Annotated in this window: 54 protein-coding genes (1 of these 54 only partly in view); 22 read left to right on the top strand and 32 right to left on the bottom strand. The window is 73.1% G+C overall.

What is annotated here, in order from left to right:
• On the bottom strand, window positions 1–242 hold the 5' portion of the coding sequence (locus ABD347_RS01730) for a hypothetical protein (protein WP_344355515.1). 193 nt of this gene lie to the left of the window's left edge; 242 of the gene's 435 nt are visible here — the first part of the coding sequence; its start codon is at window positions 240–242; the stop codon falls past the left edge of the window.
• 294 nt (window positions 243–536) lie between these two features.
• On the opposite strand from ABD347_RS01730, the gene ABD347_RS01725 reads away from it, so the two are divergent.
• From ABD347_RS01725 to istB, 3 genes are all read left to right on the top strand, one after another.
• Window positions 537–1,142 (top strand): RNA polymerase sigma factor, encoded by a 606-nt coding sequence (locus ABD347_RS01725; RefSeq protein WP_344355513.1) that lies wholly within the window; start codon window positions 537–539, stop codon window positions 1,140–1,142.
• Window positions 1,135–2,166 (top strand): hypothetical protein, encoded by a 1,032-nt coding sequence (locus tag ABD347_RS01720; RefSeq protein WP_344355511.1) that lies wholly within the window; start codon window positions 1,135–1,137, stop codon window positions 2,164–2,166. The genes ABD347_RS01725 and ABD347_RS01720 overlap by 8 nt, the downstream gene beginning before the upstream one ends.
• A 250-nt stretch (window positions 2,167–2,416) precedes the next feature.
• Complete coding sequence (gene istB / locus ABD347_RS01715; RefSeq protein WP_344355510.1) at window positions 2,417–3,661, top strand: IS21-like element helper ATPase IstB; 1,245 nt, start codon at window positions 2,417–2,419, stop codon at window positions 3,659–3,661.
• Window positions 3,662–3,771: 110 nt separating this feature from the next.
• Here the strand turns inward: istB and ABD347_RS01710 are convergent, their stop codons facing one another.
• Window positions 3,772–4,185 (bottom strand): organic hydroperoxide resistance protein, encoded by a 414-nt coding sequence (locus ABD347_RS01710; protein ID WP_344355509.1) that lies wholly within the window; start codon window positions 4,183–4,185, stop codon window positions 3,772–3,774.
• Between the two features lie 102 nt (window positions 4,186–4,287).
• Between ABD347_RS01710 and ABD347_RS01705 the strand changes: the two genes are divergently transcribed.
• Entirely contained in the window at window positions 4,288–4,782 is a 495-nt protein-coding gene (locus ABD347_RS01705; RefSeq protein WP_344355507.1) for a MarR family winged helix-turn-helix transcriptional regulator, read from the top strand.
• Window positions 4,783–5,220: 438 nt separating this feature from the next.
• Here the strand turns inward: ABD347_RS01705 and ABD347_RS01700 are convergent, their stop codons facing one another.
• From ABD347_RS01700 to ABD347_RS01680, 5 genes are all read right to left on the bottom strand, one after another.
• The gene (locus ABD347_RS01700) at window positions 5,221–6,543 is read right to left on the bottom strand and encodes a carboxyl transferase domain-containing protein (protein ID WP_344355505.1); all 1,323 of its coding nucleotides are present in this window, start codon (window positions 6,541–6,543) and stop codon (window positions 5,221–5,223) included.
• Window positions 6,536–7,984, bottom strand: a complete 1,449-nt coding sequence (locus tag ABD347_RS01695; protein WP_344355503.1) for an acyl-CoA synthetase — start codon at window positions 7,982–7,984, stop codon at window positions 6,536–6,538. The genes ABD347_RS01700 and ABD347_RS01695 overlap by 8 nt, the downstream gene beginning before the upstream one ends.
• 281 nt (window positions 7,985–8,265) lie before the next feature.
• Window positions 8,266–9,726: a sensor histidine kinase gene (locus ABD347_RS01690; RefSeq protein ID WP_344355501.1), complete on the bottom strand. Its 1,461-nt coding sequence runs from the start codon at window positions 9,724–9,726 to the stop codon at window positions 8,266–8,268.
• A 7-nt stretch (window positions 9,727–9,733) separates the two neighbouring features.
• Window positions 9,734–10,777, bottom strand: coding sequence for a rod shape-determining protein (gene mreB / locus ABD347_RS01685; RefSeq protein WP_344355499.1), 1,044 nt, complete (start codon window positions 10,775–10,777; stop codon window positions 9,734–9,736).
• Window positions 10,778–11,181: 404 nt separating this feature from the next.
• Window positions 11,182–11,754 carry a hypothetical protein gene (locus ABD347_RS01680; protein ID WP_344355498.1) on the bottom strand — a complete coding sequence of 191 codons (573 nt, stop codon included), beginning with the start codon at window positions 11,752–11,754 and terminating at the stop codon, window positions 11,182–11,184.
• Between the two features lie 121 nt (window positions 11,755–11,875).
• Here ABD347_RS01680 and ABD347_RS01675 point away from each other — a divergent pair, with 121 nt between their 5' ends.
• A complete protein-coding gene (locus ABD347_RS01675; protein ID WP_344355496.1) occupies window positions 11,876–12,688 on the top strand; it encodes an SCO2400 family protein in 813 nt (270 codons plus the stop codon).
• Window positions 12,689–12,830: 142 nt separating this feature from the next.
• Here the strand turns inward: ABD347_RS01675 and ABD347_RS01670 are convergent, their stop codons facing one another.
• A complete protein-coding gene (locus ABD347_RS01670) occupies window positions 12,831–13,268 on the bottom strand; it encodes a MarR family winged helix-turn-helix transcriptional regulator (RefSeq protein WP_344355494.1) in 438 nt (145 codons plus the stop codon).
• A gap of 106 nt (window positions 13,269–13,374) precedes the next feature.
• Between ABD347_RS01670 and ABD347_RS01665 the strand changes: the two genes are divergently transcribed.
• The 8 genes from ABD347_RS01665 (at window position 13,375) to ABD347_RS01630 (ending at window position 21,394) form a co-directional block, all read left to right on the top strand.
• Window positions 13,375–14,394: an NADP-dependent oxidoreductase gene (locus tag ABD347_RS01665; protein ID WP_344356337.1), complete on the top strand. Its 1,020-nt coding sequence runs from the start codon at window positions 13,375–13,377 to the stop codon at window positions 14,392–14,394.
• Between the two features lie 66 nt (window positions 14,395–14,460).
• Window positions 14,461–14,886 (top strand): organic hydroperoxide resistance protein, encoded by a 426-nt coding sequence (locus tag ABD347_RS01660; RefSeq protein WP_344355491.1) that lies wholly within the window; start codon window positions 14,461–14,463, stop codon window positions 14,884–14,886.
• Window positions 14,887–14,987: 101 nt separating this feature from the next.
• The gene (locus ABD347_RS01655) at window positions 14,988–15,809 is read left to right on the top strand and encodes an EI24 domain-containing protein (RefSeq protein ID WP_344355489.1); all 822 of its coding nucleotides are present in this window, start codon (window positions 14,988–14,990) and stop codon (window positions 15,807–15,809) included.
• Window positions 15,802–16,407: a LysE family transporter gene (locus ABD347_RS01650; RefSeq protein WP_344355487.1), complete on the top strand. Its 606-nt coding sequence runs from the start codon at window positions 15,802–15,804 to the stop codon at window positions 16,405–16,407. Before ABD347_RS01655 ends, ABD347_RS01650 begins: the two co-directional genes overlap by 8 nt.
• A gap of 122 nt (window positions 16,408–16,529) precedes the next feature.
• Complete coding sequence (locus ABD347_RS01645) at window positions 16,530–18,035, top strand: Y4yA family PLP-dependent enzyme (protein ID WP_344355485.1); 1,506 nt, start codon at window positions 16,530–16,532, stop codon at window positions 18,033–18,035.
• A complete protein-coding gene (locus tag ABD347_RS01640) occupies window positions 18,032–19,384 on the top strand; it encodes a pyridoxal-phosphate dependent enzyme (protein ID WP_344355483.1) in 1,353 nt (450 codons plus the stop codon). The genes ABD347_RS01645 and ABD347_RS01640 overlap by 4 nt, the downstream gene beginning before the upstream one ends.
• Window positions 19,385–20,587, top strand: coding sequence for an aminotransferase class V-fold PLP-dependent enzyme (locus ABD347_RS01635; RefSeq protein ID WP_344355481.1), 1,203 nt, complete (start codon window positions 19,385–19,387; stop codon window positions 20,585–20,587). It abuts the gene before it with no gap.
• A 48-nt stretch (window positions 20,588–20,635) separates the two neighbouring features.
• Complete coding sequence (locus tag ABD347_RS01630; RefSeq protein ID WP_344355478.1) at window positions 20,636–21,394, top strand: class I SAM-dependent methyltransferase; 759 nt, start codon at window positions 20,636–20,638, stop codon at window positions 21,392–21,394.
• Between the two features lie 2 nt (window positions 21,395–21,396).
• Here ABD347_RS01630 and ABD347_RS01625 read toward each other — a convergent pair whose 3' ends face one another.
• Window positions 21,397–22,626, bottom strand: coding sequence for a pyroglutamyl-peptidase I (locus tag ABD347_RS01625; RefSeq protein WP_425575549.1), 1,230 nt, complete (start codon window positions 22,624–22,626; stop codon window positions 21,397–21,399).
• A 32-nt stretch (window positions 22,627–22,658) separates the two neighbouring features.
• Window positions 22,659–23,228 carry a TetR/AcrR family transcriptional regulator gene (locus ABD347_RS01620; RefSeq protein WP_344355476.1) on the bottom strand — a complete coding sequence of 190 codons (570 nt, stop codon included), beginning with the start codon at window positions 23,226–23,228 and terminating at the stop codon, window positions 22,659–22,661.
• A 108-nt stretch (window positions 23,229–23,336) separates the two neighbouring features.
• Between ABD347_RS01620 and ABD347_RS01615 the strand changes: the two genes are divergently transcribed.
• The gene (locus tag ABD347_RS01615; protein WP_344355473.1) at window positions 23,337–25,820 is read left to right on the top strand and encodes a beta-glucosidase family protein; all 2,484 of its coding nucleotides are present in this window, start codon (window positions 23,337–23,339) and stop codon (window positions 25,818–25,820) included.
• A gap of 17 nt (window positions 25,821–25,837) precedes the next feature.
• On the opposite strand, the gene ABD347_RS01610 is transcribed toward ABD347_RS01615, so the two are convergent.
• On the bottom strand, window positions 25,838–26,767 hold the full coding sequence (locus ABD347_RS01610) for an aldose epimerase family protein (protein WP_344355471.1): 930 nt from the start codon (window positions 26,765–26,767) through the stop codon (window positions 25,838–25,840).
• Between the two features lie 11 nt (window positions 26,768–26,778).
• Entirely contained in the window at window positions 26,779–27,663 is an 885-nt protein-coding gene (locus tag ABD347_RS01605) for an SGNH/GDSL hydrolase family protein (protein ID WP_425575565.1), read from the bottom strand.
• A 273-nt stretch (window positions 27,664–27,936) separates the two neighbouring features.
• On the opposite strand from ABD347_RS01605, the gene ABD347_RS01600 reads away from it, so the two are divergent.
• A complete protein-coding gene (locus tag ABD347_RS01600) occupies window positions 27,937–28,431 on the top strand; it encodes a DUF3145 domain-containing protein (RefSeq protein WP_344355468.1) in 495 nt (164 codons plus the stop codon).
• A gap of 385 nt (window positions 28,432–28,816) precedes the next feature.
• Here the strand turns inward: ABD347_RS01600 and fabF are convergent, their stop codons facing one another.
• The 5 genes from fabF to ABD347_RS01575 all read right to left on the bottom strand — a co-directional run bounded on the left by fabF (window position 28,817) and on the right by ABD347_RS01575 (window position 33,717).
• Window positions 28,817–30,079 (bottom strand): beta-ketoacyl-ACP synthase II, encoded by a 1,263-nt coding sequence (fabF, locus tag ABD347_RS01595; protein ID WP_344355465.1) that lies wholly within the window; start codon window positions 30,077–30,079, stop codon window positions 28,817–28,819.
• Between the two features lie 67 nt (window positions 30,080–30,146).
• The gene (locus tag ABD347_RS01590) at window positions 30,147–30,395 is read right to left on the bottom strand and encodes an acyl carrier protein (RefSeq protein ID WP_344355462.1); all 249 of its coding nucleotides are present in this window, start codon (window positions 30,393–30,395) and stop codon (window positions 30,147–30,149) included.
• Window positions 30,396–30,477: 82 nt separating this feature from the next.
• Window positions 30,478–31,479 (bottom strand): ketoacyl-ACP synthase III, encoded by a 1,002-nt coding sequence (locus tag ABD347_RS01585; protein ID WP_344355459.1) that lies wholly within the window; start codon window positions 31,477–31,479, stop codon window positions 30,478–30,480.
• A gap of 16 nt (window positions 31,480–31,495) precedes the next feature.
• Window positions 31,496–32,443: an ACP S-malonyltransferase gene (locus tag ABD347_RS01580; protein ID WP_344355456.1), complete on the bottom strand. Its 948-nt coding sequence runs from the start codon at window positions 32,441–32,443 to the stop codon at window positions 31,496–31,498.
• Between the two features lie 89 nt (window positions 32,444–32,532).
• Window positions 32,533–33,717, bottom strand: coding sequence for a PucR family transcriptional regulator (locus ABD347_RS01575; RefSeq protein ID WP_344355454.1), 1,185 nt, complete (start codon window positions 33,715–33,717; stop codon window positions 32,533–32,535).
• A 117-nt stretch (window positions 33,718–33,834) separates the two neighbouring features.
• Here ABD347_RS01575 and ABD347_RS01570 point away from each other — a divergent pair, with 117 nt between their 5' ends.
• Window positions 33,835–34,494: a pirin family protein gene (locus ABD347_RS01570; protein ID WP_344356333.1), complete on the top strand. Its 660-nt coding sequence runs from the start codon at window positions 33,835–33,837 to the stop codon at window positions 34,492–34,494.
• A 131-nt stretch (window positions 34,495–34,625) separates the two neighbouring features.
• Here ABD347_RS01570 and ABD347_RS01565 read toward each other — a convergent pair whose 3' ends face one another.
• The 6 genes from ABD347_RS01565 to ABD347_RS01540 form a co-directional block, all read right to left on the bottom strand.
• Window positions 34,626–34,997: a hypothetical protein gene (locus ABD347_RS01565; RefSeq protein ID WP_344355452.1), complete on the bottom strand. Its 372-nt coding sequence runs from the start codon at window positions 34,995–34,997 to the stop codon at window positions 34,626–34,628.
• 45 nt (window positions 34,998–35,042) lie between these two features.
• Entirely contained in the window at window positions 35,043–35,348 is a 306-nt protein-coding gene (locus tag ABD347_RS01560) for an SCO5918 family protein (protein WP_344355449.1), read from the bottom strand.
• A 32-nt stretch (window positions 35,349–35,380) separates the two neighbouring features.
• Window positions 35,381–35,716, bottom strand: coding sequence for a CBS domain-containing protein (locus ABD347_RS01555; RefSeq protein WP_344356331.1), 336 nt, complete (start codon window positions 35,714–35,716; stop codon window positions 35,381–35,383).
• Window positions 35,717–35,839: 123 nt separating this feature from the next.
• Window positions 35,840–37,330, bottom strand: a complete 1,491-nt coding sequence (locus ABD347_RS01550; protein ID WP_344355446.1) for a DEAD/DEAH box helicase — start codon at window positions 37,328–37,330, stop codon at window positions 35,840–35,842.
• Between the two features lie 284 nt (window positions 37,331–37,614).
• On the bottom strand, window positions 37,615–37,818 hold the full coding sequence (locus ABD347_RS01545) for a cold-shock protein (RefSeq protein ID WP_033176054.1): 204 nt from the start codon (window positions 37,816–37,818) through the stop codon (window positions 37,615–37,617).
• 433 nt (window positions 37,819–38,251) lie between these two features.
• A complete protein-coding gene (locus tag ABD347_RS01540) occupies window positions 38,252–39,097 on the bottom strand; it encodes a serine hydrolase domain-containing protein (protein ID WP_344355442.1) in 846 nt (281 codons plus the stop codon).
• An 86-nt stretch (window positions 39,098–39,183) separates the two neighbouring features.
• Here ABD347_RS01540 and ABD347_RS01535 point away from each other — a divergent pair, with 86 nt between their 5' ends.
• Window positions 39,184–39,651 carry a MerR family transcriptional regulator gene (locus tag ABD347_RS01535; RefSeq protein WP_344355440.1) on the top strand — a complete coding sequence of 156 codons (468 nt, stop codon included), beginning with the start codon at window positions 39,184–39,186 and terminating at the stop codon, window positions 39,649–39,651.
• On the top strand, window positions 39,648–40,664 hold the full coding sequence (locus tag ABD347_RS01530) for an aldo/keto reductase (protein ID WP_344355438.1): 1,017 nt from the start codon (window positions 39,648–39,650) through the stop codon (window positions 40,662–40,664). The genes ABD347_RS01535 and ABD347_RS01530 overlap by 4 nt, the downstream gene beginning before the upstream one ends.
• 163 nt (window positions 40,665–40,827) lie before the next feature.
• Here ABD347_RS01530 and ABD347_RS01525 read toward each other — a convergent pair whose 3' ends face one another.
• The 7 genes from ABD347_RS01525 to ABD347_RS01495 form a co-directional block, all read right to left on the bottom strand.
• The gene (locus tag ABD347_RS01525) at window positions 40,828–42,015 is read right to left on the bottom strand and encodes an acyltransferase family protein (RefSeq protein ID WP_344355436.1); all 1,188 of its coding nucleotides are present in this window, start codon (window positions 42,013–42,015) and stop codon (window positions 40,828–40,830) included.
• On the bottom strand, window positions 42,012–43,061 hold the full coding sequence (locus ABD347_RS01520) for an alpha/beta hydrolase (protein ID WP_344355433.1): 1,050 nt from the start codon (window positions 43,059–43,061) through the stop codon (window positions 42,012–42,014). Before ABD347_RS01520 ends, ABD347_RS01525 begins: the two co-directional genes overlap by 4 nt.
• A gap of 442 nt (window positions 43,062–43,503) precedes the next feature.
• Window positions 43,504–44,181 carry a response regulator gene (locus tag ABD347_RS01515; RefSeq protein WP_344355431.1) on the bottom strand — a complete coding sequence of 226 codons (678 nt, stop codon included), beginning with the start codon at window positions 44,179–44,181 and terminating at the stop codon, window positions 43,504–43,506.
• Entirely contained in the window at window positions 44,178–45,464 is a 1,287-nt protein-coding gene (locus ABD347_RS01510; RefSeq protein ID WP_344355428.1) for a sensor histidine kinase, read from the bottom strand. Before ABD347_RS01510 ends, ABD347_RS01515 begins: the two co-directional genes overlap by 4 nt.
• A 311-nt stretch (window positions 45,465–45,775) precedes the next feature.
• On the bottom strand, window positions 45,776–46,645 hold the full coding sequence (locus tag ABD347_RS01505; RefSeq protein ID WP_344355425.1) for a DUF4429 domain-containing protein: 870 nt from the start codon (window positions 46,643–46,645) through the stop codon (window positions 45,776–45,778).
• 85 nt (window positions 46,646–46,730) lie between these two features.
• On the bottom strand, window positions 46,731–47,942 hold the full coding sequence (locus tag ABD347_RS01500; protein ID WP_344355422.1) for an alpha/beta hydrolase: 1,212 nt from the start codon (window positions 47,940–47,942) through the stop codon (window positions 46,731–46,733).
• Window positions 47,943–48,205: 263 nt separating this feature from the next.
• On the bottom strand, window positions 48,206–48,883 hold the full coding sequence (locus ABD347_RS01495) for a TetR/AcrR family transcriptional regulator (RefSeq protein ID WP_344355420.1): 678 nt from the start codon (window positions 48,881–48,883) through the stop codon (window positions 48,206–48,208).
• Window positions 48,884–48,998: 115 nt separating this feature from the next.
• On the opposite strand from ABD347_RS01495, the gene ABD347_RS01490 reads away from it, so the two are divergent.
• The 3 genes from ABD347_RS01490 (at window position 48,999) to ABD347_RS01480 (ending at window position 51,501) form a co-directional block, all read left to right on the top strand.
• Window positions 48,999–50,609 (top strand): MFS transporter, encoded by a 1,611-nt coding sequence (locus ABD347_RS01490; protein WP_344355418.1) that lies wholly within the window; start codon window positions 48,999–49,001, stop codon window positions 50,607–50,609.
• Between the two features lie 168 nt (window positions 50,610–50,777).
• Window positions 50,778–51,173 (top strand): peptidase inhibitor family I36 protein, encoded by a 396-nt coding sequence (locus ABD347_RS01485; RefSeq protein ID WP_344355415.1) that lies wholly within the window; start codon window positions 50,778–50,780, stop codon window positions 51,171–51,173.
• A gap of 19 nt (window positions 51,174–51,192) precedes the next feature.
• Window positions 51,193–51,501 carry a small hydrophobic protein gene (locus ABD347_RS01480; RefSeq protein WP_344355414.1) on the top strand — a complete coding sequence of 103 codons (309 nt, stop codon included), beginning with the start codon at window positions 51,193–51,195 and terminating at the stop codon, window positions 51,499–51,501.
• A gap of 244 nt (window positions 51,502–51,745) precedes the next feature.
• Here the strand turns inward: ABD347_RS01480 and ABD347_RS01475 are convergent, their stop codons facing one another.
• Window positions 51,746–52,564, bottom strand: a complete 819-nt coding sequence (locus ABD347_RS01475) for a potassium channel family protein (protein WP_344355411.1) — start codon at window positions 52,562–52,564, stop codon at window positions 51,746–51,748.
• A gap of 52 nt (window positions 52,565–52,616) precedes the next feature.
• Complete coding sequence (gene aceE, locus ABD347_RS01470; protein ID WP_344355409.1) at window positions 52,617–55,349, bottom strand: pyruvate dehydrogenase (acetyl-transferring), homodimeric type; 2,733 nt, start codon at window positions 55,347–55,349, stop codon at window positions 52,617–52,619.
• Between the two features lie 451 nt (window positions 55,350–55,800).
• Between aceE and ABD347_RS01465 the strand changes: the two genes are divergently transcribed.
• On the top strand, window positions 55,801–56,232 hold the full coding sequence (locus ABD347_RS01465; protein ID WP_344355407.1) for a DUF3052 domain-containing protein: 432 nt from the start codon (window positions 55,801–55,803) through the stop codon (window positions 56,230–56,232).
• Window positions 56,233–56,270 lie beyond the last annotated feature (38 nt).

Genomic DNA, 56,270 nt, shown 5'->3' with positions numbered 1-56,270 from the left:
AGGTCGGCGTTCTGGGCGACGAGCATGACCCTGCGGCAGTTGCCTGTGCCGCTGGGCAGGTAGTGCGTGGCCTCCAGCGTCACCGACCGGTCGAACCAGGTGTTCTTCCCGGCCAGGGTGGCGTTTCCGTACGAGAGGGAGAAGGAGGTCACCTCCGCCGCGTGGGCGGGCGCGGCCAGCGTGCCCACGGTGATGGCGGCGGCGGAGGCCGCCAGGGCGGCGGTACGGGCGATCTTGCTCATGGGTTGCCTCCTGAAGAGTGCTCGCAGAGGAGCGGCATCGTCGAAACGCTGTTGTCTGTGCGCGCCGGCGGCGCCGACCGGCACCCGTCTTTGCCCGGTCGCCCCGATCGAGTTCACGGGCTCGCCGGAGCGGTGGGCGAAGGCCCGGGGACGCGGCACCGTCATGCCGGACCGGCGCCCGCCGAGCCGCCCGGTGTCCGCCGGCCCCGGCGCCAGGGGTGCGGCGTGAACCCGGGCGGCGTGATCGGACAAAGGCAGGCGGACACCATCACCAAGGCACCCACGGGAGACTGCGTGAACGGCCCGCCCGGCATATCCGGCGACGACGCCTCGGTCATCGCCGGCTCCCTGGCCGATCCGGAACTTTTCGGTGAGCTCTACCACCGGTACGCCGCCGGCATCCACCGTTACGCGGCGCGCCGGCTCTCCGACGCCGCGGCCGAAGACATCACCGCCGACACCTTCCTGACCGCGTTCCGCGCCCGCGCCAAATACGACCTGTCCCGCTCCAACGCGCTGCCCTGGCTGTACGGCATCGCCGCGAACCTCATCGGCCGGCACCGCCGCGACGAGGTGCGGGCGTTGCGGGCCATGGCCCGTACCGGAACCGACGCCGTCTCGCACGCGTGGACCGACCGATCCGACAGCCGGATCGCCGCCCAGGCCGTCCAGGCGAGGCTCGCCGCGGCGCTCGCCGGCCTCTCCGAGGGCGACAGGCACGTGCTGTTGCTGGTGGCCTGGGCGGACCTCGAGTACCAGGAGGTGGCCGAGGCCCTCTCCATCCCGTTGGGGACGGTCCGCTCCCGGCTCAACCGGGCCCGCAAGAAGGTCCGCCTGGCCCTGGGCGGCGCCGATCCCACCCTCGTACACGACTTCTGGCCGGCAGGCGCGCATGGATGAGATGAACCTGATCCGCGACTTCAGGGCGGACGTTCCCGTGCCGGACCGCGCACGGCTGACGCCCGCGCGCCAGCGGCTCTACGACGAGATCGCCCGCTCGCAGCGCCGGACGGCCCGCTGGAGACCGATGGCCGTCGCCCTCGGCTCCGCACTCGCGGTCACGGCGGCCGCCCTGCTGACCGCCCTGCCCGTGCGCGGCGGCGAGACGGACTCCGCGGGTGGCGGACCCCGGTCCGACCAATGGGTGTACCAGCAGGTCCGGTGGGACACCTGGAAGTGCGCCACGGGCGCCGACCTCCACGCGTACAGCGAGGTCGGCTCCTTCAACCTGGGCGTCCTCACGCGACCGTGCGAGGCGAAACCCGCGGAGCCGTTGTACCGGACGCAGTGGGTCCGGTACGACGGCAGAGCGGTGGCGACGTCCGTCAGGAATTCCCACAGCCCCGACGGCCCCGGCGGATCCGACGACGTCAACATCTGGCACGGCCGGTACGAGGAAGCGTGGGAGATGCTGTCACCCCAGCCGTCCGACGCTCTTGTGGCGGCCCTCCCGGAGGACCCGCGGGCCGCCCTGGCGATGATCCGGAAGAATGCCGTACCCGCCCGGCCCGCCGCCGCCCCACGTCTCACCCGGGCACAGCGGGACTTCACCGAGGTCGTGGAGGTCCTGGCCGGCTCCGTCACCGTCCCACCGGACAAGGCACGCACCATCCACCGCGTCCTGACCACCCTCGAAGGCGCCACACCGCCGGTGGAGGTGACCGACGGGGCGGGCCGGCGTGCGCTGGCCCTCGGTGTCGACGGCCACTTCCGCGACTACAACGGCGAACGCAACGCCCTCCAGGTGCTCCTCGACCCGGACACCTACGCCTACCGGGGTGTGCGCTACGTCGCGGGCCTCGACTACCGCGTGGGCGGCGGCACTTCGCACGGCCCGGGACCGCACGTGACCAAGGGCACGGTCGTCGCCACAGCCACCCGCGTCCACACCGCGGTCGTCGACCGCCCCGGCCTGCGGTCCTGACCGCCGGGGTGGCGGGAGAACCGCCGGCGGGTGGGCGGGGGCACGACGGCCCCCGCGCACCCGCCGCGCCCCGCCTGGTCGGCGTCGGCCGGGCCCACGACTGAGGCGCCGCGGCGTGGTGGGTGACCCCTGGTCAGCGCCCGGTGATGCGGTGCTACTGGAATTCTATTAATCCCAACGGGTGACGCGAATTCAGATTGTCGGCGGCGGCGCACAAGAATGAAGGACCTCCCCGCCCGTTGGAGGCCCCATGCCCCGCTCCGCCACGCCCCCGTCGAACATGACCACCCTGGGGTGTGCCCTCTTCGCGACCCGCTGGCTCCAAGCGCCGCTGTACTTCGGCCTGGTGGCCGCGCAGGGCGTCTACGTCTACAAGTTCTTCAACGAGCTGTGGCACCTCATCCACCACGTCATCAGCGGCCAGGCGGACGAGACGTACGTGATGCTCGCCGTCCTCAAGCTCGTCGACGTGGTGATGATCGCCAATCTGTTGATCATGGTGATCGTCGGGGGGTACGAGACCTTCGTCTCGCGGATCGGACTGCAGGGACACCGGGACCAGCCCGAATGGCTGTCGCACGTCAACTCCAACGTGCTGAAGGTCAAACTGGCCACCGCCATCGTGGGGATCTCCTCGGTGCACCTGCTCCAGATGTTCGTCGACGTGCACCACACGCCCCGGCACGACCTGCTGTGGGGGACGGTCATCCACATGGCGTTCATCGTCTCGGCGGCGATCCTCGCGTACATGTCCGGCCCCATGGCGGCGCACGAGGCCAAGGCGCACCCCCTGCGGGAGGAGCCCCGGGCGCAGGTCCCCGCCCAGCGGAGCGCGGAGCCGAAGGGGCGGGAGGAGCCGGAGCCGGAGCCCGAGGCGGAGACGGGGGCGGAGGAACGGATCGAGGCCGCCGGGTTCCCCGCCCGGAAGGTGCTGGAGACGTTCGACGAGAGCCATCTGCGCGCCCCCGAACCGCAGGTGATCGCCCGGCTGGGGAAGGTCGACTTCATCGCGAGGAAGGCGAACCTGGTGCTGCTCGGCGGCCCGGGCACCGGCAAGACGCACCTGGCCGTCGCCCTGGGCGTACGGGCCTGTCAGGCCGGGCACCAGGTGCTCTTCGCCACCGCCGCCGAGTGGGGCGTCCGACTCGCGGACGCCAAGGCGGCGGGACGGCTGCGCAAGGAGCTGGCCCGGCTGGACGCGTACGCGGTGCTCATCGTGGACGAGATCGGCTACGTGCCCTTCGAGCCGGAGGTGGCCCGCCTCTTCTTCCAGCTCGTATCGCACCGCTACGAGCGGGGCTCGGTGATCGTCACCGGCAACCGGCCGCTCGGCCGCTGGGACGAGGTGTTCGGCGACCGCGCGATGGCCTCCGCGACGGTGGACCGGCTGGCCCACCACGCGGAGGTCGTCACCCTCGACGGCGAGAGCTACCGCACGCGCCGCCTGGAGGGCGCGGCGGTGGCGGGCTGGGGCGGGTCCGGGCCCGCCTTCTGAGCGGGCCGGGCCGGGCCGGTCGCCACTCGCCGCTCGTCACTCGATGACGCCTTGGGCCGGTTGGTCGTCACCGGTCGGCCGTCACTCGGCGGCCCCGGACGGGCCGGTCGTCACTCGATGACGATCTGGACCGGGATGTTGCCGCGCGTGGCCTTGGAGTAGGGGCAGTACGCGTGGGTCTTCTCCAGCAGGTCACGGCCCGGCTCGCCCTGGAGGTGGTCCGGCAGCTCGACGCGCATCACGACCGCGAGGCCGAAGCCCCCGTCCGTGTCCTTGCCGATGCTGACCTCGGCGGTGACGGAGGCGTCCGTCACGTCGATCTTCTCCTGTCGGCCTATCGCGCCCATCGCGCTCGCGAAGCACGCGGCGTAGCCGGCGGCGAAGAGCTGCTCGGGATTGGTGCCCTTGCCGTTGCCGCCGAGGGCCTGGGGGAAGCCGAGCGGGAGGTCGATCTGGCCGTCGGAGCTGACGGCGCGGCCTTCGCGGCCGTTGGCGGTGGCGACAGCGGTGTAGAGCGCGTCCATGAGGACTGTCCTCTCGGGGGATGAGCCGGTGAGTCGGTCCCTCATTTATAGCCCACTATTTAGTTGCGCACAACTGAATGGCCCTCACGCTACTCTGGACGCATGGACACGTTCCGGACCGCGCGCGACGAGGACTTCCTCCGCCTCGACCACCAGATCTGCTTCTCGCTGCACGCAGCCACGCGTGCCTTCAACGGCGTCTACCGCACCGCGCTGAAGGACCTCGGCCTGACCTATCCCCAGTACCTGGTGATGCTGGTCCTCTGGGAGCACGGTGAGCTGCCCGTCAAGCGGATCGGCGAGCACCTGCGGCTGGACTCCGGCACCCTCTCGCCGCTGCTCAAGCGGCTGGAGGCGGCCGGGTACGTCGAACGGCGGCGCAGCGCCGAGGACGAGCGGTCCGTCACCGTCCGGCCCACCCCCGAAGGGGCCGAGCTGCGTGAACGCGCCCTCGGCGTGCCACGCCGGATCGCCGCCGCGACCGGGATGCCGCTGGAGGAGGTCCGTGAGCTGCGCGCCCGCCTCAACGCGCTGACCACCGCCCTCGACGCCGCCGAGTCGGCGGACCTCCAGGAGGACTGCGTCACGGAGGACTGAGCACACCGGCGGGGCGAGGCTGGGCGGCGGGGCGGGACCGGGCGGCGGGTCCGGGCGGCGCGGTGGGGTGCCGGGCAGCAGGGCGGGGTGCCGGGCGGTGGGCGCGGCCGGGTGGCCGCCCGCATCCGCTCGGGGCGCAGCTCCGCCGGTACGCCGGACGGCTCGCCCCCCGTGCGGGAGACGGGCCGCCGCGTGCGATGCCCCGCGATACGCGCGGTGACGCGGTGCGGCCGCTGACGGTCGGGGTGGGGCGGGGCCCCTCCGGGCTCACCTCCTCGGGGCCGGCGGCCTTGGGTACGGGTCGGGGAGCCGTCTCCGCGCCGTCGGCCCCTGCGGGGGCGACCCTGCACGTCCCCACCCCGGGCCGGTTGCCGGGTGCGGGGCGGTGGGGGAGTTGTACGGCCTCGCCCCGGTCGTGTGCCCGGTGGGCGGGGCGGGTCAGACGATGCCGCGTACGAGACCGAGGTCCAGCAGGTCCTGCGGGCGCAGCCGGAGCTGTTCGGCGGTGCGCGGGGCGTCCTCGGGCGGGCGTTTGAGGATCGCGGCCGCCAGCTCCGGGGCGATCACCGAGAAGTAACTGTCCGGCGTGGCCCACGTGTTGTCCGGCGCGGCCAGCGCCAGCGCCCCGCCCGATCCGCCCTCGCCGATCAGGAGCGCGGTCACCGGGACCCGCGCCCCGGCGACGGCCGAGAACGCGTCCGCGATCGCCGCGCCCGCGCCCGCCCGCTCCGCCTCCGCGTCGTTCGCGGCGCCCGGTGTGTCGACGAGCGTCAGCACCGGCACACCGAGCCGGTCCGCGAGCCGGATCACCCGGGCGGCCGTGCGGTAGCCGGCCGGGCGGGTCGCAGTGCCGCACTGGGCGACGTACGCCACCGCCCGCCCGTCGGCACGGAGACCGATGCCGCACAGCATCCCCGGGTCCGTGCCGCCGCACCGGTCGCCGGTGAGCGGCAGCCGCTCCGTGAAGTACGCGTCCAGGTACGCCCCGGCGCGGGGGCGGGCGGGGTCGCGGGCCTGGCGGACCGCGTCCCAGCCACTGATGGGGAGCGGCGTGTCCGCGAGGGCCGCGGGCGGCGGCGCCTGTGCGGCGGGGCTCGTCAGCGCCGTGACCCAGCGCCCGACCGTGCCGCGCAGCTCCTCGGGGCGTACGACGGCGTCGACGTGCCCCGCCGCCAGCTGGCCCTCGGCCGTGTACGCGGACGGGTCCGCGTCCGCCGGGCGTACCCGTGACCCGGCGAACCCGACCTGCGCCCCGGGCAGCGCCAGGATCACGTCGGCGCCCGCCCCCACCGTCGCCCAGCCGCCGCCCGTCGCCGGGTCGCGCAGCACCGTGATGTGCGGCACCCCCGCCTCCCGCAGCAGCACCGACTCGCGCGCCACCCGCTGGAGCTGGGTGAGCGCGACCATGCCCTCCTGCATCCGGCTGCCGCCGGTCGCGACCAGCGACACCAGCGGTATGCGCCGCTCCCGCGCCAGCCGGTAGGCGGCCTCCAGCCGGTCACCGGCCCGCTCGCCCAGGGAGCCGCCGAGGAACCCGAACTCGAAGGCGAGCACCGCGCACGGCCGGCCGGCCGCCCGTGCCGTGCCGTACACGACCGACTCGGCCTCGCCCGTCCGGTCAGCCGCCCGGGCGCGCGAGGCGCCGTACCCCTCCCAGGACAGCGGCCCGTCGGGCGCGCAGGACCGGGCGGGCGGGGTGTGCTCCTCGAAGGCGTCGGTGACGAGCCCGATGGCCTCGCGGGCGGAGAGGCGCTCAGCCATGGAGCGCCCGCTTCATGATCTTGCCCATGTCGTTGCGGGGCAGGACGTCCAGGTACCGGACGCTCCGGGGCCGCTTGTGCGGGGCGAGCTGCGCCGCGACGTGATCGGCCAGCTCCGGTTCCGACGGGGGCAGCGAGGGGTCCACGGGCACCACCCAGGCCACGATCCGTTCACCCAGGTCGGGGTCCGGTTCGCCGGTCACGGCCGCCTCCCGCACCCCCGGGTGGCCGAGGAGCGCGTTCTCGATCTCCCCGGCGCCGATCTTGTACCCGCCGCTCTTGATCAGGTCGGTCGCCCTGCGCCCCACGATCCGTACCGAACCGTCCGCGTCCCGGACCGCCATGTCACCGGTGCGGAACCAATCGCCGTCGAAGGCGGCGGCCGTGGCGTCGGGACGGTTCAGGTACCCGGTGAACAGGTTCGGGCCGCGTACCTGGATCTCGCCGACCGTCTCCCCGTCGTACACCGTGATCTCCGAGCCGTCCTCCTCCACCAGGCGCAGGCCGACACCGCGCAGCGGCACGCCGACGGAGCCGGTGCGCGGCTCGACGTCGTCCGCCCGGACGCTGGTGTTCATGAGGGTCTCGGTCATGCCGTACCGCTCGATCACACGCCGCCCCGTGAGCGCGGCGATCCGCCGGTGGTCGTGCACGGGCAGCGCCGCCGAACCGGAGACCAGCAGCCGCGCGCCCGCCAGCGCCTTCGCCAACTGCGGGTCGTCGTCCAGGGCTTCGGCGACGCGGTGGTACATCGTCGGGACGCCGAACAGCATCGTGCCGCCACCGGCCAGTTCCCGCGCCACGCCGCCGGTCGTGAACCTGCCCAGGTGGCGCACCGACCCGCCGCGCCGCAGCGGGCCGAGGACGCCCAGGATCAGCCCGTGGACGTGGAACAGGGGCAGGGCGTGCACCAGGACGTCGTCGGACGTCCACGCCCAGGCGTCCTCCAGGGCGTCGAGGGTCGCGGTGATCGCGCGCCGGGGCAGGACGGCGCCCTTGGGCGGACCGGTGGTGCCGGAGGTGTAGACGACGAGCGCGGGCGCCTCGGGGTCGTCCGGCCCGGGGGGCGGCGGCGGGCCCGCCGGGGCGGCGCCGACGGTGACGTCCAGCCGCTCCGGACCGCTCAGCGCGTGCGGCAGCTCGTCGCCGGGCGCCGCCAGGACCAGCGCGGGGCGGCTGTCGGTGACGATGTGCGTCAGCTCGCGCTCGCCCGTCCTCGGGTTGAGCGGTACGGCCGGTACGCCCGCGTCCAGCGCGGCGACCACCGCGACGACCGTCTCCGGCGTCGGGGTGGCCCATACGGCGACACGTTCCGCCCCGTCCAGCCGGGCGGCGACCGCGGCGGCCGCGGAGCGCAGTTCGCCGTACGTCAGCGAACGGTCCCCGAACCGCAGCGCGGGCCGTTCGGATCCGGCTTCCAGGGCCGGAAAGAGCGAACTCACTCGTCGTCCTCCTCGTAACGCCGCGCGGGGCTGTTCATCTGCTGTCACAGGCCCCACCATTCTCCCCACCGCCACCCGCGGGGAAGCGGTGCCACGTGTGCTGTTCGCCGCAGTTCCGGTGCCCCTCGACGCGGGTACGGTCCGGACCCGACCCGCCGTCGAGCAGGGCGCGACCCGGTCCGGTGACGCCGTCGAGCGGCCGGTGAACGAGTTCCCCCCTCGGCGCTTCACCGCTTCACCGCGTACGTCGGGGAGGCGTGACGAGCCGCCCGGCCGGTGAGTCAGTGGGGCGACTGCCAGGTGACCGTGGTGCCGCGCGTCCCGTCGTCCCGGGTGCCGTCGTCCGTGACCGTCAGGCGGACACCGGGGCGGCCGTCCGGCAGCCGGGCCGTCGCCTCCACCGCCACGTCGACCGCCGTCACACCCTCGTGGCGGTGGGCCGCCGCCAGGGCGCCGCGTAGGGCGGCCAGGAGCCGGCCGGCGACCGGGTCGGAGATCAGGGCGTCCACCGCTCCGGTGAAGCGGACGGACGGCTGGAAGCCCAGCAGCGCCGCCGCCCCGCCGGTCTCGCGCAGCACTCGGCCGCGGAAGGAGCGGGGCGCCTCGGCGGGGGGCTGCTGGAGCGCGAAGATGGCGGTGCGGACCTCCTGGATCGTGGCGTCCAGCTCGTCCACCGCCCGGCCCAGCAGGTCCGCCGCCGAGGTGCCGGCGGCCCGTCGCCGCGTGGACTCCAGCATCATCTCCGTGGCGAACAGCCGCTGCACCACCAGGTCGTGCAGGTCACGGGCGATCCGGTCGCGGTCCTCGTACACCGCGAGCCGCTCCCGGTCGCGCCGGGCGCGCGCGAGCACCAGCGCCAGGGACGCCTGAGAGGCGAACTTGGCCGCCAGCAGCCGCTCCACCGGCGTGTACGGGCGGCCACCCCGGCGGCGCGGCAGGGCGAGTGTGCCGATCAGGTGCCCGCCGCTCCGCAGCGGCAGCATCATCGACGGCCCGAACCGTGTCCGTACCCGCGTCGTCATCCGGGGATCGGTGGCCGAGTCGTCGACGAAGACCGGTTCACCGCCCAGCAGTTGCACCAGCACGGGGGAGCCGGGCGCGATGGTCGTGCCGATGAGGTCACCCGGATCGTGCGGTGTCGACGCGGCGACGATCTCCATCCCGCCCTCGCCGGTGGGCTGGAGGACCACTCCGGCCGCCGCGTCCGCGAGCAGCCGGGCCCGCTCGGCGACGGTCACCAGGGCGTCGGTCGCCGGCTCACCGGTCAGCAGCGCCGTGGTCACGGCCGCCGCGCCCTCGATCCACCGCTCCCGCTGCCGGGCCGTGCCGTAGAGCCGCGCGTTGCCGATGGCGATGCCCGCCTGCGCGGCGAGGACGCGCAGCACGGCCAGGTCCTCGTCGGTGAAGGGTCCGCCCCGCTTCCCGGTCAGGCAGAGCCGGCCGAACACCTCGGTGCGGACGCGGACCGGTACGCCGATGGAGGAGCGGGCGTCCGGGTCGTCGCCGTCGGGCAGCCGGCCGACGCGCCGCCGGTCCTCCTCCGTCATCCCGACCGTGTAGAGGTCCGTGTACGGGCCGTCCGGCCGGCCGCCCTCGGGATCGACGACCACGAGGGCGCCCGCCCGGGCGTCCGTCAGCGCGGCGGCGTGCTCGACCAGCCGCTGGAGGGTGCCGTGCGGTTCGAGGCCGGTACCCACGTCGAGCACCGCCTCGAGCAGTGCCGTGAGCCCGCCCCCGGTCACCCGTACGTCACTCGGCTTCGGCGAGCGGGTTGAGCGTGATCGGCTGGACGCGGCCCTCCAGCATGGCCCCGAGCCCCAGGACGGCACAGATGTCGGGCCGTTCCGCGATGTGCACGGGCATACCGGTCGCGTTGCGCAGCATCTGGTCGAGGCCGGGCAGCAGCGCGCTGCCGCCGACCATCATGATGCCGCGGTCGACGAGGTCGGCGACCAGGTCGGGCGGGCAGTCGCGCAGCACCTTCCCGATGCCGTCGAGCACGGTGGTCAGCGGGGTGTGCAGCGCCTGGCGCACGGCGGCGGTGTCGACAAGCACGGAACGGGCCAGTCCGGTCGCCACGTCCCGCCCGTGGATCTCGGTGGAGGCCGGTCCGTGCGGGGTGAGGCCGTTGCCGTGCAGGGCGAGCTGGAGGGGGCGTACGGACTGGCTGGGCAGCATCAGCTCGTGCTGGTGGCGCAGGTACTGGATGACGGCGTGGTCGATGGCGTTGCCGCCCACCGGGATCCGCTCGGCGGTCACGATCGCGCCGAGCGACAGGACCGCGACCTGGGTGGTGGCCGCGCCGCACACCAGGATCATGGTGGCGGTGGGCTCCTCCACCGGCAGCCCGCATCCGACGGCCGCCGCGATCAGCGTGTCGACCAGCTCGACGCGGCGGGCGCCGAGCCCGACGAGCGTCTCGATCGTGGCGCGCTGGGCGAGCGGGTCGCTGTCGTGCGGGGTGCACGCGGCGGCGCGCAGCATCGGCTTGCGGCGCAGCTGGCGGCGGAGCTTCTCGCCGAGGAGGTGGCGCAGCATCCGCTGGGCCATGTCGATGTCGACGACGCTGCCGCCGGAGACGGGGCGTACGACGCGGATGTAGTCGGGGGTGCGGCCGGTCATCTTCTCCGCGAACTCGCCGACGGCGATCAGCGCCCCGGTGCGGGTGTTGACGGCGGCGACGCTCGGCTCGTCGACGACGAGTCCGACACCCTTGACGAAGACGCGGGTCCTGGCGGCCCCCAGGTCGACGGCGACATGACAGCGGCGCAACTGCTCGAGACTGACGGTCACGGTGCGGATCCTCCCAAGAGCGGTACGTTCTCGCATCGTGCGTTCGCGGGGCGAGCGGCGCGCGCCGGGGGAGCTGACGGGGTGACAGACGGCGGCCGAAGGAGCTATCCGAGCCGTGCCGCGGCCGCCCCGCCCGCTCCCAGAGGACGCCCCCATGCTCCCCGGCCGTCACCGGCGCGTCCGGGTCCCGGGGCGTTTCCGGTTGTCCCGGGTCCCGGGCCGTTTCCGGTATGTCCCGGGTCCGGCCCTTTCACCGGCGCGCGCCGGTTCTGGGCGTCCGTCGTGTCCGGGCCCCGGGCCGTTTCCGGGGGGCCAGGGTCCCCGGCCGTCACCGGCGCGCTCGGGGCCTGGGCGTCCGGCACGCCCCCGCGCCGGGCCGGCGCCTTTCGGGGGCGTCGTGCCGCTCACACCAGGCGCTGGAGCAGCCCCCACGTGAACTCGGCCACGCGCGGCGTCCCGTCGGGCGGGGTGAACGCCAGGCGCCAGCGGGTGGGCGCGCTGCCCTCCAGGGGCCGGGCCGGGGCGAAGGCCCGGGCGACCTCGTCGACGGTGCAGCTCCAGGGGCGCAGATCGGCGGCCGTGCGGAGCTCGGGGCCGACCGCGCCGGGGGCACGGACCAGCCACTCGTTCCACGCCGGGCCGCCGCCGGGCGCGGCCAGCACCTCGAAGCGGAGGTCCGGCCAGAGCGGCACGGGCCAGAGCAGCGCCTCGCACTCCAGGTCGCCGATGGTGCGGCGGACACGGGCCGCGGGCTCGCCGAGCACGGAGCGGTAGCGGCTGAGCGTGCCCCGGGACCTGGGGGAACGGGCCATCGCCTGCCAGCGGCGGTTGGCCTCCCGCATGTCGCTGATCGACACGCCCAGCTCACGGCGCGCGTCCTCCACGAGGCCCGGCTGGTGGTCGGCCATCCGGCGCAGCAGGACGAGCTGGAAGTCGAGGGGCCCGAACGGGACGGAGGCGGTGCCGGAGGCGTTCATGTCGCCATCCTGCCCCTTGCGTAGGAAATGAGCGGTACGCCGGAGGATGGCCCTTTCCACACAGGATCCTCACAACCCCGGGTGTCACCGGTGTCCCGGGGCCGCATAATCTGCGGGCGCCATGGATTACTGCCACCAGTGTCAGCGGCACCTCAACGGAGCCCTGGCCTGTGCCGGGTGCGGTACGCCTGTCGAGGAGCTCCGGCACGACGATCCCCAGACGTTCGCGGCGGACCACGTCTACGAGCTGGACCGGGACGAGGAGCTACCGCCCGCGGGGCCTCGCCGTGCGCGCGGGCAGGCGCGCCGCGCCCAGCCCTCCCGCCGGGCGCGCCCGGTGGGACGCAGGGCCCGCAAGCGGCGGGGGCGCAAGCTGCTGGTCGGGGCGGGCGCCCTGGTCCTGGCGGCCGGTCTGCTGAGCCTGGCCGAGCTGGCGATCGAGCACCCCGGCGAGGACGGCGCCGCCACCGCCGTACGGCAGGAGGACCAGGCCTTCCCCGAGCCGCGGCCCGAGCAGCCGGAGGGCTCCGCGCGCCCGGACGACCCGAGCCCGGTGAAGGAGCCGGTGGCGACGGCCACCTCCACGCCGGACGGCCCCGAGGACGGCTCGGGTGCCGTCGAGAAGGGGCCCGGCGCCTCCTCCGGCGCACCGGGCGCGTCCGCGTCCGCGCCCGCCGACGGGTCCGCCACCGGCCCGTCGGACCCGCGGCCGTCGGCCGATCCCGAGGAGCCGGGCACCCCCGGCGCCCCGGACGAGGACGATCCGGCTCCGGGCGACCCGCCGACGGAGGAGCCGGAGACCCCCGACAACCCCGGTAAACCGGGCGAGACGGGCTCCGCTCGGCCGACACCCGCCAATCCGCCGCCCACGGAACCCACCCCGGCCCCCACGCCGACGGAGTCGTGCGACTGGTTCCTGTGGTGGTGCGTCTGACTCCCGCGCGTGGCGCCCCGCGCCCGCCGCTCTAGCCGCGCCCGTCGCTCCAGGCCGCGCCCGCCGCTCTAGCCGCGCCCGTCGCTCCAGGCCGCTCCGGCCTTTCCGCGCTCCGGCCCTCCCGCGCTCCGTGCCGGGCTCCCTACGCGCTGTCGTCCGCCCCGAGCATGCGCCGCAGCAGGTCGCGCAGGGCCGTCCGTTCCTGCTCCGACAGACCGGCCAGCGGCTCGCGGGCGAAGTCGAGCGCGTCCCGCAGCCGGCGGGCCGTCGCGCGGCCCTCGTCCGTCGCTGCGGCGATCTTCACCCGGCGGTCGGCCGGGTCGGGCCGGCGCTCCACCAGCCCGCGCGCCTCCAGGCGGTCCACGATGCCCGTCACATTGGACGGCTCGCAGCGCAGTGACCGCGCGATGCGGCGCATCGGCGTCGGCTCCAGCGCGAGGAGCCCGAGGACGCGTGCCTGGGCGCCGGTCAGGGAGTGCTCCGCCGCGGCCTGCTCGTACTCCTCGTGGTAGCGGGTCACCACCGTGCCGATCAACTCGACCACTTCGAGGGTCAGCGGGTCTGTGCGTCTGCTGGACATGCCACCCAGGATACCCATTTACTTGACAACCTGAAACATTCAGGAGCATGGTTGTTTCAGGTTGTGAAAGGAACACAGCGTGAAGCGATACCAGGAGGCACGCACCATGTCCGCTCTTCCCGCGTCCGCCCGCGAATGGCACCTCGTCGCCCGGCCGCACGGCTGGCCCGAGCCCGGTGACTTCGCCCTCCGTGAGGCGCCCGTCACCGAGCCGGCCGAGGGCCGGATCCTCGTCCGCAACCTGCACTTCTCGGTCGACCCGTACATGCGCGGCCGGATGAACGACGTGAAGTCGTACGTACCCCCGTTCCAGCTCGACCACCCCATGGACGGCGGCGCCGTCGGTGAGGTCGTCGCCTCCAACGCCGAGGGCTTCACGGTCGGCGACCACGTCCTGCACGGCCTCGGCTGGCGCGAGTACGCCGACGTGAACGCCAAGCACGCCACCAAGGTCGACGCCTCCCTCGCGCCCCTCTCCGCCTACCTCGGCGTCCTCGGCATGACCGGCCTCACCGCCTACGCCGGTCTGTTCGACGTCGCGTCCTTCAAGGAGGGCGACGCCGTCTTCGTCTCCGGCGCGGCCGGCGCCGTCGGCAGCCAGGTCGGCCAGATGGCGAAGCTCAGGGGCGCCTCCCGGGTCATCGGCTCCGCGGGCTCCGACGAGAAGGTCAAGCTCCTCACCGAGGAGTACGGCTTCGACGCCGCCTTCAACTACAAGAACGGCCCCGTGGCGGCGCAGCTCAAGGAAGCGGCCCCCGACGGCATCGACGTCTACTTCGACAACGTCGGCGGCGAGCACCTGGAGGCGGCCATCTCCTCCTTCAACGTGCACGGCCGCGCCACGATCTGCGGCATGATCGCCCAGTACAACAGCACCGAGCCGACCCCCGCCCCGCGCAACCTCGCGCTGGTCATCGGCAAGCGGCTGCGCCTCCAGGGAATGCTGGTCGGCGACCACGCCGCACTCCAGCCGCAGTTCGTCGAGGAGGTCGCCGGCTGGCTGGCCTCCGGCGAGCTCAAGTACAAGGAGACCGTCGTCGAGGGCATGGAGAACGGCGTCGATGCGTTCCTCGGCATGCTGCGCGGCGAGAACACCGGCAAGATGATCGTTTCACTCACCCGATAGGCTCACCTCCAGCCCGCCGCGATCGTGGGCGCGAGTCGCGGCGCATCACAGGAGGAAACCTCTTACATGTCGATCCAGCAGTCCGACGTCCTGTACACCGCCGTCGCCACCGCCGAGAACGGGCGTGACGGCCGCGTCGCCACCAACGACGGCAAGCTCGACGTCGTCGTGAACCCGCCCAAGGAGATGGGCGGGTCCGGCGAGGGCACCAACCCCGAGCAGCTGTTCGCCGCCGGTTACAGCGCCTGCTTCCAGGGCGCGCTCGGTGTCGTCGCCCGCCAGGAGGGCGCCGACATCTCCGGCTCGACGGTCACCGCCGAGGTCGGCATCGGCAAGAACGCCGACGGCTTCGGCATCACCGTCAAGATCTCGGCGAAGATCCCGAACGTGAGCGCCGCCACCGCCAAGGAGCTCATCGAGAAGGCCCACCAGGTCTGCCCGTACTCCAAGGCCACCCGCGGCAACATCACGGTCGACCTCGACGTCGCCTGATCACGGGCCGTACGGGCCCGTCCCGTACGTGCCGGAGGGCCGCACCCACCCGGGTGCGGCCCTCCGCCCGTCCCCGGCCCCCGTCCCGATAGGGTGAGCCCATGCGTGATCTCGGGGTGGGTTTCGGCTACTTGATGAAGGGACAGCGCTGGGTGGGCCGGCACCGGCGTTGGTTCGGTTTCGGGCTGTTGCCCGGCCTGGTCACCCTGGTGCTGTACGCGGCCGCGCTGGTCGGCCTGGCCTACGGCGCCGACGACCTGACCGCGTGGGCGACGCCCTTCGCGGACGACTGGTCCTCGCCCTGGCAGGGGGTCTTCCGCGGCTTCCTGACCGCGCTGCTCTTCGCCTTCGGGCTGTTCCTGGCCGTCATCACCTTCACGGCCGTGACGCTCCTCGTGGGGCAGCCCTTCTACGAGTCGCTCTCCGAGGACGTCGACCGTACCGAGGGCGGCGAGGTGCCCGGCTCGGAGCTGCCGCTCTGGCGCGAACTGTGGATCTCCGCCCGCGACAGCCTGCGCGTCCTCGCGCGGGTCGCGTGCTACGGGATCCTCCTGTTCGCCCTCGGGTTCATCCCCGTCGTCGGCCAGACCGTCGTGCCGGTGATCGGCTTCTGCGTCTCCGGCTTCTTCCTGGCGGAGGAGCTCACTGCGGTGGCGCTCCAGCGGCGCGGCGTCGAACTCAAGGAGCGTCTCGCCATGCTGCGCGGCCGCCGCATGCTCACCCTGGGCTTCGGCGTTCCGCTGACCCTCGCCTTCCTGGTGCCGTTCGTCGCGGTGTTCCTGATGCCGGGCGCCGTCGCGGGCGCGACGCTGATGGTCCGCGACCTGGAGGCGGGCGAGGCGCACGAGACCCGGCAGGCGCATGCCCAGGCCCAGGCCCAGCCGGACGCGGGCGGCGCGGCGACGAAGGAGTGGCGTGCCTGAGCTGCTCGCCGTCGCGGTCATCACGGTCCTCGCGGTCGTCAGCCCGGGCGCCGACTTCGCGATGGTCGTACGCAACAGCTGCCTCCATGGCCGCACGACCGGCCTCTTCTCCGCGGTGGGCGTCGCGGCGGGCGTCCTCGTCCACGTCACGTACACGATGCTGGGCGTGGGCCTGCTGATCGCCGCCAACACCGCGCTGTTCACCGCGATCAAGCTGGTCGGCGCCGCCTACCTGGTCTGGATCGGCCTGCGGACGTTCTTCGCCCGCACCGACGTGACGGTCGACCTGGAGCCGAAGCAGGCCCTGTCCCGGTGGGGCGCGCTGCGCACCGGTTTCCTGACGAACGTGCTCAACCCGAAGACCACCTTGTTCGTGGTCTCCACCTTCACCCAGGTCGTCGGCCCGGACACGCCCCGCTGGCAGCAGGGCGCCTATGGCCTGTTCATCTCCTTCGCCCATCTCGCCTGGTTCGGCCTGGTGGCCCTCTTCTTCTCCCACTCCCGGCTGCGTACCGCCATGTTGCGGGCGCAGAAAGCCGTCAACCGTGTCATCGGCGCCACACTGGCGGGGCTGGGGATCACCCTGGGTGTGACGTGACGTCCCGCAACGGCTAGATCCGGCCGTCTCGTTCCGCAGCGCCATCCCGCCCGGGAAAGTTGGGCATAAAGAGCGGGACGGTGACGGGCCGGTCGGTATTCCTCGCGGGAGGAACAGCTGGGATGAGCACGGCTGGGACGAGCACAGCGAGCACGGCCGAAGAGCCGTTGTACCTGGAACCACGCCTGGAACAGGGGCCGGCGGACCTCCTGGGGGAGGGCGGCCCGCTCCTCCACGAGCTGGTGGACGCGCTGGGTTCGCCCCTGAACATCGTGCTGCCGGGCCAGATCGAGGAGAACGTGGAGCGTTTCCGCTCCGTCTTCCGCCGCCACCGGCTCACCGGCCGGATCTTCTACGCCCACAAGGCCAACCGGTCCAGCGCGCTGGTGCGGCGGCTCGTCACGACGGACGCCGGCCTCGACGCCGCCTCCCTCGGCGAGCTGCAGCACGCTCTCGCGTCCGGGTGGACGGGTGACCGGATCATGACGACCGGGCCCAAGGACCCGGAGTTCCTGTGGCTGGCCGCCCGCGCGGGCGCCATCGTCAACGCCGACGGGCCCGGGGAGGTCGAGCAGGCGGCCCGGCTCGTCCGCGCGTACGAGCTGCCCCGCCTGCGCGTCGTGCTGCGGCTGTCCGGCTTCGGCACGTCCGGCACCACCGTATTGTCCCGCCGCAGCCGGTTCGGCGCCCCCGCCGGCTCCGTGAAGGACCTGCTCGACACGGTGGACCGGCACCGGGACGCGGTGGAGCCGATCGGCGTCGGCTACCACCTCGACACCACGAGCCTGGACGAGAAGGCGGCGGCGCTCGAGGGCTGCCTGTGGGTGATGGAGGAGACCCGGGCGCGCGGATTCTCCCCGCGCGCCGTCGACGTCGGAGGCGGGTTCGGCGTCACATACCTGGCCCACGCCGAGCAGTGGGACCGCTACACCACCGCGCTCACCCAGGCGGTCATGGGCCGCCGCCCGCCCATGACCTGGGACGGACACGGCTACGGCCTCCGGATGGAGAACGGCACCCTCAAGGGCGCCCTGGGCCTCTACCCGGCCCACCGCCCCCTCGCCGGCGCCGACTACCTCGACGAGCTGCTGTCGCGCCCCGCCCCGGGCCTCGGCGGGCGCCCGCTCGGCACCCTGCTGCTGGAGGGCCTGCACGAGCTGTACGTCGAACCCGGCAGGGCGCTCGTCGACCAGTGCGGGCTCACCCTCGGCAGGGTGCTGGACGTGCGGGCGACGGAGACGGGCGAGCACCTGGTGCGCCTGGCGATGAACGCGGGTGACACCGGCCTGGAGGACCACGGCGTGCTCATGGACCCCGTCCTCCTGCCCCGCGACGGCGGCCCCGCCGCCGGGGGCGAGCGGCCCGCCGCCGTCCACCTCATGGGCAACCTGTGCCTGGAGTCGGACCTCATCACCCGCCGCGTCGTCCACCTGCCCCGGCTGCCCCGCCCCGGCGACCTCCTCGCCTTCCCCAACACCGCCGGCTACTGCATGGACTTCGGCGCCACCCACGCCCAGCGCCAGCCCGTCGCCCGCAAGGTCGCCGTACACCGGGAGGGTGGAGCCTGGCACTGGTGCCTCGACGAGCAGTACTGGCCGATCACACGACCGGGGAGACAGCGCACATGAGGTACGACCGCATCACCGACGCCATCGGCGACACCCCGCTGGTGCGCATCGACCCGGAAGTCCACGGTCTGCGCACCGTCGACCTCTACGCCAAGCTGGAGATGCTCAACCCGTTCGGCTCCCTCAAGGACCGGGCCGCGTGGAACATGGCCCGCGAGGGCCTGGCGGCCGCCGGGGAGCGCGGCGAGACGGTCGTCGAACTGTCCAGCGGCAACACCGCCAAGGCCCTCGCCCTCATCGCGGGCCTGCACGGACTGCCGTTCAAGAGCGTCACCAACCGGATGCGCATCCCGGAGATCAAGGACCTCCTGCTGCTGCTGGGGGCCGAGATCGAGGAGCTGCCCGGACAGTCCGAGTGCCTCGACCCGACCGACACCGACGATCCGCTGACCCTCTTCCACCAGCGGCTGAACCAACCGGGCAGCGCCCACTTCCACACCGACCAGTACTTCAACCCCCGCAACACCGACGCCCACGCCTCCGGCACCGGTCCCGAGATCATCGCGGACCTGGACGGCCGCGCCCCGGACTGGTTCATCGCCTGCGTCGGCACCGCCGGATCGTCCACCGGCGTCGCCCGGGCTCTGCGCGCCTTCGACCCGGCGGTGCGGGTCGTCGGACTCGTCGGGGAGAAGGCCGACTTCATCCCCGGCATCCGCAACGCCGACGAGGTGCAGCAGGTCGGCCTGTTCGACCCGGCCACGTACGACACGATTGAGACCGTGAGCGCCGACGACGCCATCGATGGCATGGTGACCCTCCTGCGCCGCTGCGGACTGCTCGCCGGGCCGACCGGCGGAGCGGCCTTCCAGGGGGCGGTACGCCACCTCCGGGCCGTGGAGCGGGCGGCCCTCGACGGCGGGCGGGCCCCCGGCGGGGAGCCGGCGGAGCGCCGGACGGCCGTCTTCATCGTCTGCGACCGGGTGGAGAGCTACCTCGGATACGTACGGCAGCGCCGCCCCGAGCTGCTGGGGCGCCCGCCGGTGAAGAACTCGGTGGCCACACTGACCGACATGGAGGCGAGCACGGCCACTGTCATCGACGTCGCCGACGCGCAGAAATGGATAGCGGAGGAGAACCCGCTCGTGATCGACCTGCGCGGCCCGTTCGCGTACACCGCGCTGCACATCGACGGCTCGGTGAACATCGTGGACGAGCTCTTCGACGAACTGCTGCGGGGCGGTCTGCCCTTCGGCAGGCGCAGGCCGGTGCTGCTGGCGTGCCCGGTGGGGGAGAAGTCGGCCCGGTACGCCGCCCTGCTGACCCGTATGGGCCACCCCGACGTGCGCAGCCTGGCCGGGGGCATCGTGGCCTGGCGGGACGCGGGCGCGCCGCTGGTGCGTGACTGAGTGGCCGGCTCCGGCGCGGAGATCGAGGAACTGCGGCCGTGGCACCGGGCGCTGCGCGCCCAGTTCCCGATCGTGGTGGGCCACCCGGACCTGGTGTACCTCGACAGCGCGGCCACCGGGCAGAAGCCGCAGGCGGTCCTGGACGCCGCGCACCACTACCTCACCACGTCCAACGCCAACGCGGGCCGTGGCTCCTATCCCTGGGCCAACTCCACGACGGCGCTGGTGGAGGAGGCCCGGGAGCGGGTCAAGCGGTTCCTGGGCGATCCGGAACCGGACCGTTCGTCGGTGCACTTCACCAGCGGGACGACCGAGGGGCTGCGCACGGTCGCGCGGGACTGGCTGCCCGCGCTCCTCACCGACGGGGACGAGATCGTCGTCCCGTACCAGGACCACCAGGCGAACCTGTCGCCCTGGCTGGAGGCCCGGGAGCTGCTGGCCCGCCAGGGGGTCGGCATCCGGGTCCGGGAGCTGCCGTACCAGGAGGCGTCCGGTGACTACGACCCGGTGGAGCTCGCCCGGGTCGTCGGCCCGCGCACCCGGTTCGTGGCGGCCACGCACGTGCACCACGTGTACGGCGCCGACATGAACGTCCACCGCGTCCGCCAGGTGGTCGGCCCGGAGGTCCCCATCTGTCTGGACGCCGCTCAGAGCGTCGGGCACCTGCCGGTGGCCGTGGGCGATCCGGACGTGGACTTCGTGGTGTTCTCCGGCCACAAGGCGCTCGCCCTGCCGGGCACGGGGGTGGTGTGGGCGCGGCAGCGGCGCGGGCCGGAGTTCCGGCCGGGCGGGTGGCGGGGTACGCCGAACACCGTCGGCATCGCCTCCCTGGTGGCGGCGCTCGACTGGCTGGACGCGGCCGGGACCGACCGGATCGAGCGCTGGACCGTGGCGCTCACCTCCCTCCTCACCGACGGGCTGAGCGGGATGGCGGACACCTACGAGGTGCTCGGCTGCCGCACCAGCCTGGCGGCCGGCTCACAGGTGCAGCGGCGCCGGAGCCTGGTGACCTTCCGGCACCGGGCGATCGACGCCCACGACCTGGGGTTCATCCTCTTCAGCCACGGGTTCATGGTGCGGTCCGACGGCCACTGCCAGGCCGGGCGGGGCAAGAGGGACGACTCCGTACGCGTGAGCCTCCATGTGCACAACGCCCCCGAAGAGATGGAAAGGCTGCTCAGCACCCTCGCCAGTCTGCAATGATTTTCAATAGCAGGAGCGGGTCGCGAGGTGCGGAGGACACGGGCGGCTATGGGTGTGAACGCGGTGACGGCCGCGCGGTGGGTGGAGCGCTGGGAGGACCAGCAACAGCGGTACGCGGTCGACCGTGAGGAGAGCTTCACCGTCATCGCGGACGTCGTCGAGCATGTGACGCGCGGCCGGACCGGGCCGCCGCTCGTCCTCGACCTCGGGAGCGGGCCGGGGTGTCTGGCGGCGCGGCTGGCGCACCGCCTGCCGGACGCGGAGGTGCTCGCCGTCGACGGCGACCCCCTCCTGCTGGAGCTGGGCAGCACGTACTACGGCTCCGCCCTCCGCCACGTCGAGGCCATGATCGGCGAACCGGGCTGGCTCGACGCTCTCGCGCTGGACCGGCCGGTGGACGCCGCCGTGTCGACGACGGCCCTGCACTACCTGGACCACGGCACACTCGGCCGGGTCTACCGGGACCTGGCGGAGCGGCTGCGCCCCGGCGGCGTCCTCGTCAACGGCGACCACATCAGCCCGGACTCCCCGAAGGTCTCCGAGCTGGCCGCCGACATCGGCCGCCGCCACGCCGAACGGCACCCGACCCTCACCCACCACGACTGGGAGTCCTGGTGGTCGGGCGCCGCCTCCGATCCCGAGCTGGCGCGCTTCCTCACCCAGTGCGGGAGCCACCGGCACCCCCGCTGCGAGGGCAACGACCTGACCGTCTCCAGCCACCTCGACCTGCTGCGCGAGGCGGGGTTCGAGCACGTCGGGGTGGTCTGGCAGTACGGCCACAGCCACGTCCTGGCCGCCGTCCGCTGACGTCAGCCCCCGGCGGCGGCCACCGCGACGATCGCCCTCACCTGGGCCGTGATGTCCGCCCGGTCGCGCAGGAACTCCGGGTCCGTCACCGCGCCGGTGCCGCCCGCGCCGAACCGGAGGACCGGCGTGTGGACGTGCCCCCCGGGCAGGTCCGGCAGACCCAGCCGGTCACGCAGGAGCGTGGCGCGGTACGCGATCTCGTTGGACAGGTAGTCCCCGCCGCCGCCCGCACGGGCCGCCGAGCCCGGCGTGGGGCCCGCCGGCCGGACCACGGCTACCGAGCCGCCCGCCGGGACCTCGGTCACCGCCGTGTTGTCGTACACCGGGAACCGGCCGGTGTCCGCCGCCACGATCTTCGCGTACGGCAGGGTCGTCGCCGTCCACTGCGGCTGCGACGCCGGGTCGGCGACCGGCACGAGGCCCGTCTCGGACACCTTCTCGTTGTCGCCGAACCCGCCGCGCCAGGCCCCGTTGAAGCGCTCGACGTCGAAGCGGCCGACGCGGCCCTGGCTCACCGTGGCGAAGGCGTCCAGGCGCGGCAGGTGCGGCCGCAGGGTGCGCTCGACCTCGCCGTCCGCGAAGTCCGCCCAGCGCACCGGGAACACCGCCGTCTCCACCCGGGCGAGGGCGCCGTCCGCCGTCCGGATCAGCGTCCCGTCCAGCGCCAGCGCCGCCGCGCCCGACGGGTTGCTGATCCGCACGTCCCGGTCGAGCGTGAACGGGTCGAACCCGGTCACCAGCACCCGCTTGACGCCCTTCCCGGCGGGGAAGCGGATCGCGTCCTGACCCCGCGACGACGTCTCCAGCCGGTCCAGCAGCCGCTCCCGCGCCCCCGCCCGCTGGGCGAAGCCGGGCGTCCAGGACCGCAGTTCGCGGCTCATGGCCAGCCGCGCCCAGTACAGCGGCCGGTCGTCGTCCCGGGCGAGGTCGCCCCGCGCCGGTCCCCGCCCCTGCACCCGGTCCACCGCCCGCTGCCAGAGCCGCGACCCGTGCCGTACGACCGCCCGCTCGGCCGCCGCGTACGACCCCGCCCGGTCCAGCGCGGCCGCGAACTCGGGTGCCACCGTGTCGAATCCGCCGCGGGCGAGGATCTCCCGCGGCACGGCCCGGTCGAGGCGGGCCTCCTCGACGGTGGGCTCCGTGGGGGGCTCCGCCGCGTGGGCGGGAGCCAGAGGGACCGCCAGCGCGGCGAGAGCGGCGACCAGCGTCGTACGCGACCGTATCCGGGACACAGGGGGCAGTCCTTCCGTAGGGTGCCGGAACGCTACCGCGCCCCCAACAGCCGCAGAAAGCCCCGGAAGGCGGCCGGCATGTCCACCGCGTCCGGATCCAGCAGCCACTGGTACTGGAGCCCGTCCATCACGGCCGTCACCAGCGGCGCCGCCTCCTCCGGCGTCAGCCCGCCGGGCAGCCGGTCACCGAACTCCGCCCGCAGCACGTCCGCCATCTCGGCCCGCACCTGGCTGTAGCGGCGGGTGAAGAACTCCCGCGCCGGATGACCCTCCGTCACGCTCTCGCCGAGCAGCGCCGAGAAGGTCTGCACGATGCCCGGCCGCATCGCGTTGTACTCGACGAGCGGCTCCAGCAGGTCGAGCCGCCGGCCGCCACGGCCGCCGCCCCCGCCGGTGTCCCACTGGTCGCGCTCCTCCAGGACCGCGACGAGCAGGGCCTCCTTGGTGGGGAAGTGGTGCAGGAGCCCCTGCTGGGTCAGGCCCACCCGCTCGGCGACCGCCCCGAGCGACGCGCCCCGGTAGCCGCGCTCCGCGATCACCGCCAGGGCGGCGCGCACGATCTCGGCGCGCCGTTCCTCACTCCTGGCCCTGGCCGCTGCCATCCTCGCACCCCGATCCTTTTGGTAACGGAAATATAACGAAACCTACTGCCCTACAGGTGATGGGCGCACCATGGGGCGTACCACGCACGCCGACACGGAGGTACGACAGTGACAGACGCGACCGGCATCCGGCGCGAGGAGGCCGTCGAGGCGGCCCTCGGCAAGCTCGACCTGGACGCCAAGGCCCGCCTCCTGGCCGGCCAGGACATGTGGTCCCTCCCCGCCCTCCCCGAGATCGGCCTGAAATCGCTGGTCATGTCCGACGGCCCGATCGGCGTACGCGGCGTCCGCTGGACCGCGGACGACCCGTCCGTCGCCCTGCCGTCCCCCACCGCGCTCGCCGCCACCTGGGACCCGGCCCTCGCCCGCCGCGCCGGCCGCCTCCTCGCCCAGGAGGCCCGCCGCAAAGGCGTCCACGTCCTCCTCGCCCCCACCGTCAACCTGCACCGCTCACCCCTCGGCGGCCGGCACTTCGAGGCGTACAGCGAGGACCCGTACCTCACCGGTGAGATCGGCACCGGCTACGTCCTCGGCGTCCAGGACGGCGGCGTCGGCACCACCGTCAAGCATTTCGTCGCCAACGACGCCGAGACCGACCGCTTCACCGTGAACAACGTCGTCGCACCCCGCCCGCTCCGCGAGCTCTACCTCGCCCCCTTCGAGGCGATCGTCAAGAACGCCCGCCCCTGGGGCATCATGACCGCGTACAACCAGGTCAACGGCGAGACCATGACCCAACACCACCACCTGGTCAACGAGGTGCTGCGCGGCGAGTGGGGCTTCGACGGCATCAACGTCTCCGACTGGATGGCCGCCCGCGACACCCGGCGCGCCATCGAAGGCGGCCTCGACGTCGCCATGCCCGGCCCCCGCACCGTGTACGGCGAGGCCCTCGCCACCTCCGTCCGCGCCGGCGAGGTCGACGAGACCCTCGTCGACGGAGCCGTACGCAACGTGCTGCGCCTCGCCGCCCGCGTCGGCGCCCTGGACGGCGCGGAGCCGGTCGTCACCGAGCCGCCGGCGCCCATCGACGGCGACGCCCTCGCCCGCGAGATCGCCCACCGCTCCTTCGTCCTCGTACGCAACCAGGGCGCCCTGCCCCTCGCGCCGGGCCGCACCGTCGCCCTCCTCGGCGCCGCCGCCCGCGACGCCCGCGTCCTCGGGGGCGGCTCCGCCCAGGTCTTCCCCGACCACACCGTCTCCCCGCTCGACGGCCTCACCGCCGCGCTCCCCGCCGGCGCCCTGACGTACGCGACCGGCGCCGACCCCAGCGACGAACCCGCCCCCGCCGGACCGGGTTTCGCGCTGCGCGCCGTCTGCCGCGACGCGGACGGGAACGTCCTCGGCGAAGCGTCGCTGCCCAGCGGCCAGGTCCAGTGGATCGGCGACGACCTGCCCGAGGGCGTCAGCCACGAGGCCCTGCACAGCGTCGAGGTCACCGGCACCTTCACGCCCCGCGAGAGCGGCGAGCACACCTTCGGCACGCGGGGCCTCGGCGCCTTCACCCTCACCGTCGCGGGCGAGACCCTCTACGAGGGCGTCCAGGACATGGGCGACGAGGCCGACCCGTTCGAGGCGTTCTTCGGCGCCCCGCTGGAACGCGGCAGGGCCGTCCTCACCGAGGGCGTCCCCGTCGAGGTGTCGCTGCTCCACCCCCTGGGCCAGGAGCACGCGGCGCCGCTGCCGGGCGTGCTGTTCTCCCTCGCCCACCTCGGGCCGCGCCGCGACCCCGAGGCGCTGATCACCGAGGCCGCCGAGGCCGCCCGCGCCGCCGACACCGCGATCGTCGTGGTCGCCACCACCGAACGCGTCGAGTCCGAGGGCTTCGACCGCGCCGACCTCAAGCTGCCCGGCCGCCAGGACGACCTGGTGCGCGCCGTCGCCGCCGCCAACCCGAACACCGTCGTGGTCGTCAACGCCGGCTCACCCGTCGAGATGCCCTGGCGGGACGACGTGGCGGCCGTGCTGCTGAGCTGGTTCCCCGGCCAGGAGGGCGGCGCCGCGCTCGCCGACGTCCTCCTCGGCACCGAGGAGCCCGGCGGGCGCCTCCCCACCACCTGGCCGGCCGCCCTCGCCGACGCACCCGTCACCGAGGTCACCCCGACGGACGGCGAACTCCACTACACCGAGGGCCTCTTCATCGGCTACCCCGCCTGGGACCGGGCCGGCGCCACCCCCGCGTACCCCTTCGGCCACGGCCTCGGCTACACCACCTGGGAGTACGAGTCCCTGGAGCTGACCCCGGACACCGCCACGGTCCGCGTCCGCAACACCGGCTCCCGGCCCGGCCGGGAAGTCGTCCAGCTGTACGTCACGCCCGAGGACGGTCCGGTGGAGCGCCCCATCCGCCGACTGGCCGGGTTCGCGTGTGTCGAGGCCGACCCCGGCGGGAGCGCCGAGGCCGAGATCCCGCTCCCGAGGAGGGCGTTCGAGGTCTGGGACGGGCGGACCGGCGCGTGGACGGCGGTCCCGGGCACGTACGAGATCCAGGCCGGCCGTTCCGTGACCGACACCCGCCTGCGCGCCACCCTGTCGGTCGGCGGCACGGACCAGCGGCCGGACGCGGACCAGCGGTTCCGGGACGCGGACTAGCGGTTCCGGGACGCGGACTAGCGGATCCCGAACGCGTAGACGGTCTCCGACGTGTACACCTCGCCCGGCCGCAGCACCGTACTGGGGAACTGCGGCCGGTTCGGGGAGTCGGGGAAGGCCTGGGTCTCCAGGGCGACTCCGTCCAGGTGGTCCGGGGCGTACACCTGGAGACCCGGCTCCGTCGTACGGACCGTCAGCAGGCGCCCCGTCCCCGGGGAGTACAGCTCGGCCGCCGGGCCGCCGGAGTCGCGGTCCAGGACGAAGTTGTGGTCCAGCCCCGTGCCCACCGGGCGGAACGCCCGGAAGTCGAGACGGGTGCCGGCCACCGCCGCGATCTCACCGGTCGGGATCCCGGTGTCGTCCAGCGGGGTGAAGTGCCCGGCCGCCAGCCGCATCTCCTGCGCGCCGCCGAGGTTCCAGTACGTGTGGTTCGTCAGGGCCACCACCGTCGGCGCGTCAGTCACCGCCTCGTACGCGATCCGCAGCGCGCCCGAGGCGTCGAGCGTGTACGTCGCGGACACCTCCAGCCGCCCGGGGAAGCCCTCCTCGCCGTCCGGGCTCACCCGCGACAGCCGCACCCCGCCCTCCACCGGCCCGGCGCACCACACCCGCTTGTCGAACCCGCGCTCACCGCCGTGCAGGCTGTTCGGCCCGCCGTTGCGCGCCAGCCGGTGGGTGCGGCCGTCCAGCGTGAACGACCCGCCCGCTATCCGGTTGGCGTACCGCCCCACCAGTGCCCCGAAGTACGGCCCCGGATCGTCCTCGTACCCGGCGGGCGAACCGTGCCCCAGCACCACGTTCGCCACGCTGCCGTGCCGGTCGGGTACCTCCACCGACTGCACGATGCCGCCGTACGTCAAAACCCCCACCCGCGTGCCGCCCCGTTCCAGGACCCAGCGGTGGACGACCGTACCGTCGGCCAGCCGGCCGCACTCCTCGACGCTCATGCCCGTCGAGCCTACGCGGGCGGAACCGGCGCCGTGACGTTGCGGTACGCGATCTCCGCCAGCCGCTGCTGACCGTCCCCGCTCGGGTGGAACCAGTCCCAGGGGCTCAACTGCTCGCCGGTGAACCGGTAGTCGAACACCGCCCCGCCGTCGTACAGGCACAACCGGTCCTTCGCGCACACGTCGCGGAGCACCCCGTTGTACGCCACCACGCGCCGGTACACCTGCTCGCGCCGCTCCTCGGCGGCCGGGCCGAGGTCGTCGGCGTCACCGAGCATCGACGCGCAGACGCCCAGCTTCCACACCTGCTTGCCGAGCGCACTGCCCCGCCCGGTCGACCACAGCCGCTTCAGGTCCGGCACGCTCGACACGTACACCTGACTCTTCGGCGACACCTCGCGCAGCTCCCGCATCGCCTCCTCGAACGAGGCGCGGAAGTCCGCCACCGGAGTCATCAGGGCGGTGCTGTCCCGGCAGGCGTCGTTCGCCCCCACCATCACGGTCACCAGACCCGGCTTCCTCGCCCCGGCCTTCGCCATCTGGCTCGGCAGCTCCGCCACCCGCGCCCCGGACCGGGCCAGGTTCCAGCTGCGCGCGGGCAGTGCCGACGGGCCCAGGAGCCGCCGCGCGAGACTGTTGACCCGCGCGTCGCCCCCGGTGGCCCAGGACATCTCCGGGCAGTCGACCAGGATCCCGCACGCGTCGAACCCGCGCGTGATCGAGTCACCCACGGCCGCGATCGAGGCGGGACTCGGGTCCCACGCGGGGGTGGGTTTCGGCGAGGGGGAGGGGCGCGACGTCACCCCCGGCCCGGGCCCCGGTCCCGCCTCGCACCCGGACACGCCGACGCCCGCCACCAGGGCGGCGGCGGGCGCCCAGGCGGCGGACGTTCGTATACGGCCTCGTCGGCTGTCGGGCATCCGGTAGCCCTTTCGTCGGCGTCCTGGCGAGTGAAAGCTTGGTGTCGAGCTCCCCCGGGCAGACCGTACGTCATCCCAAGCGCCCCGGCGCACGGTAGCTTTTCCCCGTCGAACCGTCAGGCGCCTTCGCCAATCGGCTCCGGTAAATTACATCACGTCACATGCTGTCCCTTTTGCGGAGTTTTACTCCCGATGCTGTTTACTGAGGCCGCTGGGAAAGGCGAACCTCGTCCCACACTGGAGGTCCCGGTGACGACACGTGGAGTCCTGTACGTACACTCCGCACCGCGCGCGCTGTGCCCGCACGTCGAATGGGCGGTGGCGGGAGTGCTCGGTGCGAGGGTCCAACTCGACTGGATCCGGCAGCCGGCCTCCCCCGGCACCTGGAGAGCGGAGTTCTCCTGGCGGGGCGAAGCGGGCACCGCCTCCAAGCTGGCCTCCGCGCTGCGCGGCTGGCAGATGCTCCGCTTCGAGGTCACCGCCGAGCCCTGCGCCACCGCCGAGGGCGAGCGCTACAGCGCCACGCCCGAGCTGGGCATCTTCCACGCGGTCACCGGCATCCACGGCGACATCCTGATCCCCGAGGACCGTCTGCGCGCCGCGCTCGTCCGCTCGGCCCAGGGCGAGACCGAGCTGGAGGCGGAGATCGCCAGGCTCCTGGGCAAGCCCTGGGACGACGAACTCGAACCCTTCCGCTACGCCGGGGAAGGCGCCCCGGTCCGCTGGCTCCACCAGGTCGTCTGACCCCCTGACCGCCCGGCCCCTACCAGCCGAGCGCCCGCGCCACGCGGAGCACCCGCGCCGTGCCGGGCGCCCGCCCTGGCTCGGGCTCGCCAGGTCCGCCGAGCGCCCGCCTCCGCTCGTACCACCCCGCCCGCACCACGCCGCGCCGAGCGCCCGCCCAGCTCCGTACCGGGCGCCCGCCCCGCGCCGGGCGTCCAAGGGGCCGGGGACCCGGGAGACGGCGCTGCGGAGGCGGCGCCCCGGGCCGGGTCCTCGCGTGCCGTCGACGCGCGCCGTCACCCGCGCCGGGTGCCCGCCCGCCCCGCTCCGGGGTCGGATACGCGTGTGGGCCCGCCCCTCGAAAGGGGCGGGCCCACACGGGTGTCCACGGTCGCCGGCCGCCAGGTCAGACCGTCCGGAACGCCAGTACCACGTTGTGGCCGCCGAACCCGAACGAGTTGTTGATCGCGGCGATCGTGCCCTCGGGGAGCGGACGCGGCGTGTCGCGCACGATGTCGGCGTCGACCTCCTCGTCCAGGTCCTCGACGTTGATCGTCGGCGGGGCCGTGCGGTGGTGGAGGGCCAGGACCGTGGCGACGGTCTCGATACCGCCCGCGCCGCCCAGCAGGTGGCCGGTCATCGACTTGGTCGCCGAGACCGCCACGTGGTCCAGGTCGTCGCCCAGCACCTTGCGCAGCGCCTTGACCTCGGCGACGTCACCCTGAGGGGTGGACGTGGCGTGCGCGTTGAGGTGCACGACCTCGGCCGGCTTCAGGTCGGTGTCGTCCAGCAGGTTCTGCAGGGCGGCGGCGATACCGCGCCCGGTCGGCTCCGGCTGGGCGATGTGGTGGCTGTCGGCCGACAGGCCCTGGCCCAGCGCCTCGCAGTAGACCTTCGCGCCACGCGCGGCGGCGTGCTCGGCGGACTCCAGGATGACGACACCCGCGCCCTCACCGAGGACGAAGCCGTCACGGCCCTTGTCGTAGGGGCGCGAGGCCTTCTGGGGCTCGTCGTTGTTCTTGGACATCGCCATCATGTTGGCGAACGCGGCGACCGGCAGCGGGTGGATCGCCGCTTCGGTGCCACCCGCGACGACCACGTCGGCGCGGCCGGTGCGGATCATCTCGATGGCGTAGCCGATCGCCTCGGCGCCCGACGCGCACGCCGAGACCGGGGTGTGGACACCCGCCCGGGCGTTCACCTCCAGGCCGACGTTCGCGGAGGGGCTGTTGGGCATGAGCATCGGCACGGTGTGCGGGGAGACGCGGCGTACGCCCTTCTCCTTCAGCACGTCGTACTGGTCGAGCAGGGTCGTCACACCACCGATGCCGGAGGCGATGACGGAGCCCAGCCGATCGGGCTCGATGGACGCGTCCTCGCCCGCCGGGGCGGTGAAGCCCGCGTCGGCCCACGCCTCGCGGGCAGCGATCACGGCGAACTGCGCCGAGCGGTCCAGCTTGCGCGCCAGCGGGCGCGGCAGCACCTCGCCGGGGTCGACGGCGACCGGGGCCGCGATACGGACGGGCATGTCGGCGAAGCGGTCACCTTCGAGGGGCTTGACGCCGGAGCGTCCCGCGAGCAGACCTTCCCAGGTCGAGGCGGAGTCGCCACCCAGCGGTGTGGTTGCGCCGATACCGGTGACGACCACGGTGCGATTGGTCGAGTTCACAGGAATTCTTTCTCCACGTGTATGAGGTATGCGGGGAATGCGGCGCCACCGCCGGGTGGCGGTCCGATCAGCCCTGGTGCTTCAGGATGTATTCGGCGGCGTCGCCGACCGTCTTGAGGTTCTTGACGTCCTCGTCGGGGATCTTGACGTCGAAGCGCTCTTCGGCGGCGACGACGACCTCGACCATGGAGAGCGAGTCGACGTCCAGGTCGTCGGTGAAGGACTTGTCCAGCTGGACGTCCTCGACCGGGATGCCGGCGATCTCGTTCACGATGTCGGCGAGACCGGCGACGATCTCTTCCTGAGTGGCGGCCATGTGGCGCTCCTTCGGTGTGTATCTCAGAGGTGTTTCTCAGAGGGTTTTGCGGCTGATCGTCCGGAGAAACCCCGAACGGTGCCTAGGGGAGGGTAACGACCGTCGCGGCGTAGACGAGACCCGCCCCGAAGCCGATGACGAGCGCGGTGTCACCGCTCTTCGCCTGACCGGTCGCCAGGAGCCGCTCCATCGCGAGCGGAATCGAGGCGGCCGAGGTGTTGCCGGTCGTCTCCACGTCGCGGGCCACGGTGACGTGCTCCGGCAGCTTCAGAGTCTTCACCATCGAGTCGATGATCCGCATGTTGGCCTGGTGCGGGATGAAGACGTCCAGGTCGGCCGCCGAGATGCCGGCGGCGTCCAGGGCCTGCTGGGCGACCTTCGCCATCTCGAAGACGGCCCAGCGGAACACCGCCTGGCCCTCCTGCGTGATGGCGGGGAACTTGTCGACCGTGCCGTCCCGGTAGTCGGTCCAGGCGACGGTCTGCTTGATGGTCTCCGACTTGTCACCCTCGGAGCCCCACACGGTGGGGCCGATCGCCGGCTCCTTGGCCGGACCGACGACGACGGCGCCCGCGCCGTCGCCGAACAGGAAGGCCGTCGCACGGTCCTCCAGGTCGGTCAGGTCGCTGAGCCGCTCGACGCCGATGACCAGCACGTACTCCGCCGAGCCCTCCACCACCATGCCCTTGGCGAGGGTCAGGCCGTAGCCGAAGCCGGCGCAGCCGGCCGAGATGTCGAACGCGGCCGGCTTCTTCGCGCCGATCTTGTCCGCGATCTCGGTGGCGACGGCGGGGGTCTGCTTGAAGTGCGAGACGGTGGAGACGATCACGCCACCGATCTGCTCGGGCGTCAGCCCGGCGTCGGCGATCGCCTTGCCGGCCGCCTCGACCGACATCGCGGTCACGGTCTCCTCGGGGGAGGCCCAGTGGCGGGTGGTGATGCCGGAGCGCGAGCGGATCCACTCGTCGGACGAGTCGATCGTCTCGAGGATCACCTCGTTCGGCACGACACGGGTGGGCCGGTAGCCGCCGACACCCAGGATGCGCGCGTACGGGGCGCCCTGACTGGGCTTGATCTTCGCCATGCTCTACGGCTCCTTGTCAGACGGCGGGCGTCGTGTGCTCGGCGATGAGCGCACGGGCCGCGTCGAGGTCGTCCGGCGTCTTCAGGGCGACCGTCCTGACGCCCTTCAGGGCACGCTTGGCGATACCGGTGAGCGTGCCGCCGGGGCACACCTCGACCAGAGCGGTCGCGCCGAGCTGCTGGAACGTTTCCATGCACAGGTCCCAGCGGACGGGGTTGGCGACCTGCCCCACCAGGCGGGCGACGACCTCGGCGCCCGTGGCGACGGTCTGCCCGTCCTTGTTCGAGACGTACGTCACGGTGGGGTCGGCGACCGTCAGGCCCTCGGCGGCCTTCCGCAGCGTCCCGACAGCGGGCGCCATGTGGTGCGTGTGGAACGCTCCGGCGACCTTGAGCGCCACCACGCGGCGTACGCCCTCGGGCGGGTCCGCCTCCAGCGCCGCGAGCTGCTCCATGGTGCCGGCGGCGACGATCTGGCCGGCGCCGTTCACGTTCGCCGGGGTCAGACCGAGCTTCTCCAGGTGCGGGACGGTGACCTCCGGCTCGCCGCCGAGCAGCGCCGACATGCCGGTCTCGGTGACGGCGGCGGCCTCGGCCATCGCCAGCCCACGGGTCCGTACGAAGCCGAGCGCGGCCGTCTCGTCGAGGACACCGGCGAACGCGGCCGCCGTGATCTCGCCGACGCTGTGACCGGCGACGGCACCCGGGGTGCCCGCCGCGCCGGCGGAGAACGACTCGCTGCCGAGCGCGGCGGCGGACAGCAGGCCGGCGGCGACGAGCAGCGGCTGGGCCACCGACGTGTCCCGGATCGCGTCCGCGTCGGCCTTCGTGCCGTAGTGGACCAGGTCGAGCCCGATGGCGTCGGACCACGCGGCGACGCGGTCGGAGGCGCCGGGGAGGTCGAGCCAGGGAGTCAGGAAGCCGGGCGTCTGAGCGCCTTGGCCGGGAGCGACGAGTACGAGCACCCTCACACTCTCTCTTGTGGACGGCTCCCACCGCCCGTGAGGACAGGGACGAAGAACCGTCAGGGTAATTGTGGACGTTCGACAAAAGTCTAGGACTGGGGATCCCCGTCGACCAGACGCCCCAGAATCAGGGCGATCCGCAGCGTGAACGCGGACCGTACATCGGACGGTGACCATCCGGTGACGTCGGTCACACGTCGGAGCCGGTAGCGCACGGTGTTGGGGTGCACGAACAGCATCCGGGCCGCGCCCTCCAGACTGCTCGCCTGCTCCAGATACACGCTCAAGGTCTCCAGGAGCGCCGAGCCCGCCTCCTCCAGCGGTCTGTAGATCTCCTCCACCAACTGCACGCGCGCCGACGGGTCACCGGCCATCGCGCGCTCCGGCAGGAGATCGTCCGCCAGCACCGGCCGCGGCGCGTCCTGCCAGGCGGAACACGCCTTCAGGCCGGCCGCTGCCGCCTGCGCGGACCGGGTGGCCGCCAGCAGGTCCGGCACGACCGGCCCCGCCACGACCGGCCCGGCGGCGTACGGGCCGATCAGCGCCTTGGCGACCTGGAGCGGATTGTCGCTGCCGCCCGCGATGACGACCAGCCGGTCGCCGAGCACCCCGGTGAGGACCTGGAGCTTGGCGTGCCGGGCCGCCCGCCTTATCGCCTCCACGGTCAGCTCGCTGTCGCCGTCCGGAGCCGTACCCAGGATCACGCACACGTGCTCCGGCGAATTCCAGCCGAGCGCGGCCGCCCGCGAGACGGCGCCCTCGTCGGCCTCGCCGGACAGCACCGCGTTCACCACCAGGGACTCCAGCCGGGCGTCCCACGCGCCGCGCGCCTCGGCGGCCTGCGCGTACACCTGGGCCGTCGCGAACGCGATCTCCCGGGCGTACACCAGCAGCGCCTCGCGCAGCACCGACTCGTCGCCCGGGGCGGCGACCTCCTCGATCGCCGACTCCATGACCTCGATCGTCGTCCGCACCATCTCCACGGTCTGGCGCAGCGTGATGGCGCGCGTCAGCTCGCGCGGAGCGGTGCCGAAGACATCGGTCGAGATGGCCTGCGGGGTCTCCGGACGCCGGAACCACTCGGTGAACGCGGCGATACCGGCCTGGGCGACCAGACCGATCCACGACCGGTTCTCCGGGGGCATCGCCCGGTACCAGGGCAGCGTCTCGTCCATGCGGGCAATGGCGCTCGCCGCGAGCCGCCCGGAGGACTGCTCCAGGCGCTTCAGGGTGGCGGCATGGGAGTGGGCGTCGTTCGCTGCGGGTTCAGGCACGGGACAAGACTGCCTTATCCGGGCGGGGCGGTGCGGCGCCGGGTCTACGGTGGTCCGGTGAGTTCATGGCATCCAGACGCCGCGGCGGACGCCGCGCGGCCCGGTCCGGGCGGTCCCGTGTGGTCCGTGCGGCGGGCCGGTGAGCGCTACCGCGGTGGCGGGGCGACGACCGGCATAGAGACCCTGCACGCCTTCTCGTTCGGGCGCTTCTACGACCCCGACAACCTCCGTTTCGGCGCCATGCTGGCCTGCAACGAGGAGCGGCTCGCACCCGGCTCCGGGTTCGACGAACACCCCCACAGCCACACCGAGATCGTCACCTGGGTCGTCGAGGGGGAGCTCACCCACCGCGACTCGGCCGGGCACACCTCGCGCATCGGGCCCGGTGACATACAACACCTCAGCGCCGCGGCCGGGGTCCGGCACGAGGAGCGCAACGACGGCGACGCTCCGCTGGTCTTCGTGCAGATGTGGCTCGCCCCGAAGGAGCCCGGCGGCGACCCGGCGTACGAGGTGGTGCGGGGCCTCGCGGACGCGACCCCGTACGCCCTCCCGGCCGCGGGCGCCACGTTCCGCGTACGACGTCCCGGGGCCCCCGGCGAGCGGGTCGCCGTCCCGGACGCCGCCTTCGTGTACGTCCACGTCGTGCGGGGCTCGGCGCGGCTCGGCGACGACACACTGGGCCCGGGGGACGCGGTCCGGATCACCGGCGCGAAGGGGCTGGAGCTGGTGGCGCTCGGTCCGGCCGAGGTGCTGGTGTGGGAGATGACCGGCTGATTCCGCCGCCGGCCGCGACGCCCGGCCGGCCGGACACGGCGCCGCGCGCCCCGGCCGCCGAGGCGCGCGGAAGTGGGGGTGCGCCGGTGCGTCGCGCGGTGCGCCGCCGTTGACGGCGCACCGCGCGGCGGTCACTGGTCGGAGTAGCTGAAGTCCCCCACCGTCCAGGCGCTCACGTCCTTGATGGCGATCCGGTACATCCCGCCCGTCTCGGGGATGCCCACCTGGCCCTGGAGGATCCTGGCGACGTGGAAGTGCAGATGGGTGGGCGTCCCGGCCGACCGCGACCCGGTGTCACCGGGTGGCGCGAAGGTCCCGGCGAACGGGCCGAGCCGGTCCGAGTCCCTCAGTACCTCGGCCACCCGCTGTCGCCAGACCGTCTCGGGCGCCAGCCGGCCGGTGATCACGGCTCCGTGGACCACGACGGTGAGGGACATCTGAGTGGTTTGCTCCGACTCCACCGTGGCGGCGATGTCAACGAGCAGTTCATCAGGGTTCGACATGGGCGTTGATTCTAGAACCCGGGGCGGTCCGGTGGATCCCTGAGGTCATCGGAGTGCTCCGCCGCCCAGGAGCGCCGCGGCCGTCTGCAGCGGGGTGGGAGCGGGCGCGGGCGCGGCCGTGGTGTCGTGGCAGGTGAAGCCGAGCCGGGTCAGCGCCCTGGTCACCTCAGCGGAGGTGAAGTCACGGCGGTCCTGCTTGGTGATCACTTCCCCGACCTGCTTGACGGGGTAGGTACGGCGCCCGATGGTCACGGACGGTCCCGAGACGGCCTCGGGTTTGATGCCCTTCATCGCCTCCCGGACGTCACTCGAGAACAGGTCGAACGGGAAGTGGGCGATGACGCAGCGCATGGGACCTCGGAGAGGGTGAGGGGAGTGGGGGGTCAGGGGAAGAGGGACAGGATGCCCAGGCTGTAGCCGTGCTCGTCGACCACCGGGGAGACGTCCAGCGTCCGGCCCCGCATGGCCGCCTCGGCGTCACCCAGACGCGCCGCGGAGCAGGTGAACGGCCCCCGGTCGAGGGGGATGTCACGCAGCCGTACGCGGTCGCTGTACCAGGAGCTGTCCCGGTGGGCGGCGAGCTGCGCCCGCGTCACCAGGCCGGAGCACCGGCCGGCGTCGTCCTGGAGGAGCAGGTGCTCGACGCGGGCGCTGATGAGTACGGACATGGCCACGTCGACCGTCATGTGGTCGTCGACCTGCGGTCCGGGCGCCTCCATGGCGTCACGGGCGGTCAGGCCCGTGCCGGGGGCTTCCAGCAGCCGTGTCTGCACCTGCGTCAAGGGCTTCTCCTCTTCGGGCGTCGGATCGTGCGGTCGGGCCTGGGCGACGAGCGGGACCGGCTACGCGGCGGAGGCGGAAGAGGCGCCGCGACCCCAGCGGGAAGGGCGGCGGCGCCGGCCGCGGGTGGAGGCGCCGGAGCCCTTGGCCCGCTCTGAGGCGGGGGCGGTGATGGTGACGGGCACGCCGGAGGGGGCCTGGGCGCCGGTGATGCGGTTCAGTTCGGCCTCGCCGGAGCGGACCCGGGTCACCCGGGCGGTGATACCGGCGTCGGCCATCAGCCGCTCCATGCCGCGTCGTTGGCCGGGCAGCACCAGGGTGACGACGGTGCCGGACTCGCCGGCGCGGGCGGTGCGTCCGCCTCGGTGCAGGTAGTCCTTGTGGTCCGTGGGCGGGTCGACGTTGACGACCAGGTCGAGGTCGTCGACGTGGATGCCGCGGGCGGCGACGTTGGTGGCCACCAGGACCGTGACGTGACCGCTCTTGAACCGGTCGAGGGTGCGGGTGCGCTGCGGCTGGGACTTTCCGCCGTGCAGGGCGGAGGCGCGTACGCCGACGGCGAGGAGGTCCTTGGTCAGCCGGTCCACCGCGTGCTTGGTGTCCAGGAACATGATCACGCGGCCCTCGCGGGCGGCGATCTCCGTGGTGGTGGCGTGCTTGTCGGCGCCCTGCACGTGCAGCACGTGGTGCTCCATCGTCGTGACCGCGCCCGCGGAGGGATCGACGGAGTGGACGACCGGGTCGGTGAGGTAACGGCGGACCAGGAGGTCGACGTTCCGGTCCAGGGTGGCCGAGAAGAGCAGACGCTGCCCGTCGCGCCGCACCTGGTCGAGCAGGTGGGTCACCTGGGGCATGAAGCCCATGTCGGTCATCTGGTCGGCCTCGTCCAGCACGGTGATGGCGACCCGGTCCAGCTTGCAGTCGCCCCGGTCGACGAGGTCCTTGAGCCGGCCGGGCGTCGCGACGACGACCTCGCTTCCGCCGCGCAGCGCGCCCGCCTGCCTGCCGAGCGACATCCCGCCGACCACCGTGGTGAGTCGCAGATGCAGCGACCGGGCGTAGGGGGTGAGGGCGTCGGTCACCTGCTGGGCCAGCTCCCGGGTGGGTACGAGCACCAGCGCCAGGGGCTGCCGCGGCTCGGCCCTCTGCCCGGCGGTACGGGCGAGCATGGCGAGTCCGAAGGCGAGCGTCTTGCCCGAGCCCGTGCGTCCGCGTCCCAGGACGTCCCGGCCGGCCAGCGAGTTCGGCAGGGTCGCCGCCTGGATGGGGAAGGGGACGCTCATGCCCGCCGACTGGAGCGCCGCGAGCAGAGCGGCGGGGAGGCCGAGGTCGTCGAACCTCTCGACGGGAGGCAGGGCCGGGGTGCTGCCCACCGGCAGGGCGAACTCGCCCCGCAGCGGCGCGGGTCGGCGCCCGTGGCCGCCGCCCGGCCGTCCGGCGGACGCCGGTCGGGCCGGCCCTTGCGGGCGGCCACGGCTGCCACGGCCGGAACCGGCGGTGGCGTTCGTGCGGGAGCGGTAGGAGCTGTCGTTCGTGCGAGCGGTGCGGTTCATGCGGAACCTTCCTCGATGCGGCACGTATCGAGGAATTCCTCCCGGCGGCGGGGCCGCACGAGGAATCGCAAGAACGGACCGAGAAAAAAGACGACACTCGGACGACACTCTTGCGGGCGCCATGGGCGTCACCGCTTCGTCCGGGGAAACGCCGGGAATACGAGCCGGAAGAAGCGGCGATCAGTATTCGGGCGCGAAACCGTCGTGTCCGACGGGAGGAAAAGCCGACGAGCCGGGGCCCGCACCCATGGTGCGGGCCCCGGCACGCGTCGTACGCGTCAGCGTCAGGCGGGAACGATGTTCTCGGCCTGCGGGCCCTTCTGGCCCTGCGTGACGTCGAAGTTCACCTTCTGGCCTTCCTGAAGCTCGCGGAAGCCGGAGGCGGCGATGTTCGAGTAGTGGGCGAACACGTCAGCGCCGCCGCCGTCCTGCTCGATGAAGCCGAAGCCCTTTTCCGCGTTGAACCACTTCACGGTGCCAGATGCCATATTTGATCTCCCTTTGGGGCAGTGCCCGGAGCACGCACCTTGCGACTCCGGAGTCGCTGGGATGATTTCCCCTCCGGAAAACACCGGAAAATGAACACGAAGTCACTGGGAACCACAACTGCAACTGACAACACCGTAGCACGCTGCGAGCGTGCCCGGGCGGTACGTTTTACGGCCCGGCTCGGCGGAGCAGAAAAAGTCGCCGGGAAATCCCCGTAATTCTGTAACGGCGGCAACAGGTATACGTTCCCGGCCGGCTCCGTCGGCGCCCTCGTCCGGGACGGCGGCGGGAACAGCGGCGGTGACCGCCCTCCGGGCGCGGCGGGCCGGAGCCGGGCGTCACCGGGCGTGCGAGGAGGCCGACGCGACACCCGGCTCGGGCGTGTCGTCGTCGCGGTCGCCCGCCACCGCGCCGGTGCCGGCGGCCGGGCGGTCAGCGGGTCGCCGTGAGCTCCGCCAGCACCGCGTCCGTGAAGGGCGGCCACGCCTCGATCGCCCACGGCCCGAAGGCCCGGTCGGTCAGCGCCACGCACGCCGCGCCTGTGCCGCTCCCGCCCGCCCGTCCGGCGTCGGGGTCGATCCACAGGAACGTGCCCGACTGGCCGAAGTGGCCGAACGTGCGGGGGGAGGACGAAGAGCCCGTCCAGTGCGGCGACTTGCCGTCACGGATCTCGAAGCCGAGCCCCCAGTCGTTGGGCCGTTGGTGCCCGTACCCGGGCAGGATCCCGGTCAGCCCCGGATGGACCACCGACATGGCCTCCAGCACCGTGCGCGGGTCCAGCAGCCGTGGTGCCTGCACCTCGGCGGCGAACCGCACCAGGTCGTCGACCGTCGACACGCCGTCCTTCGCGGGTGAACCGTCCAGCGTCGTGTCCTTCATGCCCAGCGGCTCCAGCACCGCCTGGCGCAGGTACTCCGGGAAGGGGATGTCCGTGGCCTTCGCGACGTGGTCGCCGAGCGCCTCGAACCCGGCGTTGGAGTAGATCCGCCGCGTACCCGGCGCCGCCATGACCCGGTGCTCGTCGAAGGCCAGCCCGGACGTGTGGGCGAGCAGGTGCCGCACCGTCGACCCCTCGGGCCCGGCGGGCTCGTCGAGCTCGACCGCCCCTTCCTCGTACGCCACGAGCACGGCGTACGCGGCGAGCGGCTTGGTCACCGACGCCAGTGGGAACCGCCGGTCCGTGGGGCCGTGCGCCCCGGCGACGGTGCCGTCCCCGCGCACCACGGCCGCCGCCGCGGTCTCCACCGGCCATTTCTCGATCATCGCCACGCTTCGCATGCGTATGAGCGTATCCCCGTGCCCCGCCGGAGCCTGTCCGGGCCGGGCTTGCCTGGAGTGCACTCCAAGGTCCTAGCGTGGAGGCCATGACGGTGATCGAGAGCACTCCCGCACCGACCGAGCGCCTCGCCGCCTGTGCGTCCGCGCCGCCGCCCCACCCGCGCCCCGACGGGCAGGACCGTTACACGATCAGCGAGGTGTCGGCCTGGACCGGACTCACCGCGCACACACTGCGCTGGTACGAGCGGATCGGGTTGATGCCGCACGTCGACCGGTCCCACACCGGCCAGCGCCGGTTCACCAACCGGGACCTGGACTGGCTCGGCTTCGTGGGCAAGCTGCGGCTGACCGGGATGCCCGTGGCGGACATGGTGCGCTACGCCGAGCTGGTACGCGAGGGAGAGCACACCTTCGAGGCACGGCAGGAACTGCTGGAGGCCACCCGGCGGGACGTGCGGTCCCGGATCGCGGAGCTCCAGGACACGCTCGCCGTACTCGACCACAAGATCGACTTCTACGCGGGCGTCCGACGGGCCCCGGAGAGGACCACATGAGCACGGAGAAGATCGCGACCGTACGCCTCGGCACGGCCGGCCCGCTGGTGGGCGTCCAGGGCTTCGGCGCCATGGGCATCAGCGAGTTCTACGGCGACACCGACGAGGCCGCGGCCCGCGACACCCTGGACGCCGCGCTGGAGGCCGGCGTCACGCTGATCGACACCGCCGACATCTACGGACGCGGCGCCAACGAGGAGTTCCTCGCGCCGTTCGTCGCCGAGCACCGCGACGAGATCACCCTGGCGACGAAGTTCGCCATCGAACGCACCGACGACCCCCGCTACCGGGGCGTGCGCAACGACCCCGCCTACATCAGGTCCGCCGTCGAGGGCAGCCTCCGCCGCCTGGGCGTCGACGTCATCGACCTGTACTACATGCACCGCCGCGACCCGGCCGTGCCGCTCGCCGAGTCCGTCGGCGCCATGGCCGAGCTGGTCGAGCGCGGACTGGTCAAGCACCTGGGGCTGAGCGAGGTGACCGGAGCCGAACTGCGCGAGGCGCACGCCGTGCACCCGATCGCGGCCCTCCAGTCGGAGTGGTCGCTGTTCTCCCGCGACGTGGAGCGCAGCGCGGTGGGCGCCGCGGCCGAGCTGGGTGTGGCGTTCGTGCCGTACTCGCCGCTCGGCCGCGGGTTCCTCACCGGGGCGTTCACGGACGCGGCGGCGGACCTGTCCGGCTCGGACTTCCGCAAGCACCAGCCCCGCTTCACGGGTGACAACGCCCGCCGCAACGCCGCGCTGCTGGAGCCCGTCCGGCGGATCGCCGAGGCCCACGGGGTGACCGCCGCCCAGGTCGCGCTCGCCTGGGTGCAGCAGCGGGCGGACGTGCACGGCCTGACCGTCGTGCCCATCCCCGGCACCCGCAAGCGCGCCCGCCTCCTGGAGAACGCCGCCGCCACCCGGATCACCCTCACCGAGGACGAGCTGGCCCGGCTGGAGCCGGTCGCCGCCCAGGTGGCCGGCGACCGCTACCCGGACATGACGTTCACCTCCGCCGCCCGGGAGGCGTAGGCCCCGGCCCGCCCCGTACGGACGGGCCACACCCGCGGCCCGGGCGCGCGGGGCGGCGGGCGGGCGGGGCGCCGGGTATGCGGGGCGCCGGGCACGCGGGGGCGCGGGGCGGGCGGCGGTTACGTTCGCTCCGCTCACCCCGCCTCCGCTTCCGCCGACACGCCTAGCCCAGCGCGTACACCGCGAAGCCCGCCGCAAGCAGCCCGGCCACCGAGCGGCGGACGGCGGTGGCGTGCGTCCACGGGGTCTCGAAGCCACGCGCGTACCGCCCGATCAGCATCAACAGCCCCGCGAACAGCGGCATCCACGCCAGCCTGGCCAGGATCCAGCCGAGGGTGTCGGGCGCGGTCGTCAGCCCGGTGACCGGTCCGAGGAACGACGCGGGGACGGCGGCGGCCAGCATCGCCGTCTGGTGCCAGCACAGGATCGTCATGGCCGACAGGTTGACGACGACCACCGGCGCCCACAGCGCGGGGCGCCGCAGCAGTCGGCCCAGCCGGTCGCGCAGCAGGATCGCGGCGCCGCTCTGCGCGGCGGCGAGCGCCAGGACCAGCAGTGACGGCGGGTGGGAGTTGGTCCGGGCCTCCCCCGGCACGCCGACCATCGAGGCGGGGTAGTGAAAGACGAGCAGCAGCACCGCGAACAGCACCGCGCCACCGATCAGCAGCGCCCGTGCCTGACGCCCGCCGAGCCGCTTCCCGCCCCAGGAGACGCCCAGTTGGTAGGCGAAGAGCCACCCCGGGAGGATGTTCAGCACGCCCAGCCAGGACGGTACGGCGTCGGCGTACGGGCCGTAGCGGAGGAAGTCCACCACGGCGACGGACGCCACGAGCGGGGCGGCGGCCCACGCGCCGAGCCGGTGGGCGGCACGTACGCAGTACGGGGTCAGGGCGGTGACGACCAGGTACACGCCGGCGAACCACAGGGGCTGGACGACCAGCGTCGATCCGGTGCGCAGGGTGTCGTCCGGGACGCCCAGGGCATCCAGCACGGGAATCAGGACGGCCCAGACGGCGGTGACGCCGAGGACCGGACGGCCGAGCCGGGCGACGCGCCCCTTGAGCCACGCGCGGGTGGAGCCCTCGCGCCTGTCGTACGAGAGGACGGACGCGTACCCGCCGACCAGGAAGAAGATCCCCAGCATCTGCAGCACCCAGCTGACGGGTGCGAAGAACCCGAACGCGGTGAGCGGGCTGGCGTTGTGGATCGCCCCGTCGGCGTCGAGCGTGAAACCACCGAGGAGCCAGTGGCCGGTGGGGACGGCGAGCAGCGCGAGGGCGCGCAGTCCGTCGATGGCGCGGTCGCGGTGGGCGGGGGTCCGGGCTTCGATCTTCCGGGCGAGTGTCTTCATCGGGCTTCTCCCCGGGCGATGGCGGCGAAGGTACGGAGGGACTCGGTGCCCGGCGCGAAGTAGCCGGTGTGGCCCTGGGCGTCGGTGGCGGGTACCGGGCGGGCGCCGAACTCGGGGGAGGCCGGGTCGGCGCCGTGGCCGAGGCCGAGGAACCGGACGTTCGGCACCTTGGAGATCCAGTCGGAGGGGTCCTTGGCGGCCCATACGCGGGCGCCGGTGCCCAGCTCGGCGACGGTGCCGGCGTGCATGCCGGGGGACCCGAGGACCACGAGGTCCCGGGCCCGCAGCCGTGGGGCGGCCAGGCCGCAGACGACGGAGCCGTAGCTGTGGCAGAACACGGCGGGCGCCGGGGCTCCGAGGGCGGCGAGCCCGTCGGTGAGACGGGTCAGCCGTGCGGCACCGGCCTCGGCGAGTCCGCCCGTGGCGGCGTCGAGGCCCACCCCGACGGGCGTGGTGTACCCGGCCCACGCGATGACGGCGGTGCCGGGGGCGGCGGTCCGCAGCTGCCTCGCCATTCCGGCGGGCGTGCCGTAGGGGTCGGTGGGGCGGTCGTACGTACCGGCGTCGATGTCCGACCCCGGTACGACGACGGCGACCCGGCGGCTGCGCGTCAGGTCCCCGTACACCTCGGCGACCTGGCCTCGGCCGCGCGGGTCGAACGCGAGGACCTGCCGCCCGGCGAGGTGCGCGAACCGGGCGTCGCGCCGCAGGACGGTCGCGTTCGCCTCGTAACGGAGGGCGACCGGGGCGCCGTCGAGGTTGCCGACGACGGAGGGGTGCCGGTGTGCGAGGTCCCGCTGCTGGGCCGGGGTGAGCGTGCGGAAGAAGGCGGCGACGTCACGGGGCGTCGCGCTCGCGGGGTCGGGCAGGGCCCGCCCCAGGGAGGTGTCGGCCCGCCACGCCTGGCTGCCCGGCGGCGGACCGGTCACGGGCCGTTGCCCGTTCCCGGTGGCCCAGCCGGTGGTGCCCGCGACGACGGCGGTCGTGAGCGCGAGGGCCGTGAGGGTCCTCTTCCAGCGGCTCCGCCGGTTCGGGCGCCGGTACACACCGGAGCTGCTCGTACCGCCGCCGCGACGGGTGCTGCCCTTGCCGCCGCCGCGACCGGTGCTCGCGGCACCACTCGCACGCCGGGCACTGCCGGTACGACCGTCGCCGTCGCCGGCACGGTCGGCACGACCGGTACCGCCGACGCCGCCGGTATCGCCTGCACCACCCGCACGGCCAAGACGACCGGCACGACCGGCAATGTCTGCTCCACCCGCGATGTCTGCCCCACCCGCGCTGTCGGCGCGGCCGGCGCTCGCGGCGCCGCGGCGGCTCGCGGCTCCACCGGGGTTCTTCTCGCGGTTCTTCCAGCGGCGCATGACACCCCCCTCGTCTTCCTTCGTCCTGTGCGGCGAGAGGAAGGTAGGAGGACGGCCTGTGACGGCACGTCACCCCGTGGAGCCAACCGCGGGGTGATACCCCGGTAGGGGGCGGGGGAGATACCTACGCGTCGCCCGGGCTGACCACACCCGACTCGTACGCGAAGATCACCGCCTGCGCCCGGTCGCGGAGGTCCAGCTTCGACAGCACCCGGCCGATGTGGGTCTTCACCGTCTGCTCGGCGAGTACCAGATGGCCGGCGATCTCCTGGTTCGACAGGCCCCGGGCGATCAGCTCCAGGACTTCCGTCTCGCGGGGCGTCAGACCGCGCAGGCGCAGCGAGCGGTCCCTGCGCGGGGCCGGGCGGGAGGCGGCGAAGTCGGCGATCAGGCGGCGCGTCACGGACGGGGCCAGCAGCGCCTCCCCCGCCGCCACCACCCGCACGGCGGCGATCAGGTCCGCGGGCGGGGCGTCCTTCAGGAGGAACCCGGAAGCACCGGCGCGCAGCGCCTCGTACACGTAGTCGTCCACGTCGAAGGTGGTCAGCATCAGCACCTTCGGCCGGTGCACGACCCCCGGCGGCGGCGACAGGATCTCGCGGGCGGCCGCGAGTCCGTCCATCTCGGGCATCCGGACGTCCATGAGCACCACGTCGGGATGCGTGGAGCGGGCCACCGAGACCCCTGCCCGACCGTCCGGCGCCTCGCCCACCACGTCGATGTCCGGCTGCGCCGCCAGCAGGGCGGCGAACCCCGCGCGCACCATGGCCTGGTCGTCGACGATGATCACGCGGATGGTCACGCGGGTTCCTCCGTGTCGGCGGCGAGGGGAAGGCGGGCCGCGACGCGGAAGCCGCCGTCCGGCAGGGGCCCGGTGTCGAGGGTGCCGCCGGTCAACCGTACGCGCTCCCGCATACCGACCAGGCCGTGCCCCGTGCCGGACGCCTCCAGGGGTGAACCGACGGCGTCCGGGGGGCCGTTGACGATCACCAGCGTCAGCCGGCCGCCGTCCGCCGACACCGACACCCGCGTCGGCGCGCCCGGCGCGTGCCGCACCACGTTCGCGAGCGCCTCCTGCACGATCCGGTACGCGGACAGGTCCACCGCCTGCGGTACGGGGCCCAGCTCGGCCGGCATCGACAGCTCGGCCGGCACCCCCGCCCGTACCGTGGCCTCCACCAGCTGCTGCACCCGCACCAGGCCCGGTTGCGGCGCCCGCTCGCCCTCCGCTCCCTCGCTGCGCAGCACCGCCAGCAACCGCCGCATCTCGGTGAGGGACTCCCGCGCCGACGACGCGATCGTGGAGAACTCCTCGCGCGCCGCCTCCGGCAGCCCCTCGATCCGGTACGGCGCCGAGTCCGCCTGCACCGTGATCACCGACATGTGGTGGGCCACCACGTCGTGCAACTCCCTTGCGATCCGGGCGCGTTCCTCCAGCAGCGTGCGCCGGGCGCGCTCGGCCTCGCTGATCGTCTCCTGCTCCATCAGCCGCCGCTGAGCGTCCCCGCGCTCCCGGAGGGACCCGGTGAGCAGCAGCACGGCCCCACTCAGGATGAACAGCAACAGGTGGATGCCGTCGCTGCGGTCCTGCGAGAGCAGCTCGAAGGCGAACCCCGCCGCACCCGTGGCCAGCCACACCACCAGCAGCGTCCGGCGCGGCTCGCGCAGCCCCACGGCCACCATCAGCGGCAGGTAGCCGACCACGATCATGGGCGTCCACGGCCACGACCTTCCGGCCACGCCGTCGGCGCCGAGCAGGAACAGCGCGCCCAGCACGTCGGCGGCCATGACGATCAGCCACGCTTGCAGCGGCCGCGCCACGGCGAGCAGCAACGGCGCGGTCTGGGCGGTCGCCAGAGCCCCGGCGACCGCCCCGTTCACCCGGTAGTCGTTGACGAGCACGGAGACGGTGACCGGCAGGAGCGAGGCGACGAACACGAAGGCGACGCCGTACGGCAGCCGCCGCAGCCACGGCGAGGCCGCCCGGGCGAGCAGCGGGGTCCCGCCCTCGGCCGGTGTCGCGACGGCGAGCCCCACCGCGTGGACGGAGGCACGCAACCGGGCGAGCGGGGTAGTGGTACGCATGACCTGCCAGCCTAGGCACCGGGCGCCGCGCCCACGTCATACCGAGGTGCCGGCTCCGTCCTCGTACCTCGGTACGACACCGGGACCTCCGAGCAGACCGGCGCCGGGGCGCCGGGCGCCGGAACCGGTGCCGCGCGGGGGAGCGAGGCGGAGACCGAACGCCGCCGCCGATGTCACGCGCCGGGCGCCGACGCCGCGCCCCGGGTTGACGCTCTGCGCCGACGCCGCGCGCCGGGATCGACGCCCTGCGCCGGGGCTGACGGCGCCGGGGCCGGCGCCGCGCGCTCCGGCCGGGTGGCCCCGCCGGAGGGTCACAGCTCCGCGAGCAGCTGCGCCTTCTTCGCCGCGAACTCCTCGTCCGTCACCAGGCCGGCCTGGTACAGCTCGCCCAGGTGACGTATCCGCTCCGCGATCACCGCCGGGTCCCGTCCGGCCAGCGCCGCGGCGTGCACCGGGACGGGCGCCGTCGCACCCGCGACCCGTACCGCCGCGAGGACCGCGGCCGCGAACGGCAGCGACTCGTGCACCGGCCCGTACCCGAGCCCGAAGACGACCGCCGCCGGGTCCTGGTCCGCCTGCGCGGGCTGGACGTCCCCGGCGTGGCCGCGCCGCAGCAGCCGCAGGTAGCCGTCGAACACGTCGGGCGAGCGCCACTCGACACCGCTCAGCTCCCGGACGGGGAACGTCTGGTCACCGGCCTTCCACTTGGCCGACGAGGCACCGGTCCAGAACCAGCGGAACGCCACCTGGCTGCCGTCGAAGGTCGCCTTGCCGTCGTACGCCTTGAACTGCAGCGGCGCCTCGGGGGCGGTGACCAGGAACCGGTCGGCGGGCTCCCCGGCCTCGGGGCCCAGCCGCGCCCGCAGCTCGTCCGCGTAGTACTCGGCGAGGGTCTCGCTGTCGGCGGGCAGCACCAGCCGGTAGGGGTCGCAGGCGTCCTTGAGCTGACCCGCGGCCGCCTCCATCAGTGGATCGGCGCCCGCTCTCGGCGCCGCGTGCAGCACGACCGTGCCGCGTCTTCCCGGGGAGAGGGTCACCGACGCCAGCGCTTCGTGCGGGACACGTCGCTCGCGCAGCGCCTGGTAGAGCTTCGGTGCGCGGATCCCCCGTTCGAAGCGGATGAGCACGGCGTCCGGTTCGAACTCCCAGGTGGCATGAATTCCGGCCAGCACATCACCCATGCGCCTCATCGTATGCGGCGCGCGCCCGCGCGTCGCCCCCGGAGACTTACGAGCTCGGTCGGCGCTCCGCGGACCTCTACGCGCGTCAGAGGGAGCTCGCGCCGGAGATTCCGCTGCGGCAGGCCTCCTGGCCGCCCGCGCAGCTCAGGGAACGATACGAGCCGACGCCTATCCCGGCGAAGTTGCGGAGGCTCTCGGTGCCTGGCTCGAAGTACCCGGCGTGCCCCGCCGCGCCCGTCGCGGACAGTACCCGCGCCCCGAACTCGGGGGCCACCGGGTCGGCGCCGTGGCCCAGCCCGCCGACGTCCAGGTAGGGCACCTCGGCGATCCAGTCGTCGGCGTCGCGCATGGCCCAGACGCGGGCGCCGGTGCCGAGCCCGGCGGCGCTCTCGGCCCGCATCCCGGGACTCCCGGCCACCGCGACGTCGGCCACCCGGGCGGGGAGCCGGCGGGCCGCGACGCCGCAGACCACGGAGCCGTAGCTGTGGCAGAACAGCGCCACCCGGGAGTCGCCGGGCAGCGCGGAGGTGAGGCTGACGAGCCGGGCCGCCCCCGTCTCGGCGAGCCTGCCGATGGCCGCGTCCATGCCGACGCCGGCGGGTGCCGTGTAGTCGGCCCAGGCGATGACGGCGGTACGGGTGCGGGGCGCGGCGGCGCGTTCGGCGGCGTACAGGGATTCGGCCATTCCCACGGGCGCCGAGTACTTCCGGGCCGTCCTCTGGAACGTCAGCAGGGTGGTGTCGACTCCCGGCACGACCACCGAGACGTGCCGCGCCCGGTCGAGGTCGCCGAAGACCTCGGCGACGCGGCCCTTGCCGGACGGGTCGAAGGCGAGGATCTGCCGCCCCTCGCGCATCAGGGAGGCGAGCCGGTGCGTGCGGCGGACGGCCTCGCGGTGGCCGTCGGGCGACAGCCGCCCGTCGTCCACCCGCGCCCGCTCGGCGTCCAGCGCGGCACGCAGGGAGAACCGGTTCGCGCGGTAGCGGAGGGTGACGGGAGCGCCGTCGAGGTTGCCGACGACGAGCGGGTGCTCGGCGGCGAGCCGGTCGCGCTGACGCGGGGTCAGGGAACCGAAGAACGCGGCCAGCTCGGTCGGCGGCGCCGTGGGGTCGGGCAGCTCCCGCGTCCCGATCCGGCCGTCCCGCCACGCGGCGAGCGCGGCCTCGCGTGCCTGCTCAGGGCCGCGTTGGTGGCGGATGGCGGTCCAGCCGGTGGTCGTGAGGAGGACGAAGACCACGGCGAGGGCGAGCAGCGCGCGCCACACCTGGTGCGTGGGGGAGGAGTTGAGAGAAGTCACTGCGGGACACCCTAGGAGACCCGCGAGGGACCCCGCGACGAGGGTGATGCACATCACGCGTGAAGACGGCTCATTGGGGAAGGGCGGTCACGCCCCGTACACACCCCGCCGCGCCCCCCGGCACGCGCCCGAGGGGTCGTGCACGGCGGTACCGGACGCGGGCGCGCTGACGCGGCCCGGCCCGGCCGGAACGGCGACGGGACCGGGTGCGACCGGCGCGACCCGTGGCGGGGGTCGGGGGCGGGGGCGGGGGCGGGGGCGGGTCAGGCGCGGGTGCCGCGCCAGTCGGCGGCGAGCGCGGGGCGGAGGTGGTCCAGGTAGGCCTCGGTGAGGGCGCGGATCGCCTCCAGGGACGGGTCCTCGCCCCGCCCCCACAGCTGGCCGGTCATCCGCATGACTCCGCTGAACGCCGCGACGGCCACCCGCGGGCGCGGGTCGGCGTCCACGTCCAGGCCCTCGCGGTCGGCGATCAGCCGGGCGATGTTCTCCTCCATCTCGATGGAGCGCCGAAGGTGCACGGCGAGCAGCGCGGGCGTCGATTCGATCACCTGGGACGTGCGGAGGTAGAGCTCGATGGGGACGACCTCCATGATCGCCTCGCCGATGGTGTCCCACGCGGAGAGGACGGCGTTGCGCATCGCCTCCAACGGTGCTTCGTGGGCGGGCCGTTCCTGAAGAGCGCTGACGAAGTGCCGTTCCACCATCTGCTGGACCGCGAAGGCGGCATCTTCCTTGCTGGCGAAGTACCGGAAGAAGGTGCGCTGCGACACGTCGACGGCGTCGACGATCTCGTCGACCGTCGTCTCCTCGTACCCCCGGGTCGTGAAGAGCTCCAGCGCGGCGCGGAGCAGGGCGTCACGGGTGCGCTGCTTCTTGCGTTCGCGCAGTCCGGCCGGTGCCGGCGTCGGCGTCCGGCGTGCGGTCGGCTGCTCGGCCGTCACTTCATGGTCCTCTTTCTGCCATTTCCGGTTGCTCAGGCTACCTGTGAGGGACGCGACAGTTACCGGCGTATGAAATGCTTTGTCAAGTGTCAGCGACTGACACTAACCTCGCGGTATGACTAGTCAGACCACCATCGAGAAGTCGCCGCCGGGCCAGGACCCCGTGCCGGCCCCGGCCAAAGGGCTGCGCGGCCACCCTTGGCTGACGCTGTTCGCCGTGGCGGTCGGCGTGATGATGGTCGCGCTCGACGGCACCATCGTCGCGATCGCCAACCCGGCGATCCAGCGGGATCTCGGCGCGTCACTCGCCGACGTCCAGTGGATCACCAACGGCTATCTGCTCGCCCTCGCCGTCGCGCTGATCACGGCCGGCAAGCTCGGTGACCGTTTCGGCCACCGCCAGACGTTCCTCATAGGCATCGCGGGCTTCGCCGCCGCCTCCGCCGCGATCGGCATGTCGGACTCGATCACCCTGGTGATCGCCTTCCGCGTGTTGCAGGGCCTGTTCGGCGCGCTGCTGATGCCGGCCGCCCTGGGCCTGCTGCGCGCCACCTTCCCGGCCGAGAAGCTGAACATGGCGATCGGCATCTGGGGCATGGTCATCGGCGCCTCCACGGCGGGTGGGCCGATCCTCGGCGGCGTACTCGTCGAGCACGTCAGCTGGCAGTCGGTGTTCTTCATCAACGTGCCGGTCGGTGTGCTCGCACTCGTCATGGGCCTGGTGATCCTGAAGGACCACCGCGCGAAGAACGCGCCCCGTTCGTTCGACGTGTTCGGCATCGTGCTCCTGTCGGCCGCCATGGCGTCCCTGATCTGGGGCATCATCAAGGCCGGAGAGAGCTGGGGCTGGGGCAGTGCCAGCACCTGGGCCTTCCTCGGCGGCGCGGTCGTCCTCTTCGCGGTCTTCGCCGTCTGGGAGACCAAGGTTTCGGAACCGCTCATTCCGCTGGGCATGTTCCGCTCCGTACCGCTCTCCGCGGGTACCGTCCTCATGGTCCTGATGGCCTTCGCCTTCATGGGCGGGCTCTTCTTCGTCACCTTCTACCTGCAGGGCGTCAAGGGGCTCAGCCCGGTCGACAGCGGTCTGCACCTGCTGCCTCTGACGGCCATGATGATCGTCTCCTCGCCGCTGGCGGGTGCGCTCATCACCAAGTTCGGACCGCGCGTCCCGCTGGTGGGCGGGATGACCTGCACGGCGATCGCCATGTTCGGCATGATCAGCCTGACCGAGGGCACCGGCACGCTGGCGATGTCCCTCTGGTTCGGCCTCCTCGGCCTGGGCCTCGCCCCCGTGATGGTGGGGGCCACCGAGGTCATCGTCGGCAACGCCCCGCTGGAGCTCTCCGGCGTGGCCGGCGGCCTCCAGCAGGCCGCGATGCAGGTCGGCGGCGCGCTCGGTACGGCCGTACTGGGCGCGGTGATGTCCTCCAAGGTGAGCTCGGACTTCGCGGGCAACTGGAAGGACGCCGGGATCCCGGTCCCGGCCGACCCGCGGCTGGAGCAGGCGGCGGAGTTCGGCATGGTTCCGGCGGAACTGGCGAAGGCGCCCGGTATGACGCCGGACCTGGTGTCGAAGATCGGTGGTGTCATCCACGACACGTTCCTGTCCGGGATGGGCCTGGCCTTCATGGTCGCGGGCATCGTGGCGGTCGTCGCGGCGCTGGTGGCCACGCTGACCAAGCGCGGCGTGAACGCGGACGCCGGTGTCGGCGGCGCCCACATCTGACGCGTGCCCGGCGGAAGGACGGGGCCCGGCGGTCGCGACCGCCGGGCCCCGCTCGTTGTGCCGCGTCACCCGTGCGGGTGGATCACCCCCGGAAACCTTCCGCAGAGAGTCACGCAGCGTCACGATGGACGGGCGTGATCGTCACGCCGACGCACCACGGGGGTCCTCATGCGCTGTACGACCGTCCTCACCACCGTCCTCACCACCGCTCTCGCCGCAGGGGCACTCGCCGCCGGTGCGCTCGGGGGCGCCGTCCCCGTGGCCGCGGCGGCTCCGCCCCGCCTCGGGCCCTGCGACGCGGGGCAGTTGTGCCTGTGGGCGAAGGAGGGGTTCAGGGGCACCAGGCAGACTCATGAGCTGACCGACGTCGACATCGAGGCATGCGTCCCCCTGCCCGCCGGGGCGACGTCCGCCGCACTGGCCAACCGCACCGGACGGCCCGTCACCACCTACCAGTCCGCCGAGTGCGCCGAGACCGGCGAGTTCGAGACGTATCCGGGTGGCGGCACGTGGGTTCCCCAATCGCCTTACCAGGTAAGGGCCTTCAAGGTGTGGGAGACGTGACTCGGGGCACCCGGGGGCCATGGGCAGCTTCGGGTACACCTCGCGCTCGCGCAGGAGCCCCCGCTCACGCGGCCGGATGTGGTCGCGGACCGGGCCGGATCGCGCGACGCTCGGAATCGCCGGACTGGTCTGCGCGGTCGCCGGATTCTTCGTACTGGGCATCATCCTGGGCCCGGTGGCGATCGTCTGCGGCTGGCTCGGCATGGGCCGGCGCTGGGCGAGCGATCGCCTCCCGGCGCTGGTCGCGTTCGTCCTCGGGGCGATCGACACCGTCCTGGCCCTCGTCCGGCTGGCCAGTGTCGGCACCCTGGGTGACGGCACGCTCTAGACGTACCCGTACGGCAGCCCACGCGTGCATCGGGGCAGGGGCTCTACCCCCTGCCCCCGCGTGCCTGTCCCTCGCGCGTGCCCGCCGCCCCGCGTGTCTTCCCCGGTGTGCCTGCCGCCCGCGAGCCGGCACGGTGCCCCCCAGCCGTCGCGCCGCTGCCGACGCCTGCGTGGCCGACATGCGGGCCCCGCCATGGCTGGAGCGGCCCACGCATTCGTCCCGCGCCCGCGTCGCACCTGGAGTCCTAGCCGGTCCTCTCCGTGGCGGGCCTGCCCGTGGCGGCCCGATCCGTGGCGGTCCGGGCAGACGCCACGGGCACGGCCGGCGGGGTGGGCCGGGCGGCACCGGCCGGGGCGTTGCCCGACAGCCGGGCGACCTCCGTCCGGAGCTCCCTGACCTCCCGGGCCAGCTCCTCCAGCAGGGCGCTCTGGCGGCGCTCCTGCTCGTCGTCCCGTTCGAAGCGGGAGATGAACCACGCCGCGATGTTCGCGGTCACCACACCCAGCAGCGCGATGCCGGAGAGCATCAGGCCCACGGCGAGGAGCCGCCCCAGCCCGGTGGTCGGCGCGTGGTCCCCGTACCCGACGGTCGTCATCGTCGTGAACGACCACCAGACCGCGTCCCCCAGCGTCTTGATGTTCCCGCCGGGGGCGTCGCGCTCCACGTGCAGCACCGCGAGCGAGCCGAACATCAGCAGGCCCACCACCGAACCGGCCACATGCGTGGTGAGCCTGATCTGCGACGCCATCCGGGCCCTTCGGCCCACCAGGAGCAGCGTCGAGAGCAGGCGCAGCAGCCGCAGCGGCTGGACCAGCGGCAGCAGCACCGCCAGCAGGTCCAGCGGATGGCTGCGCACGAAGTGCCACCGCGACGGAGCCAGCACCAGCCGCACCGTGTAGTCGACGGCGAAAGCACCCCAGACCACCCACTCCACGGCCGAGCACAGCGTGTGCACCCACGGGTCGGCGTCGGGCGCGACGATCGGCACCGCGTACGCGAGGCCGAAGGCCAGGGCGAGAGCGATGAGCGGCGTCTGGGTATGAGCTTCCCAGCGTTCATTCATGCCGGGAATGGTAGGCGGGTGCGGGGGGCCGGAGCCCCCCGCGTGACCGGCGTTACGCGTCGCCGCCCGCGGCGCCCGGGTCGGCCGCCGACACGTCCAGCAGCTGGTAGCGGTCCACGGCCTGCTTCAGCACTGAACGGTCCATCTTGCCCTCCCGGGCCAGCTCCGTCAGCACCGCCAGCACGATCGACTCGGCGTCGATGTGGAAGTACCGCCGGGCCGCGCCACGGGTGTCCGCGAAACCGAAGCCGTCCGCGCCCAGGGAGCTGTACGTTCCCGGGACCCAGCGCGCGATCTGGTCGGGGACCGACCGCATCCAGTCGGAGACCGCCACGAACGGGCCCTCCGCGCCGGACAGCTTCCGCGTCACATATGGGACCTGCTGTTCCTCCTCCGGGTGGAGCAGGTTGTGCTCGTCCACCGTCACGGCCTCGCGGCGGAGCTCGTTCCACGAGGTGGCCGACCACACGTCGGCGCGTACGTTCCACTCCTCGGCCAGGATCCGCTGCGCCTCCAGCGCCCACGGCACCGCCACACCGGACGCCATGATCTGCGCCGGGATCGCTCCCGCCCGGCCGGTGCTGAAGCGGTAGAGGCCCTTGAGGATGCCGTCCACGTCGACGTCCGCCGGCTCGGCCGGGTGCTGGATCGGCTCGTTGTAGACGGTCAGGTAGTAGAAGACGTCCTCGGCGTTCTCGCCGTACATCCGGCGCAGACCGTCCTTGACGATGTGGGCGATCTCGAAACCGAAGGCCGGGTCGTACGCGACGCAGGCCGGGTTCGTCGAGGCGAGCAGCTGCGAGTGGCCGTCCGCGTGCTGCAGACCCTCACCGGTCAGCGTCGTACGCCCGGCGGTCGCGCCCAGGACGAAACCGCGCGACAGCTGGTCGGCCATCTGCCAGAACTGGTCGCCGGTCCGCTGGAAACCGAACATCGAATAGAAGACGTACACCGGGATCAGCGGCTCGCCGTGCGTGGCGTACGCCGACCCGGCCGCGATCAGCGACGCCGTGCAGCCGGCCTCCGAGATGCCGTCGTGCAGCATCTGGCCGGTCGGGGACTCCTTGTAGGCGAGCAGCAGCTCGCGGTCCACGGCCTCGTACTGCTGACCCAGCGGGTTGTAGATCTTGGCGCTCGGGAAGAACGAGTCCATACCGAAGGTGCGGTACTCGTCCGGTGCGATCAGCACGAACCGCTTGCCGATCTCCTTGTCCCGCATCAGGTCCTTCAGCAGCCGCACGAACGCCATCGTCGTGGCGATCGACTGCTGTCCCGAACCCTTCTTGACCGCCTCGTACGTCCTGTCCTCCGGCAGCTCCAGGGGCTTCGCCCGCACGACACGGGTCGGGACGTACCCGCCCAGCGCCTTGCGGCGGTCGTGCATGTACTGGATCTCCTCCGAGTCCCGGCCCGGGTGGTAGTAGGGCGGGACGCCGCTCTCCAGCTGCTGGTCGGTGACCGGGATGTGCAGCCGGTCGCGGAAGCGCTTCAGGTCGTCGACCGTCAGCTTCTTCATCTGGTGCGTCGCGTTGCGGCCCTCGAAGTTCGGACCGAGCGTCCAGCCCTTGACCGTCTGCGCGAGGATCACGGTCGGCTGGCCCGTGTGCTCCACGGCCGCCTTGTACGCCGCGAAGATCTTCTTGTGGTCGTGACCGCCACGGCCCAGGTGCAGGATCTGGTCGTCGCTCATGCCCTCGACCATGGCGCGCAGCCGGTGGTCGTCACCGAAGAAGTGCTCACGGATGTACGCGCCGGTCTCCGTCGCGTACGTCTGGAACTGTCCGTCGGGCGTGGTGTTCAGCTTGTTGACCAGGATGCCGTCGCGGTCCTGCGCCAGCAGCGGGTCCCAGGAACGGTCCCACACCAGCTTGATCACGTTCCAGCCGGCGCCGCGGAACTGCGACTCCAGCTCCTGGATGATCTTCCCGTTGCCGCGCACCGGGCCGTCGAGCCGCTGGAGGTTGCAGTTGACGACGAACGTCAGGTTGTCGAGGCCTTCGCGTGCCGCGATCGACAGCTGGCCCAGCGACTCCGGCTCGTCCATCTCGCCGTCGCCGAGGAACGCCCACACGTGCGACTTGGAGGTGTCCGCGATGCCGCGCGCCTCCATGTAGCGGTTCATGCGCGCCTGGTAGATGGCCCCGATGGGGCCGAGGCCCATGGAGACGGTCGGGAACTCCCAGAAGTCCGGCATCAGCCGCGGGTGCGGATACGACGACAGCCCGTTGGGGAACTTCGACTTCTCCTGGCGGAACCCGTCGAGCTGCGCCTCGGTCAGCCGGTCCAGGAGGAACGCGCGGGCGTAGACACCGGGCGACGCGTGGCCCTGGAAGAAGATCTGGTCGCCGCCGTCGCCCTCGTCCTTGCCGCGGAAGAAGTGGTTGAAGCCCACGTCGTAGAGGGACGCGGAGGAGGCGAACGTGGCGATGTGGCCGCCGACGCCGATACCGGGGCGCTGCGCGCGCGACACCATCACGGCGGCGTTCCATCGCGTGGCGTTGAGGACCTTGCGCTCGATCTCCTCGTTGCCGGGGAAGAAGGGCTCATCCCTGGTGGCGATGGTGTTCACGTAGTCCGTGCTGCGCATCTCGGGCACGGCCACGCGCTTCTCGCGGGCCCGCTCGATCAGGCGGAGCATCAGGTAACGGGCCCGCTCGCGGCCGCGCTCGTCCACGGCGGCGTCGAGGGAGTCGAGCCATTCCTGGGTCTCTTCGGGATCGAAATCCGGGACCTGGCTGGGAAGGCCGCCAATGATGATCGGGTTGCGATCGGATCCGGAAGCCACGCTGTTCCTTCTGGTCGGTGGAGCCTACGGGGACTGGAGTGTCAGCTGTGCGGTCGCGCCGCCACCATCGTGTACCCCATGGGCGTAAACGTCATCTTTACCGAGGGGTAACCCCCACGGGTCGCCGTGTCCGGGCCGCGGTCACCGGAAGGCGCTGGTCAAATCGCAACCTTACGCCCAACCCGGCCATGTGTTCCGTTCGGTCGTTCGGCCCCTGTGGGCGCACGGAAGGAGTAGAAGCGAATAAAGTGGGTCAAGAGCCGTGGTGTGTATCACGGGCGAGGGTGGGAAGGTGCCTGGAGTTGCGGCGAGACGGCCCCAAAAGTCACCGTTTCGGCGGTCTCGATCGCCGGGTACTTGCGCGATCCGCCCCGCACGTGTGGACTACGCCCAATGCCACGCGTACGCGCGCGGCCGAAGCACTTCCCAAAAAACGATCAGGAGGCAAGCCGTGAGCGCGACCGCGGACCACGCGGAGGAGCGGACCAACCTGGCGGCAAAGCTGGGGTTCGAGCCCGGACAGGTGGTCCAGGAGATCGGCTACGACGACGACGTCGAGCAGGAGCTCCGTGAAGGCATCGAGGCCATCATCGGCCAGGACCTCGTCGACGAGGACTACGACGACGTCGCCGACGTCGTACTGCTGTGGTTCCGAGACGACGACGGCGACCTCACGGACGCGCTGGTCGACGCCATCGGTCTGATCGACGAGGGTGGGCAGATCTGGCTCATGACGCCCAAGACCGGCCGTGACGGTTACATCGAGCCCAGCGACATCAACGAGGCCGCCCAGACGGCGGGCCTCTCCCAGACCCGGAGCATCAGCGCCGGCAAGGACTGGACCGGCAGCCGCCTGGTGACCCCGAAGACCGCCAAGCGCTGAGTCGCTCCCCAACCGTCCACAGCCACAGGGCCCCCGCC

The sequence above is a fragment of the Streptomyces gobitricini genome, from assembly GCF_039532985.1.
Lineage (GTDB): Bacteria > Actinomycetota > Actinomycetes > Streptomycetales > Streptomycetaceae > Streptomyces > Streptomyces gobitricini.
The sequence above is the reverse complement of the archived record's forward strand: the minus strand, read 5'-3'. Positions and strand labels throughout refer to the sequence as shown.

Excerpts from the sequence above, each read along its gene's own strand:
- ABD347_RS01610 (WP_344355471.1), bottom strand. The coding sequence starts at position 26,767 with ATGAGCGTCGAGGAGTGCGGCCGGCTGGCCGACGGTACGGTCGTCCAC.
- ABD347_RS01720 (WP_344355511.1), top strand. The coding sequence starts at position 1,135 with ATGGATGAGATGAACCTGATCCGCGACTTCAGGGCGGACGTTCCCGTG.
- ABD347_RS01590 (WP_344355462.1), bottom strand. The coding sequence starts at position 30,395 with ATGGCCGCCACTCAGGAAGAGATCGTCGCCGGTCTCGCCGACATCGTG.
- ABD347_RS01475 (WP_344355411.1), bottom strand. The coding sequence starts at position 52,564 with ATGAATGAACGCTGGGAAGCTCATACCCAGACGCCGCTCATCGCTCTC.
- ABD347_RS01525 (WP_344355436.1), bottom strand. The coding sequence starts at position 42,015 with ATGAAGACACTCGCCCGGAAGATCGAAGCCCGGACCCCCGCCCACCGC.
- ABD347_RS01620 (WP_344355476.1), bottom strand. The coding sequence starts at position 23,228 with ATGGCAGCGGCCAGGGCCAGGAGTGAGGAACGGCGCGCCGAGATCGTG.
- ABD347_RS01630 (WP_344355478.1), top strand. The coding sequence starts at position 20,636 with ATGGGTGTGAACGCGGTGACGGCCGCGCGGTGGGTGGAGCGCTGGGAG.
- ABD347_RS01700 (WP_344355505.1), bottom strand. The coding sequence starts at position 6,543 with ATGGCTGAGCGCCTCTCCGCCCGCGAGGCCATCGGGCTCGTCACCGAC.
- istB (WP_344355510.1), top strand. The coding sequence starts at position 2,417 with ATGCCCCGCTCCGCCACGCCCCCGTCGAACATGACCACCCTGGGGTGT.
- ABD347_RS01660 (WP_344355491.1), top strand. The coding sequence starts at position 14,461 with ATGTCGATCCAGCAGTCCGACGTCCTGTACACCGCCGTCGCCACCGCC.
- ABD347_RS01480 (WP_344355414.1), top strand. The coding sequence starts at position 51,193 with ATGGGCAGCTTCGGGTACACCTCGCGCTCGCGCAGGAGCCCCCGCTCA.
- ABD347_RS01640 (WP_344355483.1), top strand. The coding sequence starts at position 18,032 with ATGAGGTACGACCGCATCACCGACGCCATCGGCGACACCCCGCTGGTG.
- ABD347_RS01710 (WP_344355509.1), bottom strand. The coding sequence starts at position 4,185 with ATGGACGCGCTCTACACCGCTGTCGCCACCGCCAACGGCCGCGAAGGC.
- ABD347_RS01645 (WP_344355485.1), top strand. The coding sequence starts at position 16,530 with ATGAGCACGGCTGGGACGAGCACAGCGAGCACGGCCGAAGAGCCGTTG.
- ABD347_RS01585 (WP_344355459.1), bottom strand. The coding sequence starts at position 31,479 with ATGGCGAAGATCAAGCCCAGTCAGGGCGCCCCGTACGCGCGCATCCTG.
- ABD347_RS01665 (WP_344356337.1), top strand. The coding sequence starts at position 13,375 with ATGTCCGCTCTTCCCGCGTCCGCCCGCGAATGGCACCTCGTCGCCCGG.
- ABD347_RS01670 (WP_344355494.1), bottom strand. The coding sequence starts at position 13,268 with ATGTCCAGCAGACGCACAGACCCGCTGACCCTCGAAGTGGTCGAGTTG.
- ABD347_RS01560 (WP_344355449.1), bottom strand. The coding sequence starts at position 35,348 with ATGCGCTGCGTCATCGCCCACTTCCCGTTCGACCTGTTCTCGAGTGAC.
- ABD347_RS01555 (WP_344356331.1), bottom strand. The coding sequence starts at position 35,716 with ATGGAGGCGCCCGGACCGCAGGTCGACGACCACATGACGGTCGACGTG.
- ABD347_RS01535 (WP_344355440.1), top strand. The coding sequence starts at position 39,184 with ATGACGGTGATCGAGAGCACTCCCGCACCGACCGAGCGCCTCGCCGCC.
- ABD347_RS01490 (WP_344355418.1), top strand. The coding sequence starts at position 48,999 with ATGACTAGTCAGACCACCATCGAGAAGTCGCCGCCGGGCCAGGACCCC.
- ABD347_RS01510 (WP_344355428.1), bottom strand. The coding sequence starts at position 45,464 with ATGCGTACCACTACCCCGCTCGCCCGGTTGCGTGCCTCCGTCCACGCG.
- ABD347_RS01550 (WP_344355446.1), bottom strand. The coding sequence starts at position 37,330 with ATGAACCGCACCGCTCGCACGAACGACAGCTCCTACCGCTCCCGCACG.
- ABD347_RS01540 (WP_344355442.1), bottom strand. The coding sequence starts at position 39,097 with ATGCGAAGCGTGGCGATGATCGAGAAATGGCCGGTGGAGACCGCGGCG.
- ABD347_RS01565 (WP_344355452.1), bottom strand. The coding sequence starts at position 34,997 with ATGTCGAACCCTGATGAACTGCTCGTTGACATCGCCGCCACGGTGGAG.
- ABD347_RS01705 (WP_344355507.1), top strand. The coding sequence starts at position 4,288 with ATGGACACGTTCCGGACCGCGCGCGACGAGGACTTCCTCCGCCTCGAC.
- ABD347_RS01680 (WP_344355498.1), bottom strand. The coding sequence starts at position 11,754 with ATGAACGCCTCCGGCACCGCCTCCGTCCCGTTCGGGCCCCTCGACTTC.
- ABD347_RS01485 (WP_344355415.1), top strand. The coding sequence starts at position 50,778 with ATGCGCTGTACGACCGTCCTCACCACCGTCCTCACCACCGCTCTCGCC.
- ABD347_RS01505 (WP_344355425.1), bottom strand. The coding sequence starts at position 46,645 with ATGGGTGATGTGCTGGCCGGAATTCATGCCACCTGGGAGTTCGAACCG.
- ABD347_RS01655 (WP_344355489.1), top strand. The coding sequence starts at position 14,988 with ATGCGTGATCTCGGGGTGGGTTTCGGCTACTTGATGAAGGGACAGCGC.
- ABD347_RS01545 (WP_033176054.1), bottom strand. The coding sequence starts at position 37,818 with ATGGCATCTGGCACCGTGAAGTGGTTCAACGCGGAAAAGGGCTTCGGC.
- ABD347_RS01530 (WP_344355438.1), top strand. The coding sequence starts at position 39,648 with ATGAGCACGGAGAAGATCGCGACCGTACGCCTCGGCACGGCCGGCCCG.
- ABD347_RS01675 (WP_344355496.1), top strand. The coding sequence starts at position 11,876 with ATGGATTACTGCCACCAGTGTCAGCGGCACCTCAACGGAGCCCTGGCC.